Source organism: Salipiger sp. PrR002 (genome assembly GCF_010500775.1).
Lineage (GTDB): Bacteria > Pseudomonadota > Alphaproteobacteria > Rhodobacterales > Rhodobacteraceae > Salipiger.
This window is the reverse complement of sequence record NZ_JAAGOU010000012.1, coordinates 57672-115342: the sequence shown is the minus strand read 5'-3', so window position 1 is coordinate 115342 and position 57671 is coordinate 57672. Positions and strand designations below refer to the sequence as shown.

The 57671-nt window shown below is 64.0% G+C and carries 48 protein-coding genes (2 of these 48 cut by a window edge); 18 read left to right on the top strand and 30 right to left on the bottom strand.

Features of this window, described 5'->3' with window-relative positions; translation table 11 throughout:
* A protein-coding gene (pobA, locus tag G0A00_RS14345; RefSeq protein ID WP_164180690.1) for a 4-hydroxybenzoate 3-monooxygenase crosses the window boundary here: on the bottom strand, positions 1–769 show its 5' portion. It extends 401 nt beyond the left edge of the window; 769 of the gene's 1170 nt are visible here — the first part of the coding sequence; it begins with the start codon at positions 767–769; its stop codon lies off the left edge, out of view.
* Positions 770–859: 90 nt separating this feature from the next.
* Here pobA and G0A00_RS14340 point away from each other — a divergent pair, with 90 nt between their 5' ends.
* The 9 genes from G0A00_RS14340 to G0A00_RS14300 all read left to right on the top strand — a co-directional run bounded on the left by G0A00_RS14340 (position 860) and on the right by G0A00_RS14300 (position 10051).
* Positions 860–1705, top strand: coding sequence for a helix-turn-helix domain-containing protein (locus G0A00_RS14340; RefSeq protein ID WP_164180688.1), 846 nt, complete (start codon positions 860–862; stop codon positions 1703–1705).
* Between the two features lie 256 nt (positions 1706–1961).
* Entirely contained in the window at positions 1962–2945 is a 984-nt protein-coding gene (locus G0A00_RS14335) for a type I glyceraldehyde-3-phosphate dehydrogenase (protein WP_164180686.1), read from the top strand.
* Between the two features lie 97 nt (positions 2946–3042).
* A complete protein-coding gene (gene uraH, locus G0A00_RS14330; protein ID WP_164180684.1) occupies positions 3043–3396 on the top strand; it encodes a hydroxyisourate hydrolase in 354 nt (117 codons plus the stop codon).
* Between the two features lie 169 nt (positions 3397–3565).
* Entirely contained in the window at positions 3566–4654 is a 1089-nt protein-coding gene (locus G0A00_RS14325) for an ABC transporter ATP-binding protein (protein ID WP_164180682.1), read from the top strand.
* 25 nt (positions 4655–4679) lie between these two features.
* Positions 4680–5648, top strand: a complete 969-nt coding sequence (locus G0A00_RS14320; protein WP_164180680.1) for an ABC transporter substrate-binding protein — start codon at positions 4680–4682, stop codon at positions 5646–5648.
* 64 nt (positions 5649–5712) lie between these two features.
* The gene (locus G0A00_RS14315; RefSeq protein ID WP_203595384.1) at positions 5713–7389 is read left to right on the top strand and encodes an iron ABC transporter permease; all 1677 of its coding nucleotides are present in this window, start codon (positions 5713–5715) and stop codon (positions 7387–7389) included.
* On the top strand, positions 7377–8402 hold the full coding sequence (locus G0A00_RS14310) for an MBL fold metallo-hydrolase (protein WP_164180678.1): 1026 nt from the start codon (positions 7377–7379) through the stop codon (positions 8400–8402). Before G0A00_RS14315 ends, G0A00_RS14310 begins: the two co-directional genes overlap by 13 nt.
* Positions 8403–8405: 3 nt before the next feature.
* Entirely contained in the window at positions 8406–8987 is a 582-nt protein-coding gene (locus G0A00_RS14305) for a dual specificity protein phosphatase family protein (protein ID WP_164180676.1), read from the top strand.
* The gene (locus G0A00_RS14300) at positions 8984–10051 is read left to right on the top strand and encodes a LacI family DNA-binding transcriptional regulator (RefSeq protein ID WP_164180674.1); all 1068 of its coding nucleotides are present in this window, start codon (positions 8984–8986) and stop codon (positions 10049–10051) included. The genes G0A00_RS14305 and G0A00_RS14300 overlap by 4 nt, the downstream gene beginning before the upstream one ends.
* Here the strand turns inward: G0A00_RS14300 and G0A00_RS14295 are convergent.
* The 16 genes from G0A00_RS14295 to flgB form a co-directional block, all read right to left on the bottom strand.
* Positions 10018–11124 carry a c-type cytochrome gene (locus tag G0A00_RS14295; RefSeq protein ID WP_235952980.1) on the bottom strand — a complete coding sequence of 369 codons (1107 nt, stop codon included), beginning with the start codon at positions 11122–11124 and terminating at the stop codon, positions 10018–10020. The two genes, G0A00_RS14300 and G0A00_RS14295, sit on opposite strands and share 34 nt — an antisense overlap.
* Positions 11121–11699, bottom strand: a complete 579-nt coding sequence (locus G0A00_RS14290) for a cytochrome c oxidase assembly protein (protein WP_164180672.1) — start codon at positions 11697–11699, stop codon at positions 11121–11123. The genes G0A00_RS14295 and G0A00_RS14290 overlap by 4 nt, the downstream gene beginning before the upstream one ends.
* Entirely contained in the window at positions 11693–12106 is a 414-nt protein-coding gene (locus G0A00_RS14285; protein ID WP_164180670.1) for a hypothetical protein, read from the bottom strand. The genes G0A00_RS14290 and G0A00_RS14285 overlap by 7 nt, the downstream gene beginning before the upstream one ends.
* The gene (gene ctaD, locus G0A00_RS14280; RefSeq protein WP_164180668.1) at positions 12106–14661 is read right to left on the bottom strand and encodes a cytochrome c oxidase subunit I; all 2556 of its coding nucleotides are present in this window, start codon (positions 14659–14661) and stop codon (positions 12106–12108) included. Before ctaD ends, G0A00_RS14285 begins: the two co-directional genes overlap by 1 nt.
* A gap of 7 nt (positions 14662–14668) precedes the next feature.
* Positions 14669–15628, bottom strand: coding sequence for a cytochrome c oxidase subunit II (gene coxB / locus G0A00_RS14275; protein WP_164180666.1), 960 nt, complete (start codon positions 15626–15628; stop codon positions 14669–14671).
* Positions 15629–15735: 107 nt separating this feature from the next.
* Positions 15736–16137, bottom strand: a complete 402-nt coding sequence (locus G0A00_RS14270) for a PIN domain-containing protein (protein WP_164180664.1) — start codon at positions 16135–16137, stop codon at positions 15736–15738.
* A 10-nt stretch (positions 16138–16147) separates the two neighbouring features.
* Positions 16148–16375, bottom strand: a complete 228-nt coding sequence (locus G0A00_RS14265; RefSeq protein WP_164180662.1) for an AbrB/MazE/SpoVT family DNA-binding domain-containing protein — start codon at positions 16373–16375, stop codon at positions 16148–16150.
* A 736-nt stretch (positions 16376–17111) separates the two neighbouring features.
* The gene (locus G0A00_RS14260; protein ID WP_164180660.1) at positions 17112–19316 is read right to left on the bottom strand and encodes an NADP-dependent isocitrate dehydrogenase; all 2205 of its coding nucleotides are present in this window, start codon (positions 19314–19316) and stop codon (positions 17112–17114) included.
* Positions 19317–19518: 202 nt separating this feature from the next.
* Positions 19519–20643 (bottom strand): flagellar biosynthesis protein FlhB, encoded by a 1125-nt coding sequence (gene flhB / locus G0A00_RS14255; protein ID WP_164180658.1) that lies wholly within the window; start codon positions 20641–20643, stop codon positions 19519–19521.
* Positions 20644–20656: 13 nt separating this feature from the next.
* On the bottom strand, positions 20657–21412 hold the full coding sequence (locus G0A00_RS14250) for a flagellar biosynthetic protein FliR (RefSeq protein ID WP_164180656.1): 756 nt from the start codon (positions 21410–21412) through the stop codon (positions 20657–20659).
* Complete coding sequence (gene flhA, locus G0A00_RS14245) at positions 21413–23515, bottom strand: flagellar biosynthesis protein FlhA (protein WP_164180654.1); 2103 nt, start codon at positions 23513–23515, stop codon at positions 21413–21415.
* The gene (locus G0A00_RS14240) at positions 23515–24327 is read right to left on the bottom strand and encodes a lytic transglycosylase domain-containing protein (protein ID WP_164180652.1); all 813 of its coding nucleotides are present in this window, start codon (positions 24325–24327) and stop codon (positions 23515–23517) included. Before G0A00_RS14240 ends, flhA begins: the two co-directional genes overlap by 1 nt.
* The gene (locus G0A00_RS14235) at positions 24327–24596 is read right to left on the bottom strand and encodes a flagellar biosynthetic protein FliQ (protein WP_066111343.1); all 270 of its coding nucleotides are present in this window, start codon (positions 24594–24596) and stop codon (positions 24327–24329) included. Before G0A00_RS14235 ends, G0A00_RS14240 begins: the two co-directional genes overlap by 1 nt.
* An 18-nt stretch (positions 24597–24614) precedes the next feature.
* Positions 24615–24944, bottom strand: coding sequence for a flagellar hook-basal body complex protein FliE (locus tag G0A00_RS14230; protein WP_066111341.1), 330 nt, complete (start codon positions 24942–24944; stop codon positions 24615–24617).
* A gap of 11 nt (positions 24945–24955) precedes the next feature.
* Positions 24956–25366 carry a flagellar basal body rod protein FlgC gene (gene flgC / locus G0A00_RS14225; RefSeq protein WP_066111339.1) on the bottom strand — a complete coding sequence of 137 codons (411 nt, stop codon included), beginning with the start codon at positions 25364–25366 and terminating at the stop codon, positions 24956–24958.
* Positions 25367–25377: 11 nt separating this feature from the next.
* Positions 25378–25779 carry a flagellar basal body rod protein FlgB gene (gene flgB / locus G0A00_RS14220; protein ID WP_066111337.1) on the bottom strand — a complete coding sequence of 134 codons (402 nt, stop codon included), beginning with the start codon at positions 25777–25779 and terminating at the stop codon, positions 25378–25380.
* 67 nt (positions 25780–25846) lie between these two features.
* On the opposite strand from flgB, the gene fliI reads away from it, so the two are divergent.
* A complete protein-coding gene (gene fliI / locus G0A00_RS14215; protein ID WP_066111335.1) occupies positions 25847–27187 on the top strand; it encodes a flagellar protein export ATPase FliI in 1341 nt (446 codons plus the stop codon).
* A 54-nt stretch (positions 27188–27241) separates the two neighbouring features.
* Here the strand turns inward: fliI and G0A00_RS14210 are convergent, their stop codons facing one another.
* From G0A00_RS14210 to G0A00_RS14185, 6 genes are all read right to left on the bottom strand, one after another.
* Positions 27242–28390: a polysaccharide biosynthesis/export family protein gene (locus G0A00_RS14210; RefSeq protein ID WP_368667707.1), complete on the bottom strand. Its 1149-nt coding sequence runs from the start codon at positions 28388–28390 to the stop codon at positions 27242–27244.
* Positions 28391–28819: 429 nt separating this feature from the next.
* A complete protein-coding gene (locus tag G0A00_RS14205) occupies positions 28820–29743 on the bottom strand; it encodes a hypothetical protein (RefSeq protein WP_164180648.1) in 924 nt (307 codons plus the stop codon).
* Positions 29740–31671: an asparagine synthase-related protein gene (locus tag G0A00_RS14200; protein WP_164180646.1), complete on the bottom strand. Its 1932-nt coding sequence runs from the start codon at positions 31669–31671 to the stop codon at positions 29740–29742. Before G0A00_RS14200 ends, G0A00_RS14205 begins: the two co-directional genes overlap by 4 nt.
* On the bottom strand, positions 31668–32066 hold the full coding sequence (locus tag G0A00_RS14195; protein ID WP_164180645.1) for a lasso peptide biosynthesis B2 protein: 399 nt from the start codon (positions 32064–32066) through the stop codon (positions 31668–31670). The genes G0A00_RS14200 and G0A00_RS14195 overlap by 4 nt, the downstream gene beginning before the upstream one ends.
* Before the next feature lie 22 nt (positions 32067–32088).
* On the bottom strand, positions 32089–32505 hold the full coding sequence (locus tag G0A00_RS14190; protein WP_164180643.1) for a PqqD family protein: 417 nt from the start codon (positions 32503–32505) through the stop codon (positions 32089–32091).
* A gap of 913 nt (positions 32506–33418) precedes the next feature.
* Positions 33419–35212, bottom strand: a complete 1794-nt coding sequence (locus tag G0A00_RS14185; protein WP_164180641.1) for an ABC transporter ATP-binding protein — start codon at positions 35210–35212, stop codon at positions 33419–33421.
* 515 nt (positions 35213–35727) lie between these two features.
* Between G0A00_RS14185 and G0A00_RS14180 the strand changes: the two genes are divergently transcribed.
* On the top strand, positions 35728–36951 hold the full coding sequence (locus G0A00_RS14180; RefSeq protein WP_164180639.1) for a nucleotidyltransferase family protein: 1224 nt from the start codon (positions 35728–35730) through the stop codon (positions 36949–36951).
* Between the two features lie 123 nt (positions 36952–37074).
* On the top strand, positions 37075–38214 hold the full coding sequence (locus tag G0A00_RS14175; protein WP_164180637.1) for an acyltransferase family protein: 1140 nt from the start codon (positions 37075–37077) through the stop codon (positions 38212–38214).
* A 232-nt stretch (positions 38215–38446) separates the two neighbouring features.
* Here the strand turns inward: G0A00_RS14175 and G0A00_RS14170 are convergent, their stop codons facing one another.
* Positions 38447–39049, bottom strand: a complete 603-nt coding sequence (locus G0A00_RS14170; RefSeq protein ID WP_368667706.1) for a sugar transferase — start codon at positions 39047–39049, stop codon at positions 38447–38449.
* 368 nt (positions 39050–39417) lie between these two features.
* Positions 39418–41559 (bottom strand): tyrosine-protein kinase domain-containing protein, encoded by a 2142-nt coding sequence (locus tag G0A00_RS14165; protein ID WP_164180633.1) that lies wholly within the window; start codon positions 41557–41559, stop codon positions 39418–39420.
* Between the two features lie 444 nt (positions 41560–42003).
* Here G0A00_RS14165 and G0A00_RS14160 point away from each other — a divergent pair, with 444 nt between their 5' ends.
* From G0A00_RS14160 to G0A00_RS14140, 5 genes are all read left to right on the top strand, one after another.
* On the top strand, positions 42004–43152 hold the full coding sequence (locus G0A00_RS14160) for a glycosyltransferase family 4 protein (RefSeq protein ID WP_235952978.1): 1149 nt from the start codon (positions 42004–42006) through the stop codon (positions 43150–43152).
* A 9-nt stretch (positions 43153–43161) separates the two neighbouring features.
* Positions 43162–44007, top strand: a complete 846-nt coding sequence (locus G0A00_RS14155) for a sulfotransferase (protein WP_164180631.1) — start codon at positions 43162–43164, stop codon at positions 44005–44007.
* Positions 43989–45296 (top strand): O-antigen ligase family protein, encoded by a 1308-nt coding sequence (locus G0A00_RS26885; RefSeq protein ID WP_164180629.1) that lies wholly within the window; start codon positions 43989–43991, stop codon positions 45294–45296. Before G0A00_RS14155 ends, G0A00_RS26885 begins: the two co-directional genes overlap by 19 nt.
* On the top strand, positions 45289–46653 hold the full coding sequence (locus G0A00_RS14145) for a lipopolysaccharide biosynthesis protein (RefSeq protein WP_164180627.1): 1365 nt from the start codon (positions 45289–45291) through the stop codon (positions 46651–46653). Before G0A00_RS26885 ends, G0A00_RS14145 begins: the two co-directional genes overlap by 8 nt.
* Before the next feature lie 91 nt (positions 46654–46744).
* The gene (locus tag G0A00_RS14140; protein ID WP_164180625.1) at positions 46745–47653 is read left to right on the top strand and encodes a sulfotransferase; all 909 of its coding nucleotides are present in this window, start codon (positions 46745–46747) and stop codon (positions 47651–47653) included.
* Positions 47654–47668: 15 nt separating this feature from the next.
* On the opposite strand, the gene G0A00_RS14135 is transcribed toward G0A00_RS14140, so the two are convergent.
* From G0A00_RS14135 to G0A00_RS14125, 3 genes are all read right to left on the bottom strand, one after another.
* On the bottom strand, positions 47669–49123 hold the full coding sequence (locus G0A00_RS14135; protein ID WP_164180623.1) for a right-handed parallel beta-helix repeat-containing protein: 1455 nt from the start codon (positions 49121–49123) through the stop codon (positions 47669–47671).
* A gap of 74 nt (positions 49124–49197) precedes the next feature.
* Positions 49198–50988, bottom strand: a complete 1791-nt coding sequence (locus tag G0A00_RS14130) for a M10 family metallopeptidase C-terminal domain-containing protein (protein WP_164180621.1) — start codon at positions 50986–50988, stop codon at positions 49198–49200.
* 789 nt (positions 50989–51777) lie between these two features.
* On the bottom strand, positions 51778–52875 hold the full coding sequence (locus G0A00_RS14125; RefSeq protein WP_203595383.1) for a transglutaminase-like domain-containing protein: 1098 nt from the start codon (positions 52873–52875) through the stop codon (positions 51778–51780).
* 226 nt (positions 52876–53101) lie between these two features.
* Between G0A00_RS14125 and G0A00_RS14120 the strand changes: the two genes are divergently transcribed.
* Positions 53102–55735, top strand: coding sequence for a cation:proton antiporter (locus G0A00_RS14120; protein WP_164180619.1), 2634 nt, complete (start codon positions 53102–53104; stop codon positions 55733–55735).
* 86 nt (positions 55736–55821) lie between these two features.
* Here the strand turns inward: G0A00_RS14120 and G0A00_RS14115 are convergent, their stop codons facing one another.
* Both G0A00_RS14115 and G0A00_RS14110 read right to left on the bottom strand, forming a co-directional pair.
* Positions 55822–56910, bottom strand: a complete 1089-nt coding sequence (locus G0A00_RS14115) for a ParB/RepB/Spo0J family partition protein (protein ID WP_164180617.1) — start codon at positions 56908–56910, stop codon at positions 55822–55824.
* Positions 56910–57671: the 3' portion of an AAA family ATPase gene (locus G0A00_RS14110; RefSeq protein ID WP_066111304.1), read on the bottom strand. The gene runs 642 nt beyond the window's last position; only the last 762 of its 1404 coding nucleotides appear in the window; its start codon lies off the right edge, out of view — the gene reads right to left on this strand; it ends in the stop codon at positions 56910–56912. Before G0A00_RS14110 ends, G0A00_RS14115 begins: the two co-directional genes overlap by 1 nt.

Genomic DNA, 57671 nt, shown 5'->3' with positions numbered 1-57671 from the left:
CGGTGATCAGCTTGGCCGCCGCCTCGGACGGGATGCGGCGCTTGAATTCGGTCCAGAAACGCTCGTCCGACCAGTCCTCGACCTTGTCCGACAGCGGCACCTGCACGTAGTAGCGCACGAGGTTCTCGTTGCGCATCGAGGCCAGCGCAAAGCCATGCGGCGAGTTGGCGTAGATCAGTTCGTCATGCACCGGCGGGGTGCGCGAGAGGATCCCCAGCCAGCCGAAGGGATAGACCCGCTCGAACTCGCGGCGCTTTTCCTCGGGGATGGTCTTGCGGCTGACGCCGTGGAATCCGTCGCAGCCCGCCACATAGGCGCAGGCGACACGGTGACGCTGACCGTCCAGCGTGTATTCCACCGCCGCTTCGGAGGCCTCGAGGTCGTGGATCGTGACATCCTCGACCCCGTGGATCACCTGCGTGCCCATAGCGTCCTGCGCATCGTATAGATCATGGGTCACCTCGGTCTGGCCGTAAACCATGACCTGCTTGCCGGTGAGCGCCTTGAAGTCGATGTGCACCATCAGTTCGGCGTCGGTCAGATAGGTGCCGTCGTGCGGGATGCCCTCGGCATCCATGCGCGCGCCGACGCCCGCCTCGCGCAGCAGTTCCACCGTGCCCCATTCAAGAATGCCCGCCCGGATGCGCGACAGCACGTGCTCGCGGCTCGAACGCTCCAGCACCACGGTCGCAACCCCGGCGCGGTTCAGAAGCTGCGACAGCAGCAGGCCCGACGGCCCGCCACCGATGATCACGACGTCGGTTTTCATGCATATTCCTCCCATCTTTCGCCGCCACCCTAGGCCCGGAGGCGGCCTGCGCGAATAGACGGGCCGCGCAAAGGCTGGTACTATTCGTGCATGACCCTGCGCGCGCAAATCCCTCAGTTCGACCTTTTCGGAGAGACCGGCGGCTTCCCCGACACCGTGCATTGCGAGCGGATATGGGACCGGGCGCGCCTTCACGATTGGGTGATTTCAGCGCACAGGCACGCAGAGATCACGCAGGTTTTCTTCATGCGCAAGGGCCACGCCGAGGTGCAGATCGACGGGCAGACGCAGCGCCTCGATGATGGGCAGTTTCTGCTTATCCCGGTACGGATCGTGCATGGTTTCGAGTTCACCCGCCTGAGCGAAGGGCTGGTTTTGTCCTTCCCGGCGCCGGTGCTGGCGGCGATGCGCCCGACCTCGCCCGCGCTTTCGGCACAACTGTCGCGGCCGGTGATCGGCGAGGCCTCGGCGCGGTTCGAACGTCTGGCGGGCGACCTGCTTGCGGCCTTCTCCGAGCCCGGCCCGTTCCGCGCCAACCTTCTGGTGGCGCTGGCCCATGCGATCCTTGCCGAGATCGGCACGCTCACCCCGCCCGAGGAGGAAAGCGCGACCGGCAGCGCAAAGATGCAGGCGCTCGACCGGCTGATCGCGCAGCACATGGCGACGGGCTGGCGCGCGGGGGACTATGCCTCCGCGCTGTCGATCACACCCGGCCATCTCACCCGCCTGTGCCACGCCGCCACCGGCCTCAGCGCCTCGCGCTACATCGAGGGCAAGGTGATGACCGAAGCGAGCCGGATGCTCGCCTTCACCCAGATCCCCGTGGCCGAGATCGGTTACCGTCTGGGATTTTCCGATCCGGCCTATTTCTCGCGCCGCTTCCGCGCCCTGCGCGGCCAGAGCCCAAGCGACTACCGCGCGCGCTTTGTGGGGTAAGAAGGGCGAGCGCTGGCCTGTGGGATGGCGCTACAGCCTGCGGAATTTGCGCTTTATCCCGACCAAATCCGGGCAACTTCTGAGCAGCGCGCGGCGATCTGCAAGCGCCAGCCCGCCGGGACGGGCCAGCGCTCGCCCGGCGGCTTCGCCTTGAGTCCGGGCGGACCTGCGCTGCACCCCAGCATCCCCTCCCCCGCTTGACCCCGGGGCGCAAAGGCGTATCGCTTGCGCCGTTCAAGTTCCGTGGAGGCACCCGATGACCCGCATCATGATCAACGGCTTTGGCCGCATTGGCCGCACCCTACTGCGCCAGTTGCTCACCGATCCGGCTCATGCCGACCTCGACCTTGTGGCGATCAACGACATCGCCGCCCCCGAGATGTGCGCCTATCTCTTCCGCTACGACAGCGTCTTCGGCCCCTATCCCGGCACCGTCACCGAAGAGCCCGGCGCGCTGGTCATCGACGGCAGGCGCATCCCCTTTCACACCACCCGCGATCTGCGCGAGCTCGACCTGAGCCATGTGGATGTGGTGCTCGAATGCACCGGCGCCGCCTCGAACCGCCCCCATGCCGAGGCCGGGCTGATGGCGGGCGCGCGCAAGGTGCTGCTGTCGGGCCCTTCGGAGGCGGCGGATGTCACCTGCGTGCTTGGGGCGAACGAGGATGAGATCGGCGATGCGAGGATCGTCTCCAACGCATCATGCACCACCAATGCCATCGCGCCGATGCTGAAGGCGCTCGACGCAGGTTTCGGCATCGCCCGCGCGCATGTCACCACCATCCATTGCTACACCGGAAGCCAGCCGACGGTGGACGCGCCCGGAGCCAGCTACGAGCGCAGCCGCGCCGCCGCCGTGTCCATGGTGCCCACCAGCACCAGCGCCGCAAAACAGGTGATCAAAGTGCTGCCCGGCCTCGACGGGCGGCTGAGCGTGACGGCGGTGCGGGTGCCCTGCATCTCGGTCTCGGCGGTGGATGCCGTGCTGCAACTGCGCGACATGCCCGCGGACGCCAATGCCGCGCTGTCGCAGCTTTTCACCGGCTCGCCCCTCGTCGGGCTGACCGCCGATCCCTGCGTGTCGACCGACCTGCGGGCGCGCCCGGAATCGCTTGTGCTGTCGACGCGCGAGACCCGTGTGGTCGAGGGTGGCCAGCTGCGGCTCTTCGGCTGGTACGACAACGAATGGGGCTTCTCGGCGCGGATGCTCGACATGACCCGTCGCCTCGCGCGTGCCTGATCTTCAAATCCGGTTTGAAACACTCTTGGCGGCGCGGGACTTTACCCCCCGCCCGCTTGTGCCACTATGGCCCGCGATCACCTGACGGAGAGCCCTGATGACCGGATACCTGACCACCCATGTCCTCGACACCGCGCGCGGCTGCCCCGCGCAGGGGCTGAAAATCGAGCTTTACCGGATCGAGGGCGAGACCCGGAGCCATCTCAAGACGCTGGTCACCAATGACGACGGGCGCACCGACGAACAGATCCTGCCCGCCGCCGAGTTTGCCACCGGCACCTATGAGCTGGTGTTCCACGCGGGCGCCTATCTCGACGCCTGCGGCACGCCCCCCGAAGAGCCGCGGTTTCTGGATGTGGTGCCGCTGCGCTTTGGCGTGTCGGAGGCGGCACATTACCACGTGCCGCTGCTGCTCTCACCCTTCGGCTATTCCACCTACCGCGGTAGCTGAGCGCGTACATTTGATCTGACCCGAACGGCGCCCTTCGCGGGCGCCGTTTTTTGTTTGCGCGACAGATTTCACCGTTCTGTCATGCACATGTCGCCCCGCTGTCGCAGCCTGACGCCAGAGATCGCCCCGACGCTGCACAGCTGTGCAGCCCGGCACCACGGGGCAGACCATGAGCGACATCCAGATCTCAGGGATAGACAAAAGCTACGGCACGACACAGGTGCTGCGGCAGGTCTCGCTGAGCATCGAGGCCGGGGAGTTCGTGGCCGTCCTTGGCCCCTCCGGCTGCGGCAAGACCACGCTGCTGCGCTGCCTTGCGGGGTTCGAGCGGCTGAACGCTGGCCGCATCGCGGTCGGAGGCGAGACCGTCTCTGCTCCCGGCCACCACCTCGCGCCAGAGCATCGCGGCATCGGCGTGGTGTTCCAGAACTACGCGCTCTGGCCGCATATGAGCGTCGCGCAGAACGTCGCATACGGGCTGAAAATCGCGGGCATTCCCAAACCTGAGAGGAATTCCCGCGTCGCCAAAGTGCTCGATCTGGTCGAACTGGGGCCGCTCGCGCACCGCCGCCCCGCCGACCTCTCCGGCGGCCAGCGCCAGCGAGTCGCCCTTGCCCGCTGCCTCGCGATGGAGAGCCGGGTGGTGCTGCTCGACGAGCCGCTGGCCAATCTCGACGTGCACCTGCGCGGCGCGCTGGAAGAGGAATTCGCCGCCTTCCACGCCCGTTCCGGGGCCACGATGTTCTACATCACCCACGATCAGGCCGAGGCTCTGGCCCTCGCCGACCGCGTGGCGGTGATGGACAAGGGCCGGATCCTGCAGTTCGACCGCCCAGAGGCGCTGTTCAGCCAGCCGGTCTCGGAAACCGTGGCGGGGTTCATCGGAGAGGGCCGCGTGCTCGAGGCCGAAGACATCCGCCCGCTCGGGGCGGGCCGCGCCGCCGCCTCGCTGCTCGGCCTGCCGGTCACGCTGCGCTGTGCCCCCGGCGAGACCGCCCGCCGCCGCGCCAAGATCTCGTTCCACCCCGGCGATCTGCAACTGAGCGACAGCCGCGACGCGATCGCTGGCAATGTCACCCGCGCCACCTACCGCGGTGCCTATCTGCGCGCCGAGGTCATGGCGGGCCCCGCCGGGGACATCCCGCTGTCCGTGAACATCGCCGCTCCTGCCGCGCTGACCCGCGGCCAGCGGATCTCTCTCGCCCTGCGCGACGGCTGGGTCATCCCCGATCCCGCCGCCTCCTCTCACCACATCTGAACACGCAACCACAGGGACACCGAACATGCGTCTTCTCAGCCTCTCCCTCGCCGCATCGCTGCTCTCCAGCGCCGTCTACGCAGAAACCACGCTGACGCTCTACACCAGCCAGCCGCCGGAACAGGCGCAGCAGACCGTGGACGCCTTCGAGGCCGCCCACCCCGACATCAAGGTCGAATGGACCCGCAACGGCACCTCGGCGCTGATGAACGTCGTCCGTGCCGAGATTGAGGCGGACAATGTGCAGCCCGACGTTCTGCTCGTGGCCGATGTGATCAACCTTGGCGAGCTGAAGGCCGGTGGTCACCTCCTGGCCTATGAGGACGCCCCCGTGTCCGAATACGATCCCGCCACCTATGACGCCGACATGACCTATTTCGGCACCAAGGCGATGACCACCGGCATCGCCTACAACACCGAGATCGCCGAGCCGGTCACCCACTGGATGGACCTGATCACCGAGGAAAACCGCGGCATGATCGGCGTGCCCTCGCCGCTCTATTCGGGCGCCGCGCTGAACCACCTGCACGCGCTGCTGAACGTCGAAGGCATCGGTTGGGAGTTCTACGAGGGCCTGAACGATCTGGATATCGTCCCCGAGGGCGGCAACGGCCCGGCCACCAAGGCCGTCGCCTCGGGCATGGCGAAATATGCGATCATCGTCGATGCCAACGCGCTGCGCGCCAAGGCGAGCGGCTCGCCGGTGGATTACATTGTCCCCGAGGATGGCGTGAGCTTCATCACCGAGCCCGCCGCCATCATGGCAGGCACCGAGCACCCGGAAGAGGCCAAGCTCTTCATCGACTTCCTGCTCAGCGAAGAGGGCCAGAAGCTGGTGGCCGAGCAGGGCTCGCTGCCGATCCTGCCGGGCGTCGAGGGCCCCGAGGGCTTCCCCAAGCTCGAGAACATGACGCTTCTGGGCTACAACGTCGACGCCGCGCTCGAGACCAACGAGGCCGTGCGCGCGCGCTTTGCCGAGATCTTCGGGCTCTGATCGCGTGACGCTCCTCCAAGACCAACCGGCGCGCCCCCCTCGGGCGCGCCGACTGCTCGGGGCGATGGGCAGCGAGCGCGCGCTGATGCTGGCGCTGGTGCTCTTTGTCGGCCTGCTGTCGATCGCACCTCTGGCCCGCCTGATCCATGCCGCGCTGTTTCCGCAGGGCAGTTTCGACACCGCCCGCATCGCCGACGTCCTTGGCGGGCGCCAAGTGCTGGAGGCGACGCTCAACACCCTCTGGATCGCCGCCGCCGCGACCCTGCTGGCGACGGTGGTGGGCACGCTGGCGGCGCTGCTCACCTCGCTGACCGACATGCGCCGCCGCACGCTCTGGGTCTTTGGCTTCGTGCTGCCGCTGATGATCCCGCCGCAGGTCACCGCGCTGGCTTGGGTACAGGCCTTCTCGCCCGCCAGCCCGATCCTCGGCCCGCTCGGCCTTGCGCTGCCGCCTGGCACGCGCCATCCGCTTTATTCCATGGGCGGGATCATCTTCCTGCTCGGGCTCTATAATGCGCCGCTGGTTTTCCTCTCGGTCCGTGCCTCGCTGCAACGCCTGCCCGCCGCGCTGGTCGAGGCCGCCCATGCCAATGGCGCAGGCGCCGGGCAGGTCACCCGTGACATCATCCTGCCGCTCGCCCGTGGCGGCATCTTCGCCGGGGCCGCGCTGGCCTTCGTCTCGTCGATCGGCAATTTCGGCATTCAGGCGATGCTTGGCATCCCCGCGCGCGTTTCCACGCTGATCACCCTCATCTACCGGCGGCTGAACTCCTACGGGCCCTCGGCGCTCAACGACATGGCGCTTCTAGCGCTGTTGCTGGCGGGTCTGACGGTGCTTGGGATGCTGCTCACCGCATGGCTTGGACGGCGCGGTGATCAGCGCGTCGACAGCGCGCAGCGCCCGCCCCGCATGAGCCTTGGCCGCTGGCGGGTCCCAGTGACCGGGCTGGCGTGGCTCTATCTTGTGGTCTGCCTGCTGCTGCCGCTCTCGGCGCTCTTTGGCACCGCGCTGGTGCGCGGCTACGGCCAGCCGCTGACGCCCGAGACAATCACCTTCGAGAACTTCGCCAATGCGCTTTTCCATCACGAGGGCATTCGCGGTGCCTTCCTCACCTCGCTGTGGCTGACGCTTCTGACCGTGGCGATCCTAATCCCTGCTGCGGTCGCGCTCGGCTACGTGCTGAGCTGGCGCCGCGGCTGGCTGGCAAAGCTGTTGCGGCTTACCTCCGAGCTTGCCTACGCGTTGCCCGGCATCATCATCGGCGTAGCGATGATCCTTTTCTTCCTGCGCCCCCTGCCGTTCATCGGCACCGGGCTCTATGGCACGGTCTGGGTCATCCTTGCCGCCTATCTGTCGAATTTCCTCGCGCTCGCGCTGCGGCCCATCCTCGGCGGCTACGCGCAGATCGACCGCGGCCTTGACGAGGCGGCGCAGCTGGCAGGCGCCGGGGTCTTTGCCCGGCTGCGCGACATCGTGCTGCCCTCGCTTGCCCCCTCGGCCATGGCCGCCGCGATCCTCGTCTTCATGACCGCGGTCAACGAGATTCAGGTCTCCGTGCTGCTGGTCAGTTCGCGCGCCACCACGATCGGCCCGATGATCATCTTTCTGGAAGAGGCCGGATCCTCGACCCTCGCCGCCGCCGTCGGCTGCCTGATGGTGCTGATGGTGCTGGCCCTGATGGGGCTGTCGCTGCTCTTTGGTCGCCGCCTGCCGGACGGGGTGCTGCCATGGCACGACTGACTGTGCTGAGCGGCATGGGCCGCAAGAGCGCCGCCGCCTTCCTACTGCAGACCGAGGGACGGCGCCTGCTGCTCGACATGGGCGGCGGCCTCGAGGTGGGAGAGCATCTGGACCTCTCGCGCGCCGGGCGTGTGGATGCGGTGCTGTTGAGCCATGCGCATGTGGATCACGTGGGCGCGCTGGATCGGCTGGCCGAGATCGGCAGCCCGCCGGTCTTTGCCACCGCCGAGACGCTGCGCCAGTTGCCCGCCGGCCTGCGGCCCGCGTGGGTCGAGCCTCTGCCCGAGCGCGGCACGGCGGATGTGCTGGGCCTGCGGCTGGACACCGGACGCTCGGGGCATGCGCCCGGCGGTATCTGGATGCGCGTCCCGACGCTGCGCGGCGGCTTTCTATACACCGGCGATTTCAGCACCGAGGCGGCGCTGCTGCGCTGCGATCCCTTCCCGCGCAGCGCGACCGTGCTCGCCGACGCCTCTTATGGCGACCGCGAAGAGAGCCTTGCCGCGCAGATCGAAACGCTTGCCGAGGCGGCGCGCGGCGGCGCGGTGCTGCCCTGCCCTGCGGATGGGCGCGGCCCCGACATGGTGGCGGCGCTGACCGCCGCGGGGCTGGAGGTTCAGGCCTGCGCGCAGATCGCCGCAGAAACCGAACGCCTCACCGGCAGCCGCCCGCCCGTGGCCACCGCCGAAACCGCGCAGGAAGGGCACATCATCGTCGCCGACGGGCCCAACGCCGAGCATGGGCTTCCCGGAGACTTGCGCATGCAGCCGGGTTTTCGCTTCGTCTTTTCCGGCCACATCCCGCGCAGCAGCCCGGCCCACGCGATGATCGCCGAAGGGCGGGCGCGCTGGATGGGCTGGAACGTGCATCCGCGCCTGTGCGATCTGATCGAGCTTGCCGCCAAGACCCGCGCCGAGCGTGTGCTGCCAGCCTTCATCGATCTTGCCACCGCCCCCCGCCTGACCGCCGCGCTTGGCCCGCGCCTGCGGCATTGCACCAGTCTCGAGGTCTGAGCCATGAGCCGTCACCACCTGCCCACCGCCGTGCCCGAAGCCGAAGCCGCCGAGGACAACCGCCCGCTGCTCTGGCGCGTCGAGGAAGACATCGGCCCCGGCCTCGACGCGCTCTGGCTGGGCAATCTGCCCGCCGCCGAGGATGGTGCCGCGCTGCAGTCTGCAGGGATCAGCGCCAGCCTCAACCTCGCGATGAACATCTTTCCCGGCCCGCTGCAGCGTCCCGACGGGCTGCATCTGCGCCGCTACCAGATCGGGATGCTCGACGGGCCGGGGAATGCGCCCGAAATGCTTGCCGCGGCGGTGTCGCTGATCGACGGGCTGGCGGCGGTCTACACCCAAGGCAAGCCGCATTACCCTGCCCACGCGAAAGGCGGCCTCTTGGTGCATTGCCGGGGCGGGCGCTCGCGCTCGGTCACCGTTCTGGCGCTCTGGCTGCACCTGCGGCGGCCCGGCGCCTATCCGACCTTTGACGATGCGCTTTGCCGCCTGCGCAAGCTGCGCGGCCTCGATGCGACATACCCTCTGCCGCCGATGCTTGCATTGGCGCAGGAGGTGCTGAACCGGGGCCTCTGCGCGCGATGAAACCGCCGCGCCCGCCGCTCGGCCCGCCGAAGGGCCGCTTCGTCTCCGCCGCCGATGTGGCACGGCTCGCCGGGGTGTCGCGCTCGGCGGTGTCGCGCGCCTTCACCCCGGGCGCGCAGGTCTCGGAACAGGCCCGCGCCCGCATCACCGAGGCGGCAGAGGAGCTCGGCTATCGGGTCAACCGCCTTGCCCGGACCCTGCACCAAGAGCGGTCCGATCTCGTCGGGGTGGTCGGCGGCAATTTCTCGAACCCCTATATCTCGGCGCAGCTCGACGCGCTGTCCAAGGCGCTGCACGCAAGGCGGCTGCAATGCCTGCTGATGAACAGCGCCGGCGGGATCGCCGACGATCTCAAGCGGCTGCTCGACTACCGGGTGCGGACGGTGGTGCTGCTCTCGGGCGCGGCCCCCGATGCGCTGATCCGGCTCTGCGCGCAGAACGGCGCACGCATGGTGCTGATCAACCGCCCGCGTCCGCCCGAGGGCGCGCGGGCTGACCTCATCCTCGCCGACAGCGCGCGCGGCGGACGGCTCGCGGCACAGCGGCTGGCGCAGGCGGGCTGCAGCAAGGTGGCCGTGGTCATCTCAGGCTCGCGCACCTCGGCCAAGCTGGAACGGGCCGAGGCCTTCTGCTCGGAGATGGCGCTGCGCGGCATTCCGGTGACCCGCTGGGCCGATGGACCCAACAGCTACGACACCGGGGTAGAGGCGGCGCGCGTGCTGCTGCGACGGCCCAGTGTCAACGGCATCGACGGCATTTTCGGCGTGACCGATGAGATCGCGCTGGGGGTGCTGAACACGGCGCGGTTTGAGCTGGGGCTGCAGGTGCCTCAGGACCTTTCGGTGATCGGCTTCGACGACGCGCCGATCTCGGCGTGGTCCTCGCATGGGCTCACCACGGTCAGCCAGTCGCTGGAGGATCTGACCCGCGCCACGATGGAGGCCATCGCCTTACCCGCAGAGGCCGAGCCCATGCTCTATGAGGTTCCGGTGCGGCTGATCGAACGCGCCTCGGTGCGGACCGCCGGGGATCAGTTTGCCGGATCGGCGCCAAGCGTCGCGTAATAGGCCGCGAGATCGGCGATATCCTCATCCGACAGGTTCTTCGCCGCGGCCTGCATCAGATGCGCGCGCGGCGTCTCGGGCACCGGCCCGTCGCGGTAGAGATGCAGCCAGTTCACCAGCCAATACCCGTTCTGCCCGGCAATGCGCGGGGTCTCGGCATGTTTCGGCGTGAGCCCGTCATCGCCGCCCTCGTGGCACGAGGCGCAACTGGCGATGTCCTCATGCTCGTCGCCGCTCTGCGCCAAATCCTGCCCGCGCGCCGCATCCCCAAAGGGCAGCGCGCTCCCCTGCCACGCGCCGCTCATACCGGCGTAGCGCTCGGCGAAGCCTGCGCGGGTCTCGGCGCTCAGCGGTGCGGCCAAGGGCTCCATGAAACCGCTCTGCCGGTGACCCTCGGCATAGGCCGCCAGCACCAGCGTCAGCCAGTCCTGCGACTGTCCGGCCAGCTTCGGCGCGGTGCCGTCGCGGCCCAGCCCGTCTTCGCCGTGGCAGCGCGCGCAGGCCAGATCCTGCGGGATCGCGCCGGGCAGCCCGCCGAAGCGCACGCCCTCGCTCTCATAGCCACCAGCGCGGCCAAAGGCGGCCACTTCATAGGCGCGACGGTCGAACCCTTCGTACTGCGACAGGAAGGCCGCCAGCGCCCAAGGCTCATCGTCACGCCCCTCGCCCGGCCAGCTTGGCATGCCGGTGTACTTGAAGCCGTGACGGGCGATCCACCAGAATTCCTTTGGCTCGAAATCTTCGGAGGTCAGCATCGGCGGCTCCGGGCGCATGCCCTGCACCACCGGGTTGCGCGCAATGCCCGGCGCGCCGTGGCAGGTCTGGCAGCCGGTGGCGAAATGACCCGCGCCGAGGCGGATCAGCCCCGGATCATCGAGATCGACGTGCTGAGGCACCTCCACCCGGTTCGCCCGCACCCGCACCGCGTTGCGCAGATACTGGTGCAGGGTCTCGCCAACTCCCGGCAGATGCGGCACCGAGGCCGCGATATTATAGGGCGCGAACCAGAAGAACCCGGCCCCGCCCACGGCCAGTGCCGCGACACCGCCGATAATCCAGCGCTTCAGCCTCATGCCTGCGCCTCCTTCAGTTCGAGTGCCTGCCCCAGCCTGCGCAGCGCCGCGACGAGGTAGATCGCGCCCCCGGCCCCGGCCATCAGCGCGCCCGCCACCTGCTGCTCTTGCAGCGCCGAAAGACCAAGGTGCCCGGCGCAGATATCCCCGTAGAGCGTGCGCGGCGCGAGGCCGATCAGCGCGCCCAGCAAGGTCATATGCATGGTCGTCGCCAGCAGCACCACCGCGCCGCCAAAGCCTCCGGCGGCGCGCACCGTGGCCCAGAGCATCATCCCGGCGGCAAGAAAGCTTCCCTGCTCGAGGACAAAGCCCGTCAGGCTCAGCCGCGCCCAGAGGTGCAACGCGGGCAGGTGCCAGAGCCAGACCACCAGCATCTCGGCCACCGCACCCAGCAGCAGCGCCATGGCCCCCGATGGCAGCCGCAGCGTTGGGGCCCAGAGCGCGGGCACCACCGCCGTCACGCCGAGGTGCAGCACCATGTGCAGCACCATCGAGCCCGCCGCCAGTCCCGGCAGCGGCCCCAGCCAGAGCGCCGCGAGAAGCGCCAGCGCCACTATGCGGCGCGGGCTCAGCATTGGCCCAGCACCATGCCGGGGATCACGGTGAAAAGGATCGCGACCGCCGACAGCACGCAGAGCAGCAGCGCCACATGGCCGACGAACCGGTCGCGTGCGCGCTCGGAGCTTTGGGTGATCTCTTCGAAGATTACGAAGACCCCGCCGTAGCGGCGGATCGCCAACACCGCCAATCCGATGATCGCCGCAATGCAGAGCGCCCCCAGCCCGGCGATGATCCAGCGCGGTTCGGCCAGCGGGGTGCCGCGCCCCAGCTTGGCGCACCAGATCGCCGCAACCCAATAGCTCAGCAGGAAATGCGCCGCCCAGATCGAGGGCGCGGCGACGAGGATCCAGACCGAGCCTTGATCGATGACGCGCGGGGCGTCACCGGGTGGGACGGTCTTTTTCTCTGGCGTCCGGGCCATCACGCGACCCCCATCAGCATCGGGAAGAGCGCCAGCAGCGCAAAGATCACCACCGCCGTCAGCGCAAGGAAATGGGTGAAGAGCGTCAGGTTCACGCTGTCGGCGCGATAGCGCGGCGTGCAGCGCCCGCGCCAAATGCGCGCCGCCACGTAAAGCCGCATCACCGCATCGAGCAGCAGGTGCAGCCCCATCCACAGGATCAGCACCCAGACGGTTGCGTCAAAGGATGCCGCGGTAGGGTCCAGCCCGGCGCTCCACGCCGCCCAGCCCCACGCGCCGATCCCCAGCGCGCCAAGCGGCACACCGACGACCAGAAGCGCCATCGCCTGCCCCTGCCCGCCAGCAGACAGACGCTCACGCGCAAAAAGCGCCGTCACCCAGCCCGCCAGCAACAGCGCAAGGCCGATGATGAGCCAGCCGAAGCCCGGCAGTTTTGCCGCCTCGGGCAGGAAGTCGGGCAGCGCGGTCCAATAGAAGAAGTAGCTGAACACCAGCCCCATGAAGGCGGTCATGTCGCCGGTCATGGTGATGAACACCGCCCACCAGCCGGGCGAGCTGTTGCCCTGCGCATAGGTCGGCAGCACAAGCCCCCTGCCCGCCGCTTTTTCGGGCTTTTCAGGGATTTCCGAGGTGCCGGTCCACAGCCACCAGAGCGTAAAGCCGACAAATCCCGCCCCGAAGATCAGCGTGAGTGCCCAGAGGTGGAACGTGGCGAGGATGAACACCGCGCCAAGGCAGACGGCGGCCCCGATGGTCAGATAGCTCGGCCCGCCGACCCGCTGCACATAGAGCGGGCGCGCGTCGAGGATGTCGGTGATGATCAGCTCGCGTTTGCCCTCTTCGGCGTCGGGCAGGAACCACTCGCCCCGGTCCATCTCGCCCAGCAGGTCCTTTTGCTCCCAGAGCGGATAGCGGGTGTGGATATAGGGGATCGAGCGCACGCCCCACGGCTTGTCGGGCACTTCGGCGCCCCATTCCATCGTGCCGGCATCCCACAGGTTGCGCTCGACCAGCGGCGCCTTGCCGCGCGGCCAGAGCACGTTCACCGCCAGCACCACGAAGCCCGCCGCGAAAATGAAAGCACCCAGCGTCGAGACCATGTTCAGCACCGCCCAACCGTCTGTCACATCATAGGTCCAGACCCGGCGCGGCATGCCCATCACCCCGGTCCAATGCATCGGCAGGAAGGCAAGGTTGAAGCCGCCGAACATCAGCCAGAAGCTCCAGCGCCCCAGCCTGTCGGACATCTTCTTTTGCGTGACGAACGGGTACCAGTAGTGCACCCCGGCAAAGATCGGGAAGAGCATGCCACCGATCAGCGTGTAATGCAGGTGCGCGACGACAAAGTAGCTGTCATGCGCCTGCCAGTCGAAGGGCACCAGCGCCACCATCACGCCGGTCAGCCCGCCGAAGACGAAGATCGCCATCGCCCCCCCGGCAAACAGCATCGGCACCGAGCGGCGCACCTTGCTGACCAGCATGGTGGCGATAAAGCAGAAGATCTGGATGCCCGTCGGCACCGCCACCGCCTCGGAGGCCGCCGAGAAGAAGCTCAGCGAGATCTCCGGCAGGCCGGTGGTGAACATGTGGTGCACCCACAGGCCAAACGACAGGAAGGCCACGCCCACCGCCGACAGCACGATCCACGAATGGCCGACCATGGGCCGCCCGGCGAAGGTCGGCAGGATGGTCGCGATGAGCGCGATGGAGGGCAGGAAGATGATGTAGACCTCGGGGTGGCCGAAGATCCAGAAAAGGTGCTGCCACAGCAGCGGATCGCCGCCCCGGTCGGGATCGAAGAAGGCCCAGTCGAACGCCCGCTCCATCTCCAGCAGCAGATCGCCAGCGATCAGCGGCGGGAAGGCAAAGAGGATCATCCCCGCCACCACCAGCACGTACCAGCAGTAGAGCGGAATGAGGTTCAGCCGCATCCCCGGCGGGCGCGACTTCAGCACGCCGACGATCAACTCGACGGCGGCGGCGATGGAGGACACCTCGATAAACGACAGCCCCAGCAGCCAGATGTCCGCCCCTAGGCCGCTGTAATCGGGGTTGGACGACAGCGGCGCATACATGAACCAGCCGCCATCCGGTGCGACGCCAAAGAACACCGAGCCACAGACGAAGACCCCGCCGATCAGGAAACACCAGTAGCCAAAGGCCGAGAGCCGCGGGAACGGCAGGTCGCGCGCGCCAAGGATCTCGGGCAGGATCAGGATCGCCACCGCCTCGAAGATCGGCACCGCGAAGAGGAACATCATCGCCGTGCCGTGCAGAGTGAAGAGCTGGTTGTAGAGGCTCTGCGACAGCAGATCGTTGTTCGGCACCGCCAGTTGCGCGCGGATCAGCAGCGCCAGAAACCCGGCGAAGGTGAAAAACGCGAAGGACGTCAGCAGGTACCATTTGCCCACCGACGAGTTGTTCACCGCCGAGACGCGCCGCCAGCCGGTGGGCGTCTCCCAGACCTTCATCAGCCGCGCGCGCTGCGCCTCGTCGCGCGCCTTGTCGTAGGGCTCGGCGGGGGGCAGCTTGGAGAGGTCGATCTCTTCGGTCATGCGCGGCTCATTCCAAACTCATCAGGAAGGTCACGAGCGCATCGAGCCGCTCGCCTTGCAGGCCCGGATAGGCGGGCATGTCGATATCGGGCTTCATCTCGTGGGTGTCGGTGATCCAGCGCGCCATATTATCCGGGGTCATCGCGTAGATGCCCGCAGCCAGCTTGTCGCGCGAGGCAAGATGGGTGAGATCCGGCCCCACCGGTCCCTGCGCCTCGGTGCCGCGGATGGCATGGCAGGCGCCGCAGCCCTCTTCGTCGAAAACGGCAAAGCCCGGATCGCCCTCGGCCACCTGCGCGGGCTGCGCCTCACGCGCGAGCCATGCGTCAAACGCCTCGGGCTCCATGACGATGGCGTCGAACCGCATCAGCGCATGGGCACCGCCGCAGAACTCGGCGCAGAGCCCGCCCCAGTTGCCCAGCTTTTGCGGGGTCAGCGCCAGCGTCGTCTCGCGTCCGGGGATCATGTCCATCTTGCCCCCCAGCGCGGGCACCCAGAACGAATGGATCACATCGTCGGCGGTGAGGCGAAACAGGGCCCGTTCGCCAAGCCGCAGGCGGATTTCATTGGCGGTGGTCACCGGGCCTTCGGGGGTGTCATAGATCACCCGCCACCACCAGCGCTCGCCATCCACGCGCACGGTCAGCGCGCCGTCATCGGCGGTGATGTCCTTGAGGATCAGCAGGCCCCAGATCAGCAGCCCGCCAACGACCACCACCGGCAGCGCCACGCCGCCCCAGATGATGAACCTTCGGGCCTGTTGCTCACGTTCGGGCTTGGCCTCGGCGCGGTGGGCGTAGGTGGCCGCGCCGATCACCAGCGTCCAGATCACCGCCGCTCCGGCCAGCACGACCCAGAACAGGGTTTCGACGGATTGCGCTTCTTCTCCCGCCGAAGCGAGCCAGTTGTGACGCCCGCCGCATCCGGCAAGCAGCAGTGGAATGCTCAGGAAGATCCCGCGTTTCAATCCGTACCTGTCCCTTGCACCGACCGCTTATCAAGACGGCAACGGTACGGGGTCGCGAAAAGTTCCCAAATTTGTGAGGCTTGGGTGAAAACGCCGTGAGCGCGGCTTTAGCCGGGGCGGAAGGGATTGACGATGCGCAGGCACCCTTCGACCAGCAGCCCATCGTGCATGTCCTCTGACCACAACGTCTCGCAGCCCGCCTCGAGCGCCGCCGCCACGATCATGGAATCGTAGACCGAGAACCCGTAGCGCGCGCCAAGCGCGCGGCCGATGTCATGGGTGCCTTCGGTCAACGGGCGGGTATCGCAGAGCGCTCGGATCGCGCCGAGGAACTCTCCGGCCTCCTCGTGGCTCATCTTGGCCTTCCGGCGGCAATTCACCAGCGCCTCGTTCAGCACCTGCACGCTGATCACCCCGCCCTGCGCCAGCAGCGCCTCGGCGCGATCCGCCTTCGGCCCCTCGCCCAGCAGGTAGAGGATCACATTGGTGTCGAAAAAGCTCTGCGCCATGTCGAAGCTGTCAGCGCGCGTTGGCCTCGTCGCGGCTCAGCCGGGCGGCATCGGGCAGTCGCCCGCGGAACCGGCGCAGGCCTTCGAGGATTTCCTCGGGCCGTTCCGCCCGGCTCACCGCAAGGCCGCGCGCATCGGGATGCAGGTCGATGCGGTCACCCTCTTTAAGGCCAAGCTCGCGCACGAGATCAGCGGGCAGGCGCACGGCGAGGGAATTGCCCCATTTTGAAACTTGCATGATCGCCTCCACGCGGATGATCTACATCCCTAAATGTATATCCGGCGGGACATCGGTTCAACCTTCCGCAGGAGGCGCGGGCCGCAAAAAATAGACACCCGGGGAAAACCCCGGGCGCCACTCTTACTTAAAGACTAAATGGAACGTTTGGCTGTAATCGCCTTTCCTAGACCCGAACGTCAGACGCCGCCCTTAAAATGCGGGCGTGGCACTACCACCAGAAGCAGAAAATCTTCGATTTGATTGGTCGTGGCAGCGACCCCAGGCACGTTCAGAGTAGCTAAAAATCGCCATTTCGTGAGCAAATTTTTGCCTCAAGTGGCGAATTTCACACAAGCCGCTGTCTTGCCTCATCTTTTCCACAGTCTGTGGACATCGGCTTTGCAACCACTGCGAGAACGACTCGAACTGCGACAATACGCCCCCGCGAAAGCAAGTGAGAATCGCCTGTTTTTCCGCGCCGACTCGATAAAGGGCTCGGGTTAATATGTTGTAAACACGGATATTAATCTGCCCATGGTGGAAAGCACACCATATGATGTGGCGGCAGTTCTAGGCGCTACACTTGGCGGTAGGACGCTTTGATGAGCGGGCCGCGTTTTCGCCCTCAAACCTCGAAAGCTGGCCCATCAGCCACAATACGCCCCTGCACCCCGCGATGCCCAGACTATGTCCGGACATGTAAACGCCCCCGGCCCATCGGACCGGGGGCGCCTTCATTTGGTCAGCATCGGGTTCAGCCGAGGATGCCGTTCAGCGTCGCCGAGGGGCGCATCACGGCAGCGGTCTTCTCGGCATCACCGTGGTAGTAGCCACCCAGATCGGCGGGCTTGCCCTGCACCGCGGCCAGCTCGCCAGTGATCGCCGCTTCGCCTTCGGCCAGCGCCTTGGCGATGGGCGCGAAATGCGCCGCCAGCTCGGCATCGTCCGACTGCGCCGCCAGAGCTTCGGCCCAGTAGCGCGCGAACCAATAGTGGCTGTCGCGGTTGTCCGGCTCACCCACTTTGCGCGACGGGCTGCGGTCATTGTCGAGAATGCCCTGCGTCGCGGCCTCGACCGCATCCCCCAGAACACGTGCCTTGGCGTTGTCCTTCTGATCGGCAAGGAACTTGAAGCTCTCGCCAAGGGCACAGAATTCACCCAGCGAGTCCCAGCGCAGGTGGTTCTCTTCCACCAGTTGCTGCACGTGCTTCGGAGCCGAACCGCCAGCACCGGTCTCGAAGAGGCCGCCGCCGTTCATCAGCTTCACGATCGACAGCATCTTGGCCGAGGTGGCCAGCTCGAGAATCGGGAAGAGGTCGGTCAGGTAGTCACGCAGCACGTTGCCGGTGATCGCGATGGTGTTCTCGCCCTTGGTGATGGTCTCGAGCGAGGCGATGGTGGCTTCGCGCGGGGCCATGATCTCGAACTTGTCCGACACGCCTTTGGCTTCGAGGATCGGCTTCACATACTCGATCAGCTGCGCATCGTGGGCGCGGCTCGCGTCGAGCCAGAAGATCGAGCGGTAGCCGGTCGCCTTCTGACGTTCGATGGCAAGGTTCACCCAGTCTTCGATCGGCGCCTTGCGGGCCGAAGCCGAACGCCAGATGTCACCTGCGGCGACGTCATGCGAATGCAGCACGGTGCCATCGTCGAGGATCATCTTGACGGTGCCCGCCTCGGGGATCTCGAAAGTGGTCGGGTGCGAGCCGTATTCTTCCGCCTTCTGCGCCATCAGGCCGAGGTTCTGCACGGTGCCTGCGGTGGCCGGGTTCAGCTTGCCGTTGGCTTTGAAGAACTCGATCGCCGCGTCATAGACCGGCGCGTAGGAGTTGTCGGGGATCACGCAGTTGGTGTCACCCTCGTTGCCGTCCGGACCCCAGCCCTTGCCGCCAGCGCGGATCAGCGCGGGCATCGAGGCGTCGATGATCACGTCGGAAGGCACGTGCAGGTTGGTGATGCCCTTGTCGGAGTTCACCATATACATCGGCGGACGCGCGGCGCGCACTTCGTCGATGGCCGCCACGATCTCGGCATTGTCCTTCACGCGCTCCAGCAGATCGCCAAGGCCCGAGTTCGGGTTGACGCCAAGCGCCTTCATCTCATCGCCGTATTTCTCGAACACCGGCTTGAGCCATGCTTTCACCGCGTGGCCAAAGATGATCGGGTCCGAGACCTTCATCATCGTCGCCTTCATGTGCAGCGAGAAGAGCGTGCCCTCGTCCTTGGTCTTCTTGATCTCGTCCTCGAGGAAGGCATCAAGCTTGGCGGCGCTCATGTAGGTGGCGTCGACCACGGTGCCTGCCGGATAGGAGACGCCCTCTTTCAGGACTTTCTCACCCGAAGCGGTTTCCAGCACGATCTTCGCGGTCGCGGCTTTGTCGAGGGTCGCCGAGACTTCGTTCGAGAAGAAGTCGCCGCCCGACATCGAAGCGACGCGGGTCTTGCTGGAAGAAGTCCACTCGCCCATGCGGTGCGGGTTATTCTGCGCGAATTTCTTCACGGCGGCGGCGGCGCGGCGGTCCGAGTTGCCCTCGCGCAGCACCGGGTTCACAGCAGAGCCCTTGATGCCGTCGTATTTGGCCTGAACCGCCTTCTCTTCGTCGGTGGTCGCCTCATAGGGGTAGTCGGGCAGCGCGTAGCCCTGCGCCTGCAGTTCCTTCACTGCGGCCACCAGCTGCGGCACCGAAGCCGAGATGTTCGGCAGCTTGATGACGTTCGCTTCGGGGGTCTTCACCCAGTCGCCGAGCCACGCCAGATCGTCCGACTGGCGCTGCGCGTCGGTCAGCGCTTCGGAGAAGGTCGCAAGGATGCGGCCCGCCAGCGAGATGTCCTTGGTGCCGATCGAGACGCCAGCGGCGGCGGCAAAGCTGCGGATGATCGGAAGCAGCGAGGCCGAGGCCAGCTCGGGCGCTTCATCGACCTTGGTGTAAACGATGTCAGGCGTGTTGTTCTCAGCCATAATGCAATGCCTTTCCTGGAGGTCTGGCTCCGTTTAGCCGTTCTGCATACAAAGGTCTACAGTCGCGGTGCCGCAGCATGGGGCAAGCGGCAGACGCCTTTGCCCTACCCCGGTTCTTGCAGGATTTCCACGCTGCGCAGGATGTTTGCGCGACCATCTGCCGGTGACGCCCACGACGAGAGGAATAACCCTGGCCGATGCGTCAGTCTTCCTCGCGCAGACTCGATCCTTCGGGCAGCGGGCGCTTGATGTTGCGCTGCATGTCCATGACGTAGCCGATGATTGCGGCCACCGCTTCCCAGTGCTGCACGGGGATTTGCTTGTCGAGTTCGGCCACATCGTGCAGCGCCCGCGCCAGCGGCTTGTTCTCAATGATCGGAACCTCGGACTCGCGCGCCAACTGACGGATCCGCGCCGCCATGAGATCGGCCCCTTTGGCCACGCAGACCGGAGCCATGTCGACGCCGCTCTCGTATTTCAGCGCCACCGCGTAATGGGTCGGGTTGGTCAGCACCACCGTGGCGCGCGGCACCGACTGCGCAATACGCTGCTTGGCGCGCTCGCGGCGCAATTGCGCGCGCTTGCCACGGATCTGCGGATCGCCCTCGGTGTCCTTGGTCTCGTCCTTGATCTCCTGCAGCGACATGCGCTGCTTGCGCCGGTGATCGAACCGCTTCCAGAACACATCCGCCACCGCGATCACCACCAGCAGCGCCAGCACCACAAGCAGCATCTGCGAGGCGGCCTGCCGCGCCAGTTCGGTCACCACGCCGGGCAGAATGCCCTGCGCCTGCCAAATCTCGCGCACCATCTTATAGGTGATCCAAAGCCCGATCGTCGCGACCACCAGCACCTTCACGATGCTCTTGAGGAACTCCACCATCGCGCTGGTCGAAAAGATTTTCTTAAATCCGCTGATGGGCGAGATTTTCGACAGTTTCGGCTTGATGCGCTCGGCGGCCACAACCACGTCGCCCTGCAGCACCGCCCCGGCCAGCGCCCCCAGAACCATCAGCGCCATCAGCGGCGCAAGCAGCACCCCGACGCCGCGCAGCACGCCCCACGTGACGCCGCCGAGATCGCGGATGCCAGCCACGCCCTCGCCCACATGCACCTGACCGGCGGTCTCGAACACCCCGCGCAGAATGCCCGAGAGCGGCGCCGAAACACTGGGCAGAACAAAGGCCGTCACCGCAAAGAGCGACAGCACCCCGGTCACATTGCCAACCTCCTTGGAGCTGGGAACGTCGCCTTTCTCGCGCGCCTGTCGAAGCTTTCGCTCTGTCGGCTCTTCGGTCTTGTTGTCCTTATCCTCGTCTTCGGCCATCTGCAGCGCCCCCTCAGAACACCAGCAGGCCGAGCCATGCGGCGAATTCGTCAGCGAACTCGCGCAGCATCATCGGCGTCGCCATGACCAGCACCAAAAGCCCCGACATGATCAGCACCGAGCCCGCGACGAAGAACACCGGCAACGTCGGCATCATCCGCGCGGTCAGGCCCATGGCGAGGTTGAGCAACAGCCCCATGACAAAGAACGGCGCGGCGATCGACAGCCCCATATAAAAGCTCTGGCTCACCGCCTTGACCATCTGCTGCGCCAGATCGCCGGTCAGGATCCGCCCCGGCGGGAACACCTCATAGCTCATCACCATCGCGCCGATGATCATATGGTGCATATCGGTGGCGAAGATCACCGCCACAGCCGCCATCATCAGCGCCGAGGAGACGAGGTTTGCGCCCTCGAACGAGCCAAGGCTGGGCGAGAACGCGTTGGCGAGCCCCGAGATCATGCCGATCTGATAGCCCGCGAACTGCAGCCCGGTCAGCAGGATGCGCGCCGTGACCCCGATCCAGACGCCCAGCGTCAACTCGATCGCCATGGTCCCAAGGAAGGCGGCGGGGTTCTCGAAATCCACCGGGCCAAGCGGCGTCAGAGGATAAAGCGCCAGCGACAGCACCAGCGCCATGGCCAGCCGGTGGCGGGCCGGGAACAGCGCCTCGCCGAAGCCGGGCACGAACATGATGATGCCGCCGATCCGTGCGAAGACCAGCGCCACACCGAGAAACTCGGCGGTGAGGAACGCCGAGAGGTTCATCTATTTGCCGATGGTGGCGACGGTGCGCAGCGCCGCCTTGCGGTGAATCTCATTGTGCGACAGCACCGTGGTCATCGGGCTCACCCGCTCCAGCATCGAACGCACGAAGCTGCGCACCTCGGGGCTGACCAGCAGCGCCGGCCATTCGTCACGCTCGGCGAACTGCTGGATCTCGCGGCGGGCCTGCAGCACGAAGTCCTGCACCCGCTGCGGCGACATGACGAAATTGCGCTCGTCGCCGCTGACCCGCAACGCTTCGAGGAATTCCTTCTCCCACGCCGGGCCCATGGTGATCACCGAGATAAAGCCCGAGCCATCCATCATCGACTTGCAGATCTGGTTGGCGAGGCGGCGGCGCACCTGCTCGATGATCTGCGTGACGCTGTTGGTGCTGCGCTTGGCGTCGGCGATCGCTTCGATGATCAGCGGGAGGTTTCGCGCCGAAACCCTCTCGGCCAGCAGACCCTGCAGCACCTGCTGGATCAGCACCATCGGCGCGTTGCCGGGGATGTCCTTGGCCAGCTTCTGATACTCGCGGTCGAGCCCTTCGATCAGTTCCTGCGTGGCGCCATAGGTCATCAGCTCGGGCAGATGCTCCTTCACCACCTCGGTCAGATGGGTGATGATCACGCTTTCCGGATCGACCACCGTCAGCCCCATGCCCTCGGCGGTCTTGGCGGTTTGCGGATCGACCCACAGCGCCTCGAGACCAAAGGTCGGGTCTTTGCCCTTCTCGCCCTTCAGGCCGCAGTTGCCGGGATTGACCACCATCATGCCCGCCGGACGCACCTCGCCGCGGGCCACTTCGACGCCCTGCACCATGATGCCATAGCTCTGCGAGGGCAGCATCGGCTCGTCCTTGATGCGCACGGTGGGCAGCACAAAGCCGAACTCGCGCGCGAAGAGGCCGCGCAGGCTCTTGATCTTACCGGCCAGCGCCGCATCGGGGCTGGAGATCAGCGGCACCAGCGCCTGCCCCAGATCGAGCCGCAGACTGTCGAGCTTCAGGGTCTCTTTGATGTTGTCTTCGGCGGGTGCGGCCTCGGCCTTCTGCCGCGCAACCTCTTCGCGGGCGGCGGTCCTTGCGGCCTCTTCCGCGCCACGCTGCACCAGAATGCCAAGCCCGATCATCAGCCCCGCCAGCGCGGTGAAGACCAGCGCCGGAAAGCCGGGCAGCAGCCCGATGCCAAAGAGCAGCGCCGAGGCCATGAAGAGCGCCTTCGGGAACTTCGAGAGCTGGCCCAGAACCGCCTCGTTCGCCGCGCCTTCGGTGCCGCCCTTGGTGACGATCAGACCCGCCGCCAGCGAGACCACCAGCGCCGGAACCTGCGTCACCAGCCCGTCGCCGATGGTCAGCACCGTGTAGAAATTGGCCGCCTCCGAGAGCGACAGCCCGTGCTGCGCGACGCCGATCAGAATTCCGCCGATGACGTTGATGATGGTGATGATGATCCCCGCCACCGCATCGCCGCGCACAAATTTGGAAGCACCGTCCATCGCCCCGAAGAACCCGCTCTCGTCCTCCAGTTCCTTGCGGCGGCTGCGCGCCTGCTCTTCGTCGATCAGCCCGGCGCCGAGGTCGGCGTCGATCGCCATCTGCTTGCCGGGCATCGAGTCCAGCGAGAAGCGGGCGGAGACTTCGGCGATCCGGGTCGAGCCCTTGGTGATCACCACGAAGTTGATCACCACGAGGATGGCAAAGACCACGATGCCGATGATGAAGTTGCCGCCCACGATGAAGCGCGAGAAGCCCTCGATCACCCCGCCCGCGGCGCTGGGGCCGGTGTGGCCTTCGGAGAGGATCAGCCGGGTCGAGGCGACGTTGAGCGACAGCCGCAGCATGGTGACGACCAGCAGAAGCGTCGGAAATGAGTTGAATTCCAATGGCTTGGGAATCCACAGCGAGACCATCAGGATCAGCACCGAGACCGACAGCGACACCGCGAGGCCGAAATCGAGGATCACCGGCGGCAGCGGCACGAAGAGCACCGCCAGCATCAGCGTCACGCCGATGGCGAAGCCCACGTCGCGGTTGGCCATGCCCTTGCCCAGCAGGTTGCTGCTCTTTTTCTGCGTGGCGGTGAAGGGATCGGTCAGGGCCATCAGAACATCTTTCGGAAGGCGGGAAGCACGGGCTGCATCACCTCGCGCCCAAAGAGCGAGCGCGCGCCCTCGGCGGCGGCGCCCGAGCGGGTGGTGATCGAAGAGGTCCAGAAGTGCCCCTCGGGCAGCGGCTGCGTGGTGGCGACGGTCACCGGCTCGGCGAGGGTGCCGCCCTCTGCCGAAGCGAGCGCGCGGAAGATATCGAGCCGCTCATTGGCGATCTCGACGTTCTGGCGCAGCCGCGAGAGGTAGACGTCTTTATACTCGGGGGTGGCCGAATGATAGCGGCCCGCCGCCTCGATCCAGTCGCCGGTCTGCTCGTAGAGCGAGACCAGCAGCCGTGCCGCATAGTCGACATTCTGCGCCGGATCGAAGCCCTGCTCGTAGGAGGCAAAGGCGTCGGGGTGCCAGCGCAGGTTCACCTGCATGCAGCCAAGGTCGATCGAGGTGACGCCCGCGCCACGGCGCGCGCGCACCCAGCTGGCCGCCGTCTCGGGGCTGTCGAAATAGCGCCCGTCGCCATCGGCATTGGCAGTCCACGGCCAGATCGTCAGCTCGCCCTCATGCATCATCCCCGCCTCTTGCAGGCCGATGCCCAAAAGCAGGTTGCCGGGGATCTGATTGCGCAACTGCGCGCGCAAGATCTCGCGGATGCAGACGCCGCCCGGATCGGCGGCGCCGCGCAGAACCGGCGCGGGCGCGGCGGCGCGCTCTGTCGGGCGGTAGAAATCGCTCCAGTCGGCGCGGGCCCCCGGCGCCACAAGCAGCAGCACCAGCCCGGCCCCCAAAAGCACATCCACCAGACGGCGCATCACAGCCCCCCGCTGACGATCAGGTCGAACACCGTGTCCGAGAACTGTTTGACCATGGCGTACATGAAGGGGATCAGCACCAGCAGGCCAAGAAAGATTGACACGATCTTCGGCACGAAGGTCAGCGTCATTTCCTGCACTTGCGTCAGCGCCTGAAAGAAGGCGACCACGAGGCCGATGACCAGCGCGATCGCCATGATCGGGCCGGACGCGTAGAGCACGGTCAGGAACGCCTCCGACAGGATCGTATGCGTATCGCTTTCTGTCACCGCGCCCCCACTGCCGGATCAGACCGGCATCCGCATGATTTCCTGATAGGCCTCGACCAGCTTGTCGCGCACCGAGACGGCGACCTTCACCGTCGATTCCAGCTCCAGCGTGGCCAGCACCACCTGCTGCGTGTCGGCCCCGCCGCGCAGCCCGGTCTGCGCCGTAGCCTCGGCCTCGCGCATGGTCTGCACGGTTTCCGCCCCGGCCTTTGCGACCATCTCGGAAAAGCTCGGCCCCTCGTTCTGCTCGGGGACGATCGGGGGCGTCTTTTCGGCAACCATGTCGCGCGAGGCCCGGTAGGCCCCGCTGGCAGAGTTCAGCGAAAGGAGCGACGAGGGTTCCGCCATTCTTGGGAGTCCTATTTCAGCAGATCGAGAAGCTGGGTCCGCATGGTGCGCCCGGTTTCAAACATGTTGAGGTTGGCCTGATAGCTGCGCGAGGCTTCGCGCATGTTGGCCAGTTCGAGAATGGTCTTCACGTTCGACACCTTCACAAAGCCATCCTCGTTGGCCGAGGGGTGCGCGGGGTCGTAACGCAGTTCGAAGTCGGCGTCGTCGCGGGTGACATCCGAGACGTTCACCATCGACGCGCCGCTTTCGCGGTCGACCATCTCTTCGAAGGAGATGACCTTGCGGCGGTAGGGATCGCCGCCCGGCTCGTTGGCGGTGGAACTGGCGTTGGCCACGTTTTCCGACACGACCTTCAGCCGCTCGCCCTGTGCACGCATGCCGCTGGCCGCGACGTTGAGAATGGATTTCAGCGGATCCATGACGGCCCCTCTCAGCGAATGCCCGTGACCGCGATGGTCAGCAGGCTGTTGCCCTTGCGGTAAAGCTCGGCCGCAAGCCGGTAGTTGCCCGCCACTTCGGCGGCTTTGATGGTCTGCTGCTCGACCGACACGGTGTTGCCGTCGAGGCTGCCTTCCCACGCGGTCTCGTCGCGCTCGATCCGCACGCCATCAGGCGCGGTGGTGGTGTTGCGGATGTGCTGGGAATCGGTGGTGTCGAGCCCGTTGAAGCTGCGCTGTCCTTCCAGTGCCTCGGCGAAGTCATTGACCTCACGCGCTTTGTAATTCGGCGTGTCGGCGTTGGCGATGTTTTCAGAAATCACAGTCTGCCGCGCCCCGAGCCACGTCATGCGGTCCGAAGCGAGCTGGAAAAAGGACATTCCACCAAGTTTCATGAAGAGTTCCCTTTTGGTTGAAACAAGGATAGCATGAATAAAACGAACTGATCAATGGATAGTAGCCATGCACACGGCGTTTTCGGAGCTATCAAGTCTTACACGGACCATTGAAAGGTCAAGCATTTCCGGGCAGGTGACCTCTGCGCTGGGGCTTGTCCTTACCGTGTCGGGGCTCGAACGCGCCGTCGGCATCGGGGCGCACTGCCTTGTGCAGGGCCGCGAAGGGCCGGTTCTGGCAGAGGTCGTGGGCATCGACTCGCAGGGCACACGGCTTTTGCCCTTCGGCAGCTGGGACGGGGTGCGCACCGGCGATCCGGTACAGGTCTCGCACAGCGCCGCCGAGATTCGTCCCGATGACGCATGGATCGGCCGGGTGGTGAACGCGCTCGGACAGCCGCTCGACGGCAAGGGCCGCCTGCCCGAGGGCGACGCCCCCCGCAAGATCCGCGCCGCCCCTCCCCCCGCCTTCGAACGCCGCCGCGTTGGCGAGCGGCTCAACACCAAGGTCAAGGTGATGGACGTCTTCACCCCGCTGTGCCGCGGCCAGCGCATGGGGGTCTTTGCCGGATCCGGCGTCGGTAAATCGACGATGATGGCGATGCTGGCGCGCGGCGCGCAGGCGGATGTGATCGTTGTCGGCCTCGTCGGCGAGCGGGGCCGCGAGGTGCAGGACTTCTTGCAGGAGGATCTTGGCGAGGAAGGCATGGCGCGTTCGGTGGTCGTGGTCTCGACCGGTGACGAGCCGCCGCTGATGCGCCGACAGGCCGCCTGGACCGCCACCGCCGTGGCCGAGCATTTCCGCGATCAGGGCAAGCAGGTGCTGCTGCTGCTCGACAGCGTGACCCGTTTCGCCATGGCGCAGCGCGAGATCGGCCTTGCCGGGGGCGAGCCGCCGACCTCCAAGGGCTACCCGCCCACCACCTTCGCGGAACTGCCGCGGATGATGGAGCGCGCGGGTCCGGGCTCGGGCAGCGCCGGGGACATCACCGCGCTTTACACGGTGCTGGTCGATGGCGGCGACATGGAAGACCCGATCGCCGACGCGGTGCGCGGCATCATGGACGGGCATATCGTGCTGGACCGAAAGATCGCCGAACAGGGCCGCTTCCCGGCGGTGAACCTGCTGCGCTCGATCTCGCGGATGCTGCCGGACTGCCACAACGAGGACGAATACGCGATCTACCGCACCGCCCGCCGCGCCGCCGCGCGCTATGCCGATATGGAAGAATTGATCCGCATCGGCGCCTATCGTCACGGCAGCGACGAGGAGGTCGACACCGCCATCGCCCTCGCCGAGCCGCTGGACGCGCTGCTCAGCCAGCGCAAACACGAGGCGATGGAAAGCTCGGAAACCTTCGCCCGCCTGCACGGCGCGCTGAGCGACGCGGGGATCGTGGTGGGGTAAGGCTGCCGAACTCTACACTGCCTGCAGCTTAGATTTCGCGCCGGGCGCGCGGCCCTAGTTCGAGTCTGGAATACGCAGGATCACCTCTACCACGTCGCCGGGGTACACGAGGTCTCCGGGGCGCATCTGCGTGCTGACCTCCTGATCGCCGATGCCCCGGTGCACGAGAATTTCGGTGCGGGTCACCGGGGTCTGCCCCTGACTGCCGCCATCTGCCAGCAGCAGACGCAGGCTGTCGACCTGAGCGGTGACCTCTGAAAGCTGCTGCGAAAACCGACGTTTGTCATCCAGCACGCCCGAGAAGAAACTGTCATCCACCCGCGCCAGCTCTTCCTGCAGGCGCTGCAGTTCGGCCTTCGCCTCATAGACATCGGAATCCACCGTGAGCAGCCGGGTCGAGGCCGCCAGCGCCGAATTGCGCGCCTCGTTCACCCGGTCCGCCGTCACCAGCCCCTTGTCGCCCATTTCCAGCGCCCGCTGCAGCCGGTCCTCTTCGGATATGGAAGCCTGCTGATAATTCTCATAGGCGCGCTCGAGGCTCTCGACCCTGTTCTTGGTCAGATTGATGCGCTCGTTCAGATCGACACGCTCATACTGGCGCTCGCGCAGGGCGATCTCGATCTCGGACACCAGCGCCTTGCCTTCGACGTCGCCCAAATAGCCGCGCAGTTGCTCGGCCTCTGATTTTCCAACCGACACCCCGTCGAGCGGCGCCTCAAGCAGGATTTTGCTACGCAAAACCTGCGCTTGCATCCATTTCTGCGTCTGCAGGGCGGATTGCAGCCTTACGGTGCTGTCCGCGGGTGCCCGCAGCCCTGCCAATTCCGCAATTTGTGCCCCGCCGGCCTGACCCAGCAACGCGCGCACCGTCATCCCGGGCACAAAATCCACAGTGCCTGGCTGGGAAATATCGCCGATCACCGTGACCGGCCGATAGCGGAGGACCTGCAAATAGATTTCATCGCCCGAGAGCACCGCCGTGCTCTTCTGGGCCCCGTCGAAAACCTGCACCTCAAGCCCCGTGGCGGCGACCTCCATCTTCGTATTCAGCTCGGCCAAGGTGATGCCCGCAGCCTTGTGCTGATCCAGAAAGGGAAAGCGAATATTCCCGGTCATGTCGATCGTCGCGTCCCATGTCTGGCCAGAGATACCCGGCATGGAGAGGCGCAGACTGTCGCCGGGCTGCAGCAGGTAATCATGCACCAACGACCCGGTCCCAACCGTGGAAGAGGACGACTGGGATTGCGCGCGCGCAGCGGATGCCGTGACCAAGCCCGCGAGAGCGATGCAGAACACGCCGACAATCAGCGCGCAGGCACCGTGCGCACGCCTTGGCAAAGCTGGCGTCGGAGCGGGAGGGTCAAAGGCTCTGATCAGCGTGGCGGCGCGGCAAAAGCTCTTCAGTGTCATGACGTTTCCAATAATAGCACAAGACAATAGGGCCGGACATGCCGCGCCGATTTCGCGGAACCGACTCCGAGGCAGCGACATGTAATGCCTGATTTCAGCATAGAGGCATTTGCGGTTCCGAGCAGCTTTATTCCAATGACACGCCCGGCTTTGCGGCCCTGCGGGCGGCCAGTGCCGCGCGGGTATGCACTTGCACAACTTATTGGAGAGCCGCGCGCCGGATCAGGCGGTTGCGGCAGCGGCCTCGGCGCGAATGACCCGCGCGAGATCATCGAGTTGCCCAAGGTCGCGGCGGATGTGCAGCACGTAAACCGGCGTCGATTTCACCACATGGCAGCAGCGCTTCATGAAGACCGCCAGATGGGCTTTTCCCAAGGAGGTATTCCCAAAACGCGCGATGAAGGCGAAATAGAGCAGCGCCTGCAGCGCTTGCGTCGCCGGAAGCCGTTCTGCGCGGGTCTCGCCCTCCGCCGTCGGGGCAAGCAGGAAGATCGCCCGCGCCGGCGCGGGACGCGCCATCTTCGCCGGGTTGATCTGCTGCTGAACCTTGGTGATGGAGGGGTGTATCAGCTCGGAGCCCGCGCCATCCTCAAGCGCCAGCGCCTCGGCGGAATCGGGCCAGAGCTTTACCGCGGGAAACCCGGTCTGCACTTCGGCAGAGCTGTCCGGAGCGCTGCAGTCGAGCGCCACCAAATCATCGGTCAGCAGATGGTGGCCGGCGCGCAGCAGGCTCGACACGGTGGTCGATTTGCCCGCACCCTTGTCGCCCAGAACGATCACCGCGCCGCCATCCACATCGACGCTGCCGCCATGCAGGCAGAACAGGCCAAGCCGCTCGAGCGTGACCGAGATGACGATCCCAAGCAGCGGCTGGCAAACCAGCCGCCAAGGCACATCGGGGCGCGGATCGACGCGAATACACTCTGGCGTGGTGATCTCGAAGGCACCAACAGTGCTCCATTCGAAAAACTGCCGCGTCTCGGTGATTTCGAAGAAGGGATCCTCCGCCTGCGCGCCCTGCCGCAAGCCGTCTGAAAGCTTGACCCAGATGGTCGGCTGAGCCTCCGGCGCAGCGACCTCCAGCACGTCGATCGGGAACTCTGACGCGATGACCTGCCCAAAAGCGTGATAGCGAAAATCACTCACCACAACGTTCCCTCTCGCTGGCACGCGTTCCAATGGTCCAGCCGCTCGAGCCATGCCGCGAGATAGATCGCCTGCCACAGAACCTGCACGACCGCCGCGCTTTCCTTGGACGGGCCGTTGCGCATCAAGGCGTACCAGTCCCAAAAGACCGACAGATCGACGATCGCCTGCAAGCGCTGCTCGATCCTCCGGGCGCGGTCTGGATCGTCGAGATAGGCCAGAACGAACCCTGCGACCTCGGTATTGAAATTGGCCTTGTCCGGGCGCCATTGGACGCGCGGCGGCAGACTCCCCGCCATCGCTTCGCGCAGGACCCGGCGGCTCCAGCCGCCGCGCAGCTTGCCCTCGGGCGGCACCCGCAGGCAAAGCTCGACCAGCGCGCGGTCAAAGAACGGATAGATCGGCTCGATCCCCTGTGCAGCGGCACTGCGATGCAGCACCTCGAAGGCCCGCACCATCACCGGCGCCGAGATGGTGCGCAGATGCGCGCGCCGCTCGTCGGGCGGACCATAAGACGGTGAAAACGCCTCATCGGCGCGCTCTTTGCGTCCATCCACGTCCTGCGCCGCGCGATACTCCGGGTGCAGCAGCGCCAGCGTATTGGTGTTTGACGTCCGGCCACCCTCGATCCTTCGCCCGATCCATCCGATCGCCCGCCGCCGAACGCTGCGGCGGCGCAGCGGCGCATGCCGGTAGAGATAGGCCAGATAGGGCTCGAGCACCGGCTCTCCGTAGATGCGGGCGGCGCCGCGCATCTCGCGCCAAAGCGTGAGATAGGCCCCTTGGCTCGCCAGTTCCGCCAAACGCAGGTAGCCATGCGAGATCACCTCGTCGCCACCATGCCCATCCAGCAGCGCCTCCATGCCTTGCGCCCTTGCTTCGGCGTAGATGCGGCGGCTTTTGAGCAGTCCGGGTGCGGGGCAGAGGTCGAATTGCTCTTCAACAAGTTGCGGCAAATCCTCCGGTTGCGGCCCACGCTCTATGTGGATCAGCACCGGATCGGCCCCGATGTGTTGATTGACCTCCGCGATGAAGGGGCTTTCGTCGAAGCTGTCGCTCTTGTTGTAGACGAAAGAAAAGCTGCGCAGCGGCTTTCGCGCAGTTGCGGCTGGCGCAGATGCGGGCGCGGTGGCAAGCGCCGCGATGGATGAGGAATCCAGACCGCCGCTGAGCATGCAGCCGGTCTTGGCAGGGTCCCCCCGGCGCAGCGCGACAGCGCGCTGCAGGGCCGCGCGCAGGGCCGGCGCCGCGTCGGGCAGCGGCATCGGCTCGGGCATGACAAGCTGCCAGTAGCGCTGCGTCTGCGGCGTCGATCCGGGCCGCCACGTCAGCACATGCGCGCGCGGCAGCCGATCGAGTCCAGCATAGACGGTGCGGGTCTCACTCTCTTCGAAGCCAGCGAGATAGGCAGAGACGGTGTCGGCGCGCGCCACCAGCGGACGCGCGTCCAGATGCGCTGCAAGTCGCAGATCGCTGGCGATCACCAATTGCCCGTCCTGCGCCCCGAGATAGAGCGGGCAGATGCCAAAATGGTCGCGCACCACGGTCAGGCAGGCGCTGTCGCCCTGCCAGAGCGCGAGGCCGAAACTGCCGGAGATCCGGGTCAGCGCCTCTGGCCCGCGTTTCGCGCAGAGCTGCAGCACGAGATCCAGATCAGGCAACGCGTCGCTCCCGGTGCCCTCAACCCCCTGATCAGGCCCCAGATCGGCCAGCAGCTCGGCGCGATTGTCGAGACGGACATGGCCGCAGAGGGTCAGCGCCTCTGTCTGCTTCAGAGCAGATGCATCGCTCGCCCAAAGCCAAAGATGCGGGTCTCGAACGCAGCACGCCGGGTCGCTGCCCTGTGCCTGCAAAAGGTCGAAGCGGCGCCGACTTTCGACCGCACCGGTCGACCCCGACAACGCCAGAAGTGCGAAATCGACCCTCATATGTGCTGCGAGGAGAAGCGCGACAGCGGCGCAAAGCGGCGTCGGGCCAGTTCCTCACCACCAAGGATCACGCTGTCCTGCCAGAGGAGCCAGGCATGAAAATCCGTCGCCTCGCTGGCCGCGGGCGTCGCGGCGCTGGCGGCCCCGATCACCAGCTCGGTGGGCACGCCAAACCAGCTCAGCACCGCCTGCCCGGAAATCGCCTGTGTCATGCAGGTGGCCTTGGGCACGAAACGCGCGGCCTTCGCCACGCTGCGCGCAACCACATGGGCGCGGGCGGCATTGTCGCGGCGTCGTGCATTGGGCCGGACCAGCCACTTTCGAATGCGGGTGAATTTGGTGACACAGAGCGCCGCCCGGACGAATACCACTGTCAGCAGGCAAAGCAGAAACAAAAGGCCGCGCCGGAGCCCGGCTCTAACTCTGTGCATTGCCCTCGGGGCCCTCGGGCGCGACCACGCTCGCCAAGCCCGCCGCAACCAATTCTTGCAGCAGGGCCTCGATATCCTTGCGACAGTCGTCTTCAGAGACCGAAAAGGCTTTTGTCACCGCCGAGATCAGCTGAGATAGCGGCGCAGGAGTTTGCATTGCATTCCAAACCTCTGCGCCGCTCGCGTTCAGGGTGTAGTACAGGCTCGTCTCCAGATCGAGCAAAGCCCAATGCCCCCCAAGATCAGAGGCGACAACATCTGGGCGCGCGACATAAAGACATTCCGCAGCACCGGATGCTGCCTCGTCCGAGGAGGACACGTTCAAAGAGGAATTGGACATAAATTTCGGGAACAACTGGCTGAAGTTAAGAAAATGAGTCGTCACGGTCTCGACCGTACCCATTCCCATTCGCGGTTTTGCTGTGACCCCAACCGTAGCCCCAACCATTTTTCCGTCTTCCGCCGTCCTCCTGAGTTACGTCTTCGACACGTCCAGCGCAAAGAAGTTCAGGAGCCGAATAAGGCTTTGGGTCAGTCATTCAGTATACTCACAAGATAACAAGACACGCGTTAAGAACCGCACAAAAGCGGAAGAGCCCGTATGGACTTGAATTAAACTTAGACGTGAGGCGGCAAACGTCGCAGCCGCGTCACCTCAATTTAGGAGAACATGGAGGAATCCGTCGTGCAGGTCAGGCTGCCACGAGGAGTGCCGGTCGAGAAACTTGCGTCAAGCGCCGGACCCGGGCAGCTTGCGCCGTGGGTCAGTTGCTCTGCAGACCCCTGCAAGACCAGTCGGGGTGCGAAATAGTTCTGCTTATCCATAGAAAAACCTTTCGTTTACGAATTTCAGGTCAAAAAAGCACGCGCTTGTCTGCGCCGCCTTCAGGAGAAGGTGACATCGACAAAGGGCGTCGTAACAGGGAAGCTGGCGTCCGTCTGAGCACCTTTGCTAGTACCTGCAGTAAGGGATTCGACGCGGCCCATCTTGCAAAGGCTGGGTGCGGCGTAGGCGGTTTTTGCTGTAGTGTCAGTCATTGGAAATAATCTCCAAGATGATTGGGACCTTACGCGCTCCAGTTGAATTTCCGAGCACGCGCCTCAAAATTTTTAGCACAAAATTAACCTTTCTCCAAGGCGCGGCCCGCCAAACACCCTATTCCCGCCGACGCGCGGCTAATTTTTCAGCACCCGCAAGAAATCCTGTAGACAAGTTCAATTATCCTATGCCGAACAGAGACTTAAGAAGAACCGCTTTACGCACCAAGCGGCCCGTGTCGGAAAATAGATGACCCGCTGACATCCGTCAGAACCGTCTAATCCGGCATCTGCGCTTTAAACATTCTGTAGTAGCTGCCCCGCGCCGCTACGAGGTCCTCGTGCCGCCCCTCTTCTATGATCCGGCCGCCATCCAGCACATAGGTGTAATCCGCGAATCGAATGGTCGAGAGCCGGTGACTGATTACCAAAGCCGCGCGGTCCCCAAGCTTGTCGCGGAAATTGGAGAAAAGCGCAGATTCCGCGCTGGGATCGGTGGCACTGGTCGGCTCGTCGAGGATAAGAAACCGCGAGTTGGGAAAGAACGCCCGGGCAAGCGCCACCCTCTGCCACTGACCTCCGCTCAGCTCTTCACCATCGTCGAACATGCGCACCAGCATCGTGTCATAGCCACGTGGCAGGCGCGTGACGATGTCATGGGCTCCGGCAAGTGTCGCCGCCTCCTCGATGCGCGGCCCCATGGGATCCTGCGACAGATCGCCGAGGTGAATGTTTTCTCGTGCGGTAAAGGCGTATTGGCCAAAGTCCTGAAAAACCACACCGAATTGGCTTCGGTAATCCACCGGATCAAAATTTCGGATATCCTCGCCATCAAGGGTGATCCGCCCGCCCTGTGCGTCATAGAGGCGGCACATGACCTTGATCAGCGACGATTTTCCAGACCCATTGCCGCCCACAAGCGCGACGAATTTGCCCGGTGGCAGCGACAGAGAGACGCCCTTCAGCGCCGCATCGCTGCTGCGCGGATAGGAAAATTGGATGTTCTCCAGCCGCAGCCCCTCTGACAGCGTCTCGGGCAAAGCGCTCGCCTGCGCGGGTACTTTGATACTGGGCTCGATGTCCAGAAACCGAAAGAGCTGACCAAGAAACAGCCGGTCGTCGTAAAGGCGTGAGAGGCTTTGCACCGCCGCGCGCCCCGCCGCCTCGGCGCGCTGAAAGGCAACGAGCAGCAGCACCAAGGCGCTCAGCGCCCCGGCGTTGTCGGGAGCAGAGCTGGCAATCAGATAGGCGGAACCGATGAAGACCGCCCCGGCGACCAGCGCGATCAGGGCCTCGCGGGTCGCCCTGACCCATTCAATCCGCACCTGCGCGGCGCGGATCGTGTCGCGCAGCGCGCGGTACCGCAGTCGCAGCGTGTCACCGAGATGGAACAGGCGGACTTCCTTCGCGTATTGTTGCGACGTGAGCAGCCAGTCGAGATAGGACGCCTTCCGTTCCAATTGCACGCGCTGGGTAATCCATTGGTATCGCATGCTGGTCGAGCGCAGCTGCACCATCAACGTCAGCACCAACGCCAAGATCACCCCCGGCAGGATGCGCCAATCGAGCCCGACGATCACCACGCCCACACCGAGCAAGAGGATCAGGCTGCGCAGACAGGTCAGCGCGTTCGAAATCACCTCGGCGGGGCGCTGCGCACCGACTTCGCGGGCGCGTTCCAGCGCATCGTAATAAAGAGCGCTGTCAAAGAAACTGAGGTCCGCCGCGACGGTACGGCGCTGGATTTCTTCGTTGACCACATCTGCGACCAGCAGGCTCTGTTTTGCGCGCAGATAGGTGCCGCAAGAGGCCAAAAGCTTGCCCAGCGTAAGTGCCGCAAGGGTCAGCCCCAATGCGATCATGGTTCTTTGGTTGAAGACATCGACCTCGGCCGCGCCAGTCTGCGCGATAGAGCCTACCAGAACCTTAATTGCAAACAGCATGGCAACGCCGAAAACGGCCTCCAGCACCGCCACGATAACCACCAGAAGCGTCAACCGCCCGTCGGAATAGCGAAGCAGTGCCAGTACGTTTTTCCAAAAAGTGACGTAACCGCCAATCCTATTGAACATATTCTCAAATGCCTAAAAATGTAACGATACGTGGACGTTTTGTGCATCCAGTTTGCGGCCTCCTTGCCCGGTGACAAAGAAGGCGACGACGTGGCAATTTAAGGCTACGCACGGGTGACAAGGACGCAACCGGCAGGCATAGTCAACGTGAACATATGCATTTCCAGAAGTCACCAGACCTCTTTGCCTGCTTCATGCGCACCGCAAATTTTATGAAGTCCCCGCCCCTACCGCATCAAAATGCCAAGGTGGCTCTGCAGCGATCCACAAATGAGGGCGCTAATGCCGCAGATTATGACGCCAGAGCCAGGCGCGGCGAGAATTAAGCTGAAACCGCGCACCGCCCGTCTTCGGGCCAGAACGACGCTCTTGCAGCACGAACACTCGGCAGTTGGCAGGCAGGGCCGCCCACGCCCCACCCTCCAATGTCGGCGCGGCTCCCGCTTGCCCCTCACGGCTTGGCATGCGTTCAGAATTCCCCGGCCAGCACCGCCCGCGAGCAAAGGCTGAATGCTTTGAACTTTGATACGATCGACCCATCCTTGCTCACGGTGGACAATCAATTCTTGCTCTTGATGTCGCTTTTCTCGCTGTCGGAAAGCCAGAAGGAGTTCGCGCGGGCGCTGAGCGGTGAGGTGTCCGACTGGGAGGTGGTCTTCCGCTCCGCCGCAAGGAACCACAGCCTGCCGCAACTGGCTCGGAACCTGCGCGAGATCGGCTGGCCCGACGCCGCGAGACCGTTTCAAACGGAGGTTCAGGAAGCGGTCGCGCAACAGGCGCTGCAGAACCTGAAAGTGGTGTCAGAGCTGCGCCGATTTGTCGAAACCTGCGTTTATCCGCTGGACATCAACTTCGTGGTCTTCAAAGGCATCGTGCTGGCCCGGGAGTTTTATCCCGATATCGGGCTCCGCCCGTGCCGCGATATCGACATCGCGGTAGAGCCCCAGAGGTTCGCGCAACTCCTGCGAAAGGCGCTTCAGGAGGGTTACCAACTTTATGCCCCGAACGGCAAAGGCGGCGTGCTGACCAAAGAGCCCGACATCAAAGCGCTGCTGAAGTTTGCCCGCTCCGCTGTGCTGATCTCGCCGTCGGGCATCGCCATCGACTTGCAGCCCGGCATCGACAAATTTTCGGGAATTTTCGCCAGCTATGACCTCTTCGACAATCTCAAGATGCTGGACTTCGGCGGGCTTTCACTGCCGGTGATGGAGCCCGAGTTTCTATTCAACTACATTTGCCACCACCATGCCCGACATCTGTGGTCCCGCTTGCATTGGCTGAGCGATGTCGACGCGCTGCTCCACGCCCCGAGCTTTGACCTGAGGCGCGTTCGGAGCCTCGCCCAAGAGTTCGGTCAATTGGGCACCGTCGAGGCGACACTAGAATTTCACGCCCTCGCTGCTGCGCCAGAGCGCTGGGGAGATCAGACAACGGGGCGTGGAGCGGAGTTTCTAAGGCTTTGCCTGCTCAATCTTTCCGGGGACTTAGACCTCGAAAAGCGTATGGCCATGCATATGATGGGTGGCGAGTTCATGTTTAGCTGGCAAGCGGATTCCGACCTGCTGCGGAAGGCGCGAAAGAACTGGCTTCGCACCATGCTGCAGCCTTCGTTTCATCAGTATCAGTTCTGCCCTTTGCCACCGGCCATGCAGTGGATGTACTATCCCTCCAGAATTGCGCAGTTGTTTTCTTCCGGTTTGCGCAGACTGCTTATCAAACCGCCTTCCCTGAACGAATAGACGCATCCGACATCACATTTTCCGGCCTTGCGCATCTTGTCAGCGCACCGTCGCGCACGCCTCTTCCTGAGCTGCGACAATAGGCAGTCATTCCTCCTCCTTTTTCGATCTGGATTTCACAAAATGAACGGAAATAGAATCTACTATTTGGACGCGGCACGCGCCGTGTATATGTCGCTTGGCATCCCCTATCATGTGGGCCTGATGTTCATCGCCAGCGCGCAATGGTCCTACTTCATCGCTGACGGTGGGGCCATCATCAGGTTTTTCTGCGGCCTTTCCCACTCGTTCCGCATGCACGCCTTCTTCATGATCGCAGGCTTGTTCGCAGCTCTGCTGCTGCAGCGAACGGCCCCAATCGACTGGCTGAAATCGCGGATGGTGCGGCTCGGGGTGCCCTTTGTGTCTGCGGTACTTTTGATCAGCCCGATACAGATGTTCGTCTACGCCGTCCTGACGCAAGGCAGCTTCGACCTCGCCCTATCGGAGTTCATGAAACTGCTGACCACGCCGGGAAACCAGTGGATCGAGCACCTTTGGTTCCTGCCCGTGCTTATCGTGTGCTGCATCACCCTGACAGCACTTTGGATGTTGGGCATTCGGGATAAAATCCGCCAGTTTGGCGATTTCCTATCCAACCAGACACTCTTTCCCTACATCCTGTTCATCATCATTGCAGGGGTGGCCCTGCTGGAACGCGTAACCTCCACCGCAATCCTCGAGACCACCAATTTCGCGCTGATCACCATACTCCTAAAGGTGATCCGATACGTCGCGCTCTATTTCACCTTCTTCATGCTTGGCACGGTCCTTGGCACCTCCTCAGCTTTCTTGAACCGTTTCACCAGCTTCTCTTGGAGCTTTGTCGCGATCGGCGCGGTAAGCTTCTTCTTCTATATGCAGACTTGGCATATCCGTGAGGAGACATCCCAACTCATCAACCTCGTCGCAATATCGGGCACCGGCGTCGCCTTCTCTCAGATTACTCTGGTCCTTCTTAAGAAATTCCTCAGCAAACCCTCCCATGTCGTGAAGAAATTCGTAGACTACTCATTTTCCATCTATCTCGTCCACCACGCCTATATTTTTGTGGCGACACTGGCTCTGGCCAGCCTGCCGGTCGGAAACTTCGTGAAATTCCTGCTGATCACCGCAAGCGTGTTCATCCTATCCTGGCTCACCGCCATGCTCATCGCCGCATCCCCGGTGACACGCTTCTTGTTCAACGGTGTTCCATTCCGCCGCGCGCCCGCGACAGCATAAGGGCGCCGCTGCGAAGGACAGATCGCACCTGCTGTGCCACATCGCCCAGCAGGCGCACAGCAAGCCCCCAGAAAATACCCCTGAAAAGCCGAAGGCCCCGCCGGGGTGCAGAACGGAAACTCATCCGTCGCATCCCGCAGGGCCTTCTAGCTTTCTTCAAGTATCTTACGGGGCCGGGGTGGCTGGCCCGGTGTCGCTTCAGACGACCGGACCGAGCGAGCCGAGAGAAACGTTAGCGACCGGTCTTCCCGAGCACGGCCCAAGCGGTCCGCATCATGATATTCGCGTCCACCAGCAGCGAGCGCTGGCTCAGGTAGGCGACGTCAAGATTGACCCGCTCGTCATAGGACAGATCGTTGCGGCCAGAGACTTGCCAAAGTCCGGTGATCCCCGGCTTTTGCGCAAGATAATGCTGCTTTTTGTTACCGTATTTCGCCAGCTCGTCCTCGATGATCGGCCGCGGGCCGACGAAGGTCATCTCGCCCTTCAGAACGTTGAAAATCTGGGGCAGCTCGTCGAGGCTGGTTTTCCGGATGAAATCGCCGAAAGGGGTGATCCGGGGATCATTCGTCAGCTTGTGATCCCGCGCCCACTCTTCTGCGGCCGCCGGATTTGCGTCCAGATAGGCGCGCAGACGCGCCTCGGCATCAGGCACCATAGAGCGAATTTTCCAGCACCGGAAAGACGCGCCATTTTGACCGACGCGCTTGTGACCGAAGAACGCTTTACCGCCGTCACGCCGCGCAAGAACCGCCAAGGCCGCGATGACCGGCAGCAGCATCGGCGCGATCATGAGGACAAGCATGATATCCAACAGGCGCTTGCCAAATTGCATGTAGAAGCCCTCACGGCTCCGGAGCATGCTTTCAGAGTGGACCGTCTGAGAAACGTGATGCATCCGTCAACCTTTCCGACCAAAGAATGCGCGATGGTCTAGATGTCCCTTGGGATCAAATGTGCCAAAACTTAGCCCAGGAGGGGCGATTTAGTTAAAATTGTGTAAACTACTTTAGAATGATTCCTTTGGAATAAGCACAGCCTTCTCGACAGTGACGGTAGATAAAAGTAACCGCCGCCAAGAATTTAGTCACATTCCCGATATTGACTTTTTATCTGTGTCAGCAACATGACATTCGCTCGGCCATCCGAGATGCCTCCTATAGCATTCCCGGCAAAAGCAGCAGAGTTCAGGCCCGCGTCATATCAGTAGCTGGACTTTCGCTCTGGCGCACCAAAGCGCGCTCCGGCGGAGTACGGCACTTTCGCAAGCACGAGTGTCAATCGCGACATGGCCTTTTTGGGCAGCAGGGTGAACACTTCATTCAAGGCTGACGTGGGCGTTTGATTGTAGCCGGTCACCAAGAGCGTGTGGTTCGCCACTTCGGCGACGGATCGCGCCTCGGGGAATAGCAGCACCGGAGGCGTGTCGATCAGCACCACGTCGTAGCGCTCTTTGAGTTCATTGACCAAACTCTTGAAGTGTTTCATCTCCAGCAAATCCGCCGGGTTGCGCAGATCCTCGCCCGCGGGCAGGTAATCGAACCCCAGCTCAGAGGAATGCTGAACATACTGCAAGGCACCAATCGGATGATCCGTGATCGCCTGCTGCAGGCCGACAGCGGGCAAATTCGGCTCTATGCTGCTGGTCAGGCCGCGTGCGCGCAGGTCTGCATCAATGATCAAAGTGCGCTTTCCCACCAGCACGAAACTGCTGGCCAAAGCGCCGCAGAGGGTCGATTTGCCCTCTCGGGGAAGCGCCGAAATGACATTGATGGTCAGCGGCTGGCCCGGCTCAGCCTGCTCTAGGATCAGCCTGCGGCAAATACGGACCGCTTCGGAAAAAGCGTTGTCCTTGCCCGCAAGAAAGCGGCCATTGCGCAGGGGTCTGGCAAATCGCATCCGGCTTTTCAGACGCGGGATTTCGACGCGCGCATAGGCGCGCGCAGCCGCCGGCATATCGGACAGACTGCGAATACGCTCGTTCGAGGCTTCGCGGATCAGGACGACAGCCGCACCGACCAGCAGACCCAGAACTGCGGCAATCGCAACAAAGCGCCGCCGACCTTGGCTGTCCGCTTTCACCGGCGGCGCCGCACGGGCCAAGAACCGCCCGCCTTGGTTGCGAAGCCCGCTTTCCATGACCAGCTCTTTCAACCGCGCCAAGGCGCTGGAATAGACCGCTGTCGTTGTTTCCAGTTCCACCTCGAGGCGGCTGAGCGTCAAAGTGTTCTCATTGCTGCTGCGCAACCGGCTTGCCAGACGGTCGCTGCCCGCCTCGAGCGCGTCCCTGCGCTGTTCTTGGGTGGCCAGCGACGCCGTCACCGACGCGCGCACCGCGTCGAGGCCACTGCGCGCGGTTTCGGCGGTTGGGGCTGTGGACAGGGCGCTGCGGGTGATCCCGGCGAACCGCGCATCCGTGGTCAAACGCTCTGCGATAACCTCCGGTGCCTCGCCCGCGAGTGCATCCAGCGCATCCCGCACCGCGCCCAATGCCTCTATCTCCCCGGTCACCTCTGCCGCGCGCGTATTCAGCTCCGCAAGTTCCGAGGACAGGGCCTGCAGGGCGGCGGGATCGTTGACCTGAATATTCGCCCGCGCGTCCTGCAGAGCGGATTGATCTGCCTGAACCTGCATACGCAGCGATTGCACGCGCGCGCTCAGCGCTTCGATCGCCTGCTCGGCTTCCTGACGGCTCGCCTCGAGGCCAAAATCGAGGAAGGCTTCGACCAGCTTGTTGGCGATATCTGCGGAAAGCTCTGGATCCTGCGTGGTCGCGGCCACGACGATCACATTGCTATTGGGAATTGCGGCGGCGCTATAGGTGCTCAGCAGCCATCCCAGCAGGTAATCCTGCTCTACTTCTCTGGGCGAAGTGGCATCCGTGCTGGCGGGCTGGCTCAGCCCCAGACCATAAAGCATGCGGCGAATGAGCCCCGGTTGCTCAACAATCGTCTCGACGCCGATATAGGGGTTGATCTCTGGATCTTCAGCAAGACCCAATTCCTCAATCACCTGCGTGGCAAGGGCGCGGGAGTTCAGGATATTGACCGCATGGACAACCACGGCACTGTCGACGGTTTCCCGATCGCTGCTGTCCAGCGCGATGATATCAAGGTTGTCCCGCGTCAGAATGAGCTGCGCCTCAGCCGAATAGCTGTCGCTCCCGCGGAGGGCGGCGAAAGACGCTATGGCTGCGAATAGAAGCGCGGGCAAAAGCAGCGTGAGCTTGTTGCTTCGGAGCACACGCCAAAGAGCGACCAGGCCTATCGGACCTTCATTTTCCTTTTCACCGAACGCGCTTAGCACTTTGTAGTCCGGCTCGGATGGCATGTTAAGTTTGGTCATCGTGTTCCACGTCTAACACTTTGAAATACTTGTAATGATTAGTAAATCAGGGGTAGAAATACGCGCCCGCTTAGCGCGTTTAGGTTGATTCTTAAGAAGGGTCGCTCTACTATCTTGGTTAAAGCTTTTCATCGGCATGGCTGGCAAGCCGCTTGTACCCCCCATGCACGATGATTTCTTAAAGTTACAAAATTTTATCCAAAACGATGAACCCTTAAGCTACTTTTTCAGCATCTCCTCATAGCTGAACGAGATTTCGGGGACCTCATCTGCAAGTCGAATGGACAACACTTGGTTTTCCTTGTGATGTCGCCGCACGGGGTGGGACGCATCCCTCTGACGAGCCGTGGGACAGTGGTCGACCCTTACAGACATCTCTGGTGCCGTTGAAAGTCTCGTTTATCGGGAAATTCCTTTTAAAGAAGTCTGTCTTAGGAGCTGACTTTGAAGATCGCATTGATTTTGGAAACCTCAGGGGGCGGGTCCGGTCGTCATGTTCTGGATTTGGCGGCGCAGTTCCTTGAGTACGGGCATGAGGCCACGGTTTTTTGGTCTCCGGTACGGGCAGAAGACGACTTCGTAGAGCGATTGGAAGGCCTGACCGGTGTGCGAAACGTCTCGGTCGAATTGCACCGTTCCGTCGGGCTGCATGACCTCGCAGGCTGGCGCCGATTGACCGCAGCGCTGCAAGCGCACGGACCCTTCGATGTTCTGCACGCTCATAGCTCAAAGGCCGGGGCGCTGGTGCGGATGTTGCCCCGCCGGGTGCCCGGTCTGCGGCTCTATACGCCGCATGGGCTGCGCACGATGGATCCCGACATCTCTGCATTTGGCGCGCTGATCTACGGCGCGATCGAACGCCTATTGGCGATGCGCGGGGATCCGGTCATCGCCGTCAGCGCCGCCGAACTCAAACATGCCATGCACATCGGCCTCTCCCCGATGCAGGTGATCGCGGTCGCCAATGGCGCCGCGCCCAGGCTGGGCATGTCCCGCACAGAGGCTAGAGCGGCCTTTGGCGCTGACGATTCAGAGGTGGTGATCGGCTTTGCCGGGCGCATGGTCGAACAAAAAGACCCGCTGCGCTTTGTCGAGGCCATCCGTCTCGCCGCCCCTCACATCCCGAACCTGCGGGCGGTGATGATGGGCGACGGGCCATTGATGCAGGAGGTGCGCCGACGTGCGGGCGACGCTCCGGTCACCTTCATGGGCTGGTGCGATGCCCCTGCCCTTATGAATGGGCTGGACCTTTTGTGCGTGACCAGCCGCTACGAAGCGCTGCCTTATAGCTTCCTCGAGGCCCTGCACGCCGGTGTGCCGATCCTGAGCACGGCGGTGGGCGGCGTTGACGAAACGATCCTCGGCGCCGAAGCTGGCGAAAAGCAGACAGGGGTCATTCTCCCGATGACCGCCTCCGGCCCCGAGATCGCCAAGGAAATCATCCGTCTCGCCTCGGATGCAGACCTGCGGCAGAGCCTGTGCCGCGCGTCTCTGGCGCTGGCGGCGGAACGGACGGTTGAAACCATGACCCGAGCGACGCTGGAAATTTATCAGCGCTCCGTACCCAAGACGATGTCCCTTACGAATGCGTGAGCTTGATTTATGACTCATATCCTCCCGAATTTCATTTACGGCGGCCCGCCCAAAGCCGGGTCTTCTTGGATTTACAGCCTGCTTGACGCGCACCCCGAGGTCTTTGTCCCTGAGGGGAAATACGTCCAGTATTTCACCGACTTCTACGACCGCGGCCTCGATTGGTACGCCGAGCAATATGCAGATGCGACGCCGCAGCAGACCGCGCGCTGCGATCTGACCACCGACTATCTGTTTGTGCCCGAAGCCGCAGAGCGGCTGGCGCGGGACATCCCGGACGCGAAGATATTCTTCTCGCTCCGCAACCCGATCGAGCGGGACTGGTCGGCCTATCAGCATCTTCTGAGGGTCGGGCAGGTCAGGGGATCGCTGGCGCAGGAAATCGACGTGTCGCACCGGCTGCTGTCCTCCTGCAGCGCCTATAGCACCGCGATCAGCCGGGCTTGGAACCTGTTCGGCAAAGAGAACACGCTGGTGCTCTATTTTGACGACATCCGCACGCAACCGCAGCAGACCGCAGACCAGTTGCACGATTTCCTTGGCGTCTCCCGCCGCACCATCGCCACAGCAGAGGGCGCGGCCAAAAATCCGGCACGCGCCGCCCGCAATCCCCGCCTGAACGGGCTGCTGAAAAACGCCGCCATCGCCATGCGGGCCGCGGGATTTTCACGCGCTCTCAGTGGGCTCAAGTCCAGCCCGATGATCGACAAGCTTCTGTTTTCCAAAGATTCCGTGCCCAAGCTGCGCGACAGCCCAGAGGCGCAGGATTTCCTCTCCGCACGCCACACCGCAGAGATCGCCAAGCTGGAAACCCTGCTGCAAAAGGATCTGTCCAAGTGGCGTCTGCAATCCTGACAGACTACTCAGAGCCAAGACTTAAAGTATTGTCCTGGCGCATCTTTTTGATCTGCATGTGCCTCAATTTCTTCGTGATGGTTGAACCCGCGCCTGCCGATCTGCTGTTTTTCGTCTCGCTGGCCTGTTTCGCGCTCGCCCCTTGGCAGAACATTCGTTTTCTGAACGGCGTCGCAGCCATCGGCGTGCTTCTTTATGTGATCTCAAGCGTAATTGCGCTCTTCTTTGTCCAGTACAACCTCCCTTTTGCCCTGCGGGCCGTCGGGATTGAGTTCTACATGATCGGTCTGTTCCTGATGACCGGCTACTACAGCGCGTCCAAAGGCGACTCGGCGTTCTTCTGGATCCTGATGTCGCTGACGATCGGTGCCCTGATTTCGGCCGTCATCGGCTATCTGGCGCTGTTCGACCTCGTCCCCCGAAGCGATCTGTTCTTTCGCGGTGACGATGGCGAGCGCAACCGGCTGATGTCCACGTTCAAAGACCCCAACGTTTTTGGCCCGTTCCTTGTCCCAAGCGTGCTCTTCTCGGCTTGGCTCATGGTCTCTTCGCGGAAGTTCTGGCGTTTTGGGCTGTTCTCGCTGGTCTTCTTGCTGGTGGTGCTGATTGCCTCCCTGTCCAGAGGCGCGATGATCCACGCCGGGATATCGCTTTTCCTGATGATGATCGTGCTGTTGATCCACGGACGCAGCGCCCGGCCCACCTTCCTGACCTTCATCGGGCTGTGCGTGCTGGTCTGTGTCGTCGCCCTGACCCTAATGGACCAGATCACCGCCGCTTTGGACAATTCGCTGATGGGGCAGCGCATGTCGCTTCAGAGCTACGACGACACAAGATTTTCAAACGTGGCGGACGCCGCAAACCGCGTACTGGAGAACCCGCTTGGCATCGGCCAAGGCCAGTCGCGCTACCTTTACGGCTATCTGCCGCACAACACCTTCGTCGCTTTCGCCCTGCAAAACGGCATTGCCGCAAGTCTGGGCCTTCTGCTGATCTATCTGGCCGCAATGGGGCGCTGCCTCGTGAAGGTCCTCGACAAGCAGCCGGGCTGGACGAAATATGCCTTTGTGCTCTCCATCCTCTGCGGGCTTTTGGTGCTCATGCAGGTGGTGGGATCCTCTCATTGGCGCCACCTCTACATCGTCTGCGGTCTGGCGTTTGGAAATTACCGAACCGACGCCCCAACCGACACCGGCGAGCAGTGGCGCCCCTCTTACATGCGGCGCATGTCCGCAAGACCCGGCCTGCTGTATCGCCTGCTGACACCGGAACGAGATCGCCATGTCTGACCTCACCAGCGCCGCCCGGCCGCGCGCCTCCCGCCTGCTGAGCGGCGCCGCCATGGCGCTTCTGATCCGACTGGGATCGGCAGGGCTGTCCTTTGCCTCGATGGTCGCCATATCGCGATGGCTCGGCGCGACCTCCTACGGTGAATTTGCATTCATGCTGACCTTGGGCAGCTTCATGGGGCTCGCCGCGACGCTGGGGCTGCCCACCTTGGCCCTGCGCGCGATCCCGCAGATATCCGCCGCGGGCGGCGCCTATCTCAGCACGGCAACCCCGCGTTTCGTGCGCCGCACCTGCACCGCCATCCTTGGCGCAGGCGCGCTGATCTGTCTGGTGATGGCGCTGGTCAGCTTTGGGCTGGGCAATCCCCTGATCCTCTGGGCGGGGTGCCTCGTCCTTCCCTTCGCCTATGCAGAGCATTTGTCGCACGTCCTGCGCTCTTTGGGCAGCATCACCACGGCGTTGGTCTATCGCGACATCCTTTGGTACGCGCTGACAACCGCGCTGGCGGCGCTCGCGGGCGGCCTCCTGCCCAGCTTTGGCCCGGTCTGGCTGCCCTCGCCGATCCCCGCTTTCGTCGCCATCTCCGCGCTGCTTCTGGGCCTGATCGTGATACAGGGCCGCAGCCTCCTGCTCGCGCTCAGGCGATGGCCCGCGCCGAACGTCGAAACCGCGGCAGACGCCGCCGGGCAGTATCGCATCGGCTGGCGCTCCGAGGCGCTGTTCCTGTGGCTGTCCACCATGTCCGGTGCGGTGCAACGCCACCTCAGCGTCGTGGTGACCGCGCCCTTCCTGACCGCGACAGAGACCGGCGCCTTCTTTGCCGCCCATCGCACCGCCCTGCTGCTCTCGCTGCCGCTGATTGCCGCCAATCTTGTTGCCGCCCCGCTCATCGCGCGGGCTTGGGCCGAAAAGAGCCCGCAACGCGTCCAGCGTCTGTGCAAATTGATCGTGCTGGGCGCCTCCGTTCCCGCGCTTCTGGGGCTGGTGGTGATCAGCTTCGCCGGGAATTTTCTGCTCAGCCTGTTTCACCCCGACTTCGTGATCGCGCTCGGCGCATTGTATGTCTTCGCCATCTCGTCGCTGATCAACGCGCTGTGCGGGCCCACGGGCGGGCTGATGCTGATGACCGGGCATGAAAAGCTCTTTGTGGCCATCCAGATCTCCACCCAGATCGTCAGCCTTGGGCTGACCATGATCGGCGCCGCCTATTGGGGCATCATGGGCGCGGCCATTGGAGCGAGTCTGGGCACCGCAAGCTGGAACATTCTGGTCTGGCTCTGGTGCCGGCGTAATATCGGGATCGATCCGACGCTCTTCGCATGGGTCTCCACCCCCCAAACACCCAAAGCCTCTTGAAGCGCGGCACATCAGCCATAGAGACACCTCTATTTCATGAAATTTCGATCAGACCGTAGTGATTGACCAGATCAGTAAAGCGACGCAGCCCATGACACAGATCGATAAGCCCGCGGCCGACACGATGAAAAAACATGTGTTCTTTATCGGCCCCAAGAAGACCGGCACGAGCTGGATCAATTCCTATCTCGAACGCCGCGACGATGTGGTCACGCCGCATACCACCAAGGAAACCTTCTTCTTCGATCGCTACTTTTCCAGAGGTCCGGAATGGTATGAGGCACAGTTCCGCCCCACCGCCGACGAGGGTTCTGTGTTTGTGGAATGCGCACCAAGCTACGCGGGCGCACCAGAGGCGATCGCCCGCATCTGTAAGACTGTGCCGAACGCCACTTTCGTCATCACGCTGCGCGAGCCGGTCGCGCGGGTGCAGTCCCATTGGAAGCACCTCATCAGGTATGGGCATCAGGGCAAGACCCCGCTCGACGCCATGTCGCCAGAGAGCGAATTGTTCCTCGACTCGCAATATGCCGACATCCTGAGCACGGCCATCGCCCATGCACCGCCCGGACAGGTCTTTGTCATCCTCTATGAGGATCTGAAGCGCGATCCGCTCGCCTTTGCGCGGTCTGTATGTCACGCGGTCGGCGTGCCAGAGCAGGCACCCGACACAGAGATCCTCGGCCGACAGGTCAACGGCGCGCAGAAGCCTCGCAACGTGATGATCTCGGCTGCCGCCGCCAAGGGCGCAGAGGTCATGCGCAACGCTGGCCTGCACCGCGTTGTGCGCATCGCGCGCAAGTCGGGTCTGCGCAACCTGCTGGAACGGCCCTATAATGCAGACGAAGCGCGCCTCGATACCGAGACCCAAGCAGCGATCCGCGAGAAACTGTCGCAACAGATGCTCGACACCGCAGAGATCCTCCGACGCCATCCCACATTGGCACCGCTTGGAAATGCCGACACGCTTGCGCAGAAAATCTCTGACTGGGCGCAGTAAGCCGGGCCACGCCCCTTACAAAGCGCCCGCATTCACCATCTGATCTCGCGGCGCGCCATCAGCGCTTTTGTCAAAAGGCGGCGGCGCAAAACCCGGATCAACATAACCGCGCGCCGGGGACGCAGAGCTCAGCGAGAAGTTCAGATTGGGCGCATCGACAAACTCAGGGTCCCTGTCCACAAGGTTGTCCGCGAGCAGAAAGGTGCCCTCGCCCGAGGTCCCCACCAAGAACCCCGCCGCGCCATCCGTGTTGTAGACGATGTTCCCGACGAAGTCGCAGTCCCTCACGATGCCAGCCGCAACCCACTCCGGATCATCCCAGCCGGACAGACGCACGGAATTGCCCCCACCGTCCCGGTTGCAGTTGTACAGCGTGTTGAACCTGATCCTCACCCCGGATATCTCGCCGCTAGGGACATCGCCCGGATGCTTCTGGCAGTAAACGCCGCTCAGCTGAATATCGCGACATATGTTGTTGAACACGGCGATGTTCTTGAGCGAATGGTCGGGCATTTCACCGCTTTTCAACCCTGCGTCGCGCGCCTCACGCGCCAGCGCGATCCCGATGCGGCAATTCCAAATGAGATTTCCATAGACGGCAACGCCCTGAACGGTGTTCACCCCCGCATCCAGATATACGCCGTACCGTTTTATATTCCAGATTCTGTTGCCGTATATCTCACCGCCAACCACCCCAGCCTTATAATCAATTCCATATTGCAGACTGTCGTGAACATCATTGTCGCGGGTGATGATATCGCCGCAGGATGAGGTGACGGATATCGCTTCATTGCGCCCCCCCTTCGGCGCAAAATCGTTGGGAAGGTTGGTCTCCGAAACATCGTTGCGCTCGATCAGCACATCGCGCAGACGCGGGGTCTGCTCGGTCGCAAGCCGGTCCCGCGGCGGAAACCCTGCGACCATGATCGCGGAATTTCCCGTCCGCCGAATGAGGTTCCCGGACAGCACAATTCGCCCGAACTGAACGCCCGGATCGCCGCCAAGCACATAGATCCCCCGCCCCGAGACATCTTGGATCGCAAGGTTCCTGATCTGAACATGCGATTGCGCCGACACGACGATGCCGTTGCGCCAGCGCGCCGCTTTCTGCCCGCCCGCGCCGCCATAGATTTTGTGCCGCTGCAAATCCCCCGAAATCACGGCCTGACGTTCTTCGCCCGGAAGCGTGGTCAGCACAATCGGCAGCCCCTCTTCTCCCGAGCGGGTCACAACTATGGGCTCATACACCCCCGGACGGAGCCGGATCTCATCGCCGGGGCGGGCAGCGTCCAAGGCCCGGCCCGGCGTTTGATAAGGGGCCTCGATCGAGCCATTGCCCAAACTGTCATCACCGCCCGGCGCAACATAGATCGCATTGCCCGGCTGCTGTGCGTTTGACAAAGCGGGGCGCTGCCCGGCAACCATCCCACCGGCGAGCGCAAGAACGGTGCGGCGCGTAAACGTCAGCATAGGCAGCCCCAAAATCTTCGAGCTATATCAGAAGCTTGACGCCAAACGCTCCGCTCAGCCTCTGGGTCCGGCGATCAGACCCAAAACAAAGCATCCGCGCCCGCGGCGTCCAGATTGAAGACAGAAGTCAACGCCAGTGTGTCGCCGCTGTCAAATTGGAACACAATGCCATTCCCGTCGACGGATCCGCAGGTCTCAAACAGCGCGCCAAGGCTGTCCACCGTGACCGAGACGAGGTCACGATCGAGCTTCAGCCGATCCCCTTCGGAATAATCGAAATCCTTGATCCGGTCATTGCCGCTGCCAAGGAAGAAACAGAAGCTGTCCGCACCGCGACCGCCGCTCAGCACATCATCGCCGGTGCCACCGTTGAGCAGGTCGTCATCCGTCTGACCCACCAAAAGATCATTGCCCGCACCGCCCATCAGGCAGTCGTCGCCAGCGTTGCCAAAGATGATATCCCGGCCCGCGCCGCCATAGATGACGTCATTGCCATCCCGGCCCCAGACCCAGTCATCGCCGCCAGCGGCCTTGATCAAATCATTGCCCGCCCCGCCGTCGATCTCATTGTCCAGCCGGTTGCCGGTGACCGTGTCATCGCCGCTGCCAAGGTTGAGGTTCTCGATCTCTGTGCCTTCGGCAATCGCCATGGCGCCGGTGCGGCCATTGATGTCCGAATACGCACCTTCATTCAGGTCGACCTTATTGTCCGTGGTCAGCGGCGACAGATCCAGCGTATCGGTGCCGCTGGCGTCATAGATGGTGAAGACAAAATTGCGGTTGCTGCCAAGCGCCGCATCGCTGCCCTCCAGGAAACTGTCAAACGCATCATCAAGATAGGTGCCAAAGTCAGAGCCATGGCCCCACACGGAATTCCCCGCAGTGACGCCATTTTCCGCCGCCCCATAAATCGATTGAATCGCCATGACGTCGGCCATCATCGCGGTAATCGGCAGGCCGTAGTCGGCATCAACGGCGGTGTTCTCTGACTGGCTGAAATAGGACATCACCGACACTTGCCAGCTGTCGTTCAGGAAGGTCTCGCTTTTGCCATAGACCGCGCCACCATCGTATTTGCCCATATGGCCAAGGCCCAGAGCGTGCCCGATCTCATGCACATAGGCGACCATGCTGTAACTGTTGAGCTCTGCGCCAAAGCGGTTCAGCCAGCCGCTCGCAACGTTGATCTCGGCGCTGACAATGGTGGTGCCCCATGTGGTGGTGTTCGTGAACGAGCCAGAGGAGTCATCGTCGAAGGTGATCTGTCCGTTCTTCTTGACCTCGACGAAATCGAGATCGGCGACCATCTCCCAAGCGTCCAGCGCCCAACGGGCAAGCTGCTTTCCCTCGGCGGTCAGCCCGGTCAGATTCACCGTGATCTGATTGCTGTCCTGCAGCGCGAAGGACCGTTCGTCGCGGCTGGTTTCTTCCCAATAGCCATCGACGAGGTAATCCGCCAGCGACTCGACCGAGGCGAAATCTCCAACGGCCGGGGTGGCGGTATCGCTGTCGATATCGAGCCGGTAGGTTCCCGTCAGCTTGTCGCGGTAAGATCCCACCGAGACGTAATAAAGGCCACTCGATGTGGGGGTAAAATCAACCTCGGCGTCATTGCCGTGACGGCCATCGTCGTTCGAGGCCACCTGCAGTCCGCTGCTGTCGTAGATCCGCAGCAGGCCATCATCCAATGTGCCGCCGCCGCCCCAGTAACCGGACTGGCTGATCTGATAGGTGACGCCCGCCTCCAGCGTGACGGCGATCCAATCACGGTCCCCAGCGGCATCTAGCGCGCCATAAAAGCTACCGCCCACCGGCAGGCTGTACCCGGTATCCTGAGTCTCAGAAGCATCGGTACTTTCGAACACGCTCGCTCCATAGATTCGCAATCCGTCGCTGTCCGTATGACGTTCGGGATCAAAAACTGTGGTTGCAGCGCAAATCTCACACATCGTGCACGCTCCTGTCTATTCGCGGATGTGATTACCGTCTGCCAGCGCGATAAGGCTGGCGCTCTGCGCACAAATGGGAGACCACTGTGGTCAAAAGACGGTCGAACGATGAGTGAAATTGGGCTCGATTGTCTTATTGCTGCATCAATTCCGCGCAATCGCGTAGGTTACACGAAAGTTAATTTGACTCGCCTAAATATTAGAATTTCTCGATATTTCCTGAAAGGCCGAGCGCGGGACTCTATACAGCAGGGTGACGTAAGGGCCGGTCTGACCAATTGCGCATCGCACCGGGGGACACTCGCTCAGAGCGAGGGCCTATCCCCTTGTCTTTGGACGGTTCTGTATAATGCGCCTGCCGCACGGCCTCGGATTGCGATCCGACGCGCGGCATTTGCCCGACGCGGGCGCATCCCCCCTGCCCCAGCGTCACCGCTCGTCCGCGCGGCCGCGACGAGGGGCGCTTGAGGGGCAGCCTCGGTCAGGACGGCAAAAATGCACAAAAATGCTATGGGTCGATAACGTCGCGTAAGCCCAACAGATAATTTTCGCAGCGGGCGAACAATCGCGCAGTTTCTAGGCAGAGGCCTGCCGAGATGTGGCATTGGCGCTGCGCGTCGTCACGCAGCTGGCGTCAGATCTGCCGATCCGGCCAAGAACCGACGGCCCCCACCAAAGCGGAGGCCGTCCAATAGCTCACCGCCCTCAGGCGTCGATCTCACGCACGGTGATCTCATAGGCAAAGCTCGACGGGTCCAGCTCGTCCTGCTCCACGCCGTCGATCTCGGCCTGCGGGTACATCAGGAAGCCGACGCTGTCGCGCTCCGAGCCGGGCAGCGCCACGTCATGGGCGAAGTTGTAGCCGACCCAATTGCCTTCCCACGACCCGAACAGCCCCGCACGCACCGCGCGCACCTTGGGATCGTCGAGGCCGAGGTTCTTCGGCGGCTCTTCCAGCATCACCTTGCGCACATCCGCCGGATCGACCGCGACCCAGCCATAGTCCTCAAGGAACACTTCGGCGCGGCAGTGCTGCGCCTTGCTGACGTTCTCGGAACTGGCGCCAAGGCTTTTGTAGCCGAATTTCGACGGCGCCACCCGCAGACCGTAGACATCGCGCGCAGGCAGGCCCGCGGCGCGCGCCAGCCCGACGTAGAGCGCGTTGAGGTCGGCGCATTTGCCGGTCAGATCGCCCATCTCCAGCATCGAGGCCACATCGCCGATGCCGCAGCCCCGGGTCTCGGGGTTGCGCTCGGTGCTCTCGACCACCCATTCGTAGATCGCTCGCGCCTTCTGCAGATCACCGCTCATGTTCTCGGTGATCATGTCCGAGGTCGCCTTGACGATGCCGTCGGTGGGGATGAGCCGCGTCGGCGCGGTGTAGAGCGCGCGCTCTTCGTCCGACAGGCTCGCCCCCTGCCCCGGTTCGCCCAGATCGACAAACCGGTCGCGGGTCTCGACCTCGGCGGTGATCTCCAGCTTGGCCTGCGCCTGACCCGAGGACCACACCGCGTGGACGTATTTCGCACCGCTCTCGGCGTCGGTCTTCAGCTCGGCGCTGTCGGCATTGCCGCTGAACGCCGGAGCCTCGGCCCGCATCCATGCCTCTTCGTTGACCGAGGGCACGGGGATCCACGCCTGCACCGGCTTGCCGTCCGCCGGGATGTCGATCTTGGTGGTCAGCGCAAAGCGGCGCCAGTCGGCGGGCTTCGGCGAGAAGGCGGCAAACGCGCCGCGCGGCAGCAGCGCCGTCAGGGTCAGCGCAGCACCCGCGCCGATGAAATGTCTGCGATCCAATTGCATGTCATGCCTCATTGTAGATTCCGCGTCCGCCCCCCATTTGGCCCCGCAGATACAGCCGCAGGCCCCAGTTCTCAAGAACCCAGGGCGACCCGAGCCGCAAAGCGTACCCATCCGCCCGATATCGAGGCCGAAATCCGCCCCCCTGCCCTGCCCGCGCGCGCCACCCCACGAAGATTTTTGCCAATCGCCAGTTCTCCCAGCGTCAAACTCGGTCTATCTGAGGCGCATGGATGTCGTTCTTGTCACCGCGGTCATCGCGTCGCTCTTTCTCGTCATCGCCGCGGCCGAGCCGCTGGCGGCCCGTCTCCGTCTGCCCTACAGCGCGATCCTCGCGCTTTTGGGCACGCTTATCGGCGCGGCGGCGATCTTCTTCTTACGCACCGATTTCACCGATGCGCTCAATCCCGTGGCCGCGGCGATCATAAATTTCCCCATAAGATCAAACGTCTTCCTCTATGTGTTCCTGCCCACGCTGCTGTTTCAGGCAACGCTGGGCATGAACCTCAGGCGGATGCTCGACGATTGGGTGCCGATCCTTGTGCTGGCCATCGTCGCGGTGGTCGCGGCCACGGTGTTTGTCGGCTTTGCGCTGTCGTGGACAAGCTCGCTGCCGCTCGCCGCCTGTTTCCTCGTGGGCGCCATTGTCTCGACGACCGACCCTTCGGCAGTGGTCAGCATCTTCCGCTCGATCGCCGCGCCACGCCGGCTCGTTCGGATCATCGAAGGCGAAAGCCTGCTCAACGACGCCGCCGCCATCGCGCTCTTCAGCCTCTTCATGGGCTTCGTGATGGAGGGCGTGCCCGATCCCACGCTCGGCGGCGCGCTGGCACAGTTCCCCATGCTTCTGGGCGGCGGTGCACTGGCGGGCTGGCTGGTGGCGCAGGGCGCAATCGGGGCCATGGCGCTGCTGGCGCGCTATGAAAAGGCGCAGCTTTCGGTCTCCATCGCCCTGCCCTATCTGGCCTATATCGGCGCCGAGCAACTCTTTGGCGCCTCCGGCGTCATCGCCGTTGTCACCGCCGGGATCACGCTTAACCTCGTCGGCCCCGGCAAGATCCCTCCCACCGCATGGGCCAATCTCAACGACACTTGGGACATCCTCGCCCATTGGGCCGGGGCGCTGATCTTTATCCTCGCCGCGCTGCTGATCCCGCGGCTGCTCGAGGACGTACACTTTGGTGATTTCGTCCTGATCCTCGTGGTCACCGCCGCCGCCATCGCCGCGCGGGGCGCGATCCTTTCGGGGCTGCTGCCGATCCTGCGCATGTTGCGCCTCTCGCCAAGGATCGAACGGCCCTACCGCGTCGCCATCCTCTGGGGCGGGCTGCGCGGCGCGCTGACCCTCGCGCTGGCGCTCGCCGTGACCGAAAGCTTCCGCGTGCCGATCGAGGTGAAACGCGTCGTCGGCATCCTCGCCACCGGCTTCACCCTCTGGACGCTGCTGGTGCAGGGCACCACCCTCACATGGGTGATCAAAAAGCTCGGCCTCGACCGCCTCGCCCCGCTTGATCAGGCGCTCAGCAATCAGGTCGTCGCCGTCGCCCTGCAGACCGTGCGCGAGCAGGTCTCGACGACCACAGACACCTACGGCCTTGACCGCGAGATCGTCCGCTCCGAGGCGAAACGTTTCGGCAAGCGCCTCGACGCCGCGGTGAAGACCGCCGAGGAAGGCGACGAGATCCAAGACCGCGACCGCGTCACGCTGGGCCTCATCGCGCTGGCCGGGGCCGAACGCGACGCGACAACGGCGGGCATCCGCGAGCGCACCATCTCGCTGCGGCTCGCACAAAAGGCGCTGTCGGATTGCGACCGGCTGATCGAAGGCGCGCGCAGCGATGGCCGCGTCGGCTACCAGCGCGCGGCCAAGGCCAATGTGCGCTACGGCAACGTCTTCCGCGCGGCGCTCTTTGCCCACAACCGCCTGCATATCTCCGGCCCCCTCGCCCGGCTCACCGCCGACCGTTTCGACCTCTTGCTGTCGAAACAACAGATCCTGCGCGATCTCGAAGGCTTCATCGACGGGCGCATCCGCCGCATTCATGGCCGCCGCGTCGCCGAGTTGCTGCGCGATCTGCTGACCCGCCGCCGCGAGGCCACCGAACGCGCGCTCGAGGGTCTGCGCCTGCAATATCCGGGCTATGCCGAGGAACTGGAACGCCGCTTCATCCGCCGCACCGCGCTGCGCCTCGAAGAAGGCGAATACGACACGATGCACGAAGACGGGCTGATCGGAGACGAGCTTTACACCGCGCTCAGCCAAGACCTCGCCCGCCGCCGCGCGCAGGCCGACGAGCGCCCGCCGCTCGATCTGTCGGTGCAGCGCGCCGAACTTGTCCGACGCTTCCCGCTCTTTGCCGATCTCGAGGAAAAGGAAATCCGCCCCCTCGCCCGCGGCCTGCGCACCCGCTACGTCGCCCCCGGTGATGTGATCAGCCGCCGCGACAGCACCGCGCGCAGCGTCTATTTCATCGCCTCGGGCGCGGTCGAACAGCGCGTCGCCGGGCACACCTACCGCTTGGGCCGCGGCGATATGTGCGGACAGCTGGCGCTGCTGATGCCGCGCCGCCGCCGCTCGGAGCTGGTGGCGATCACCCCCTCGACCCTGCTCGAACTGGACGAGACCCGCTTCAAGCGCCTGCTCAAACGCAGCGCCCGGCTGCGCGAAGCGGTGCGCGAAAGCGCCACCCGCCGCGGGCTCGACCTCAATGACATCCTCGGCGAAGCCCCCGAGGTCGCCAAGGCGCTCGCCAAACCCGATCCCAAGCCCGCTCCCAAACCCACTTCCGAGCCTGAGGCCAACGCGCCGGACGCCGAGGCCAAGCCCGAGGCCGTCAAGGCTGACGAGCCAACCAAGGGATGAGCGCTTTCCCCGGCCGAGAGCCCCTCGGCCGAGGAATACATAATTAAATCATAATCTTAGAGCGCCTCTCTCATTCTCCACCTACGCTACTTCCCCGGCGCTTCCAGCAGCCGCTCCAGCTCGAACATCGCCGCCTCCATCAGCTCGCGCCCGACCCGCTTGCCGCCGACGCGGATGTACCAGCCCTGCGTGTCCTCGCCCAATTGCAGCGTCAGCCCCGACGACAGCGCCTTGGCGGGCGCCGGTTTGGCCGCCTTCTTCGGACGCCCACCCCGAGCCGGGTCCAGCTTCCGCTCCACCCCGTCGAGCGCCGCGGCGATCTGCTCGGCCTCCTCGGCAGGCGTCTCCGGCACCTTCTCGGCCAGCGCCTCGCGCAGCCGCACCTCGGCGCCGTCGCGCAGCGCCGCGGCAATGCGCAGCCCGTCCTTCTCCTTGAGCAGATCGGGGAAGGTCAGCATGTCGCCCAGCTCTTCGAAGATCAGCGCGAACGAGCGGATCTTCGAGCGCTTCGCCTTCGACGCCATGGGAAAGAGCGCGTTCACCGCCTCCTCGGCATTGACGAAAGCCCCCTGCTGCGCCGCGATCACCGCGATGCGCCCGCGCTCGTAATGGCTCAGGTTGGCGCGGATCTCGTTCTCTTCGATCATCGCCGCAAAGGTGCCCCCCATCGCCTCGGGATCGCGGATCACCGCCTTGATCTTGGCGTAGCGCGCATCCTTGGTGAGCGCGTAAAGATCGCGCACCGCCTTCAGACGGCGGTAGCCCGACAGCAGCCCATAGCCGAAGCCCTGCGCGTCATCGGGCGTGGCGAAGACCTCCACCGGCAGCCGCAGCCCGCCCTTGGCGATCGAGGCCTTCAGTTCCTCCATCTCCTCGACGTCCAGCACCACCCGGTCGCGCACCAGCGCGTCGGCGTTGATGTCCTCCACCGCCAGCTCCAGCATGAGCAGCCCGCGCCCCTCGGCGTCGCGCATCCGCTCGGCATCCACCCGGTCCTTGGCATCCTCGGCGCGGCGCTCGGGCGGGCGCGGATCATGCAGTGTCGCGGCCTCGGCGGCCACCTGCGCGATCGGCGCCGAGAGCGGCCCGCGCCCGGCGGTCTCGCGGCGAAACTCCTCTTCGTAGCGGCTCAGGTCCTCTGCCGAGGGCGCTTCGAGCTTGCGTCTCTTGGCCATCAGATTGCCTCCCGTTCAGCATTTTCCATCTGCACGTCCCGCCACCAGGTGCCGAGGATCACTTCCTTCACCTCGGCCCATGTCCGGTCGAAGGTCTCACGCCCACGCACATAGGTGTCGCGGTTGAAGTCACGATAATCGGTCTCGTAGATGCCCGAGACCTGCTCGCCCGCCTGCCCCACCATCGCCGTCAATTCCTGCCGGTAGGTGGTCATGAAATCCCCGAAATAGGCTTGGATCACATTCGCCAGATCGGTCTGCTGCGCCGCGTCGAACCGCGTGACCAGCGCGCGCACCGCGTCCCATTCAAAGCGCATCTCCGGCAGGCCGCCCTGCCGCCGCACCCGGTTCTCGCCCTCTTCGATCGAGGCGAAGGTGGAATAGATCATGTCAAAGAAGCGCCCGGTGGAGTCGAACTCCAGAAAGCTCGCCCCCAGCGGCACCAGCAGGATGTCAGCGGCCGACAGCGCATTGATCGTCAGATAGCCAAGCGCCGGCGGCGTATCGAGCAGGATGATGTCATATTCGTCCAGCATCCCCCCGTCCTGCAGCGCATTGGTCAGCGCATCCCACAGCGGCCAGCTCAGCATCTGCATCCGCCACACCGGCACCTGAAACTCCGCCCAATAGAGGTTCAGCTGCGCGCCAATCAGGTCGATGTTCGGCCAGTGGGTTTTCTGCACGAGGTTTCGCGGCGAAACCTCTAACGCTGCGGTCAGTGTCTCATCAAAGGGGAAAGGTTTCTGGCCCGAGGCCTCGCG

What these genes read in the sequence shown, in the direction of transcription:
- G0A00_RS14340 (WP_164180688.1), top strand. Translation starts at nt 860, where the DNA reads ATGACCCTGCGCGCGCAAATCCCTCAGTTCGACCTTTTCGGAGAGACC.
- G0A00_RS14335 (WP_164180686.1), top strand. Translation starts at nt 1,962, where the DNA reads ATGACCCGCATCATGATCAACGGCTTTGGCCGCATTGGCCGCACCCTA.
- uraH (WP_164180684.1), top strand. Translation starts at nt 3,043, where the DNA reads ATGACCGGATACCTGACCACCCATGTCCTCGACACCGCGCGCGGCTGC.
- G0A00_RS14325 (WP_164180682.1), top strand. Translation starts at nt 3,566, where the DNA reads ATGAGCGACATCCAGATCTCAGGGATAGACAAAAGCTACGGCACGACA.
- G0A00_RS14320 (WP_164180680.1), top strand. Translation starts at nt 4,680, where the DNA reads ATGCGTCTTCTCAGCCTCTCCCTCGCCGCATCGCTGCTCTCCAGCGCC.
- G0A00_RS14315 (WP_203595384.1), top strand. Translation starts at nt 5,713, where the DNA reads ATGGGCAGCGAGCGCGCGCTGATGCTGGCGCTGGTGCTCTTTGTCGGC.
- G0A00_RS14310 (WP_164180678.1), top strand. Translation starts at nt 7,377, where the DNA reads ATGGCACGACTGACTGTGCTGAGCGGCATGGGCCGCAAGAGCGCCGCC.
- G0A00_RS14305 (WP_164180676.1), top strand. Translation starts at nt 8,406, where the DNA reads ATGAGCCGTCACCACCTGCCCACCGCCGTGCCCGAAGCCGAAGCCGCC.
- G0A00_RS14300 (WP_164180674.1), top strand. Translation starts at nt 8,984, where the DNA reads ATGAAACCGCCGCGCCCGCCGCTCGGCCCGCCGAAGGGCCGCTTCGTC.
- G0A00_RS14295 (WP_235952980.1), bottom strand. Translation starts at nt 11,124, where the DNA reads ATGAGGCTGAAGCGCTGGATTATCGGCGGTGTCGCGGCACTGGCCGTG.
- G0A00_RS14290 (WP_164180672.1), bottom strand. Translation starts at nt 11,699, where the DNA reads ATGCTGAGCCCGCGCCGCATAGTGGCGCTGGCGCTTCTCGCGGCGCTC.
- G0A00_RS14285 (WP_164180670.1), bottom strand. Translation starts at nt 12,106, where the DNA reads ATGGCCCGGACGCCAGAGAAAAAGACCGTCCCACCCGGTGACGCCCCG.
- ctaD (WP_164180668.1), bottom strand. Translation starts at nt 14,661, where the DNA reads ATGACCGAAGAGATCGACCTCTCCAAGCTGCCCCCCGCCGAGCCCTAC.
- G0A00_RS14270 (WP_164180664.1), bottom strand. Translation starts at nt 16,137, where the DNA reads ATGGCGCAGAGCTTTTTCGACACCAATGTGATCCTCTACCTGCTGGGC.
- G0A00_RS14265 (WP_164180662.1), bottom strand. Translation starts at nt 16,375, where the DNA reads ATGCAAGTTTCAAAATGGGGCAATTCCCTCGCCGTGCGCCTGCCCGCT.
- G0A00_RS14260 (WP_164180660.1), bottom strand. Translation starts at nt 19,316, where the DNA reads ATGGCTGAGAACAACACGCCTGACATCGTTTACACCAAGGTCGATGAA.
- flhB (WP_164180658.1), bottom strand. Translation starts at nt 20,643, where the DNA reads ATGGCCGAAGACGAGGATAAGGACAACAAGACCGAAGAGCCGACAGAG.
- G0A00_RS14250 (WP_164180656.1), bottom strand. Translation starts at nt 21,412, where the DNA reads ATGAACCTCTCGGCGTTCCTCACCGCCGAGTTTCTCGGTGTGGCGCTG.
- flhA (WP_164180654.1), bottom strand. Translation starts at nt 23,515, where the DNA reads ATGGCCCTGACCGATCCCTTCACCGCCACGCAGAAAAAGAGCAGCAAC.
- G0A00_RS14240 (WP_164180652.1), bottom strand. Translation starts at nt 24,327, where the DNA reads ATGCGCCGTCTGGTGGATGTGCTTTTGGGGGCCGGGCTGGTGCTGCTG.
- G0A00_RS14230 (WP_066111341.1), bottom strand. Translation starts at nt 24,944, where the DNA reads ATGGCGGAACCCTCGTCGCTCCTTTCGCTGAACTCTGCCAGCGGGGCC.
- flgC (WP_066111339.1), bottom strand. Translation starts at nt 25,366, where the DNA reads ATGGATCCGCTGAAATCCATTCTCAACGTCGCGGCCAGCGGCATGCGT.
- flgB (WP_066111337.1), bottom strand. Translation starts at nt 25,779, where the DNA reads ATGAAACTTGGTGGAATGTCCTTTTTCCAGCTCGCTTCGGACCGCATG.
- fliI (WP_066111335.1), top strand. Translation starts at nt 25,847, where the DNA reads ATGCACACGGCGTTTTCGGAGCTATCAAGTCTTACACGGACCATTGAA.
- G0A00_RS14200 (WP_164180646.1), bottom strand. Translation starts at nt 31,671, where the DNA reads ATGAGGGTCGATTTCGCACTTCTGGCGTTGTCGGGGTCGACCGGTGCG.
- G0A00_RS14190 (WP_164180643.1), bottom strand. Translation starts at nt 32,505, where the DNA reads ATGGGTACGGTCGAGACCGTGACGACTCATTTTCTTAACTTCAGCCAG.
- G0A00_RS14185 (WP_164180641.1), bottom strand. Translation starts at nt 35,212, where the DNA reads ATGTTCAATAGGATTGGCGGTTACGTCACTTTTTGGAAAAACGTACTG.
- G0A00_RS14175 (WP_164180637.1), top strand. Translation starts at nt 37,075, where the DNA reads ATGAACGGAAATAGAATCTACTATTTGGACGCGGCACGCGCCGTGTAT.
- G0A00_RS14170 (WP_368667706.1), bottom strand. Translation starts at nt 39,049, where the DNA reads ATGCAATTTGGCAAGCGCCTGTTGGATATCATGCTTGTCCTCATGATC.
- G0A00_RS14165 (WP_164180633.1), bottom strand. Translation starts at nt 41,559, where the DNA reads ATGACCAAACTTAACATGCCATCCGAGCCGGACTACAAAGTGCTAAGC.
- G0A00_RS14155 (WP_164180631.1), top strand. Translation starts at nt 43,162, where the DNA reads ATGACTCATATCCTCCCGAATTTCATTTACGGCGGCCCGCCCAAAGCC.
- G0A00_RS14145 (WP_164180627.1), top strand. Translation starts at nt 45,289, where the DNA reads ATGTCTGACCTCACCAGCGCCGCCCGGCCGCGCGCCTCCCGCCTGCTG.
- G0A00_RS14140 (WP_164180625.1), top strand. Translation starts at nt 46,745, where the DNA reads ATGACACAGATCGATAAGCCCGCGGCCGACACGATGAAAAAACATGTG.
- G0A00_RS14135 (WP_164180623.1), bottom strand. Translation starts at nt 49,123, where the DNA reads ATGCTGACGTTTACGCGCCGCACCGTTCTTGCGCTCGCCGGTGGGATG.
- G0A00_RS14125 (WP_203595383.1), bottom strand. Translation starts at nt 52,875, where the DNA reads ATGCAATTGGATCGCAGACATTTCATCGGCGCGGGTGCTGCGCTGACC.
- G0A00_RS14120 (WP_164180619.1), top strand. Translation starts at nt 53,102, where the DNA reads ATGGATGTCGTTCTTGTCACCGCGGTCATCGCGTCGCTCTTTCTCGTC.
- G0A00_RS14115 (WP_164180617.1), bottom strand. Translation starts at nt 56,910, where the DNA reads ATGGCCAAGAGACGCAAGCTCGAAGCGCCCTCGGCAGAGGACCTGAGC.